Here is a 57,671-nt window from a genome sequence, read left to right on the forward strand (position 1 = left end):
AAAATCATTTTGTGTGCTTTAGGGTCTTCATTTTTACCAAAGTGATTAAAGCCACGACGTTGCAGTTGCAAGTAGCTATATAGAGGTTGCATGTTTTGTAGTACGTCTGGTGCAAATACAAACTTTGCGAGTATATCCATCGCTTGTGTTTGACGTTCAAGAGATACCGGTGTAAATGGCTTATCTGCGTTTGCATCACCCACTACAGCACGCTCAACGTACACACCACCAATTTGGCGAGAAACAACACCTGCTTGAGCTCTGTACTGACCAAATAAGCTATTAGCAGAGGTAACAAGCTGTTGGTAAGACTCACCTTTAACTGTTGCTTTATCTTTTAGCTCAGTAAATAGTTTATTAATTAGTGCCATACGATCTGCGCCATAGGCAGCAGGGTTGGACGACAAATCACCAATCATTACACGTGGATCGATATGGCGACCTGGTGCGCGCATATCGTCTGCATCGTTACCAAAGGCAAGGGCATGTTCACTTGAACGAGCAAGTATTTTTTCAAGTCTAGCTTGCTCAGCAGCTTCATCTGCAAGTGCTTCGCTGTAGCCATAGTTAATAGCCCAATCATCATAAGGGCCTGGTTTTGTTTGAAAAATATCACCTCGCTGCATACCAATTGGGGCAATGTTAGCTGGTGCATAATCCATAACAGAACCGGTTACTATGCCTTGGGTTTTGTTTTTGTCGTGTACTTCTTTTTCATCCCACAAAATAGATGATTTCATATTGTGGTTAAGACCTAAAGTATGGCCAACTTCGTGAAGTACCAATTGCGTTAGACCTTGGCGAAGCATTTCTTTATCTTCAATTTTGTCGCCGCTAGCAAGACCTTTGGCAAGCATTAGATTTTGTTGAATCTCATGCCCTAGTGAGCAATTTAGCTCACCGGGATTTGTTGTTTCACCGTGGCTCATTGTTCCTTGAGTGAAAAGTGTGTCGTAAATCCAGCGGTTTTTCATAAATACAAACTCAAGCATAATGTCTGAACCCAGTATTTCGCCTGTTAATGGGTTAGCAAGTGCTGGTCCGTATCCGCCAAATGGAGGCTTAGGTGACGAAGTCCAACGCAGTACGTTGTAATTAATATCGCCCGCATCCCAGTCTGCATCATCTGGTTGTACTTTTACCTCTAAGGCATTTTTAAAACCGGCTTTTTCAAAAGAGGTATTCCACGTTAAAACAGCGTCACGAATAGTATCGCGCCATTCAATGGGGGTGGTGTTTTCTATCCACCAAGTAATTGGTTTTACTGGCTCTGAAAGTGCTGCACTAGGGTCTTTCTTTTGTAGATCCCAACGTTTTATAACATCTTCATAAGGTGCCCAATCGGCAGATGTCATTTGATCAAATTGATTTGTAAAATAACCAATGCGCGCATCATCCATACGTGGTGCGTAGTTATTGCTAGGTAGAGCGACAAACGAGTGCTGAACTTTTACCGATACACTACGCGGGTCGCTTACTGCATTTGAGCCACGTACCGTTGGGCTTGGGTTAGTAAATACGTAATCAACAACTACGTCTAAGTTATTAGGGTATGGACGCTGTTTAATAATGCGTGATTTTTTATCGTCTAATTTGCCTACTTTAAAGCGCTTTTTGGCGTTTTTATCAGCTGGATTTGGCGTAGGTGATACTTTGTGAAGTGCTTCGCTTAAAAATAACTTATTTACGTTAAATGCTATTTTACCGTCTTCTTCTTTTTCTATTTTAATGCTCGCAAGTACCGCTTCACTAATATTGGCATCACTCGCTTTTGAAATTGCACTGTTTTCGTCAAATTTGTAGCGAGGTGTTTTGCTAATGATATCGATACGATCAAAGTATTTTCTAAATTCAATTAACTTAGTTTCACGATACGAACCACGATAATGGCCTGCATCTGTAACGCCATCGACAGTGTGCGCAAAATATACAAACGGCGTATTAAGTTGGGACTCGTTAATCACCATAAGGTGCTTACCGGTTTTTTCGTCTTGGTAAAGGCTAAATATACCGGCAAATTCGGTTTGTCCTTTGATCATTTCGCTAAGTGTTTTTGGCTCTTTTTCGTCTTTTTTATCGGCTGCAAATGCATGGCTGCCAAACGCTAAGCTAAGCGCAAGGGTGATGGTCGTTAATTTCATTTTGAGACTTTTAATATTTGTTAATTTAATTGGACTGTACGTAAATTAATTTAATTTCGCACATCTTCGCGACGAAATTTAAGTGTACAACGCTAATTAACTGATATTAATAAACAAAAGTTTGTAACAAAATATAACGAATGAGGTGAGCTGCATGCAAAGTTATTTTTATAGCCCTAAATAGCAGTGGTTTATATGTATTTGCAACAGTTGCTTACAAATGTCACCTTAATGTTTCATATGGCTCTGGTATTATGACGTTAATAGAATTTTGGGGATAATAGGATATGCAAACAAATTCACTTAGATGGGTTTTTCCATTTGTAGCGCTAATTGTTGGTGTTGTTGGCTTTATGGGAATAAATGCCATTGCACAAGAGCCAGAAAAAAAAGAAGTAATTGATACTCGTCCAACAGTGCAAGTTGAGCCAGTGGCTGCAAACGATCATCAAGTTATTATTAATAGCTACGGTGAAGTAAAGCCTCTTGAAAGTACACAGCTTTCGGCGCAGGTGTCGGGTGAAGTGTTAAGTTGGCATCCTAATTTTGTAGCCGGTGGCATCGTTGCTCGCGGTGAAACGTTATTCACTATCGAAAAAGACAACTACGAAGCAGCAGTACTTGTTGCAGAGGCAGAAATTGCTCGTGCACAAGCAGGCTTGATTGAAGAGCAGGCCCAAGCTCAAGTGGCCGCAGATGAAGCAAAGCGTTTTCCAAGTAAAGCGCGTACCGACTTATTTTTACGTAAGCCTCAAGTGTTAAGTGCGCAGGCATCTGTAAAGTCGGCGCAAGCTGCATTAAAACGTGCACAACGTGACTTAGATAATTGTGAAGTAACAGCCCCTTACGATGCATTGGTTATTAGCCGAAATGTAGGTGTTGGTCAATTTGTCACTATGGGTTCGCAAGTTGCTGAGCTCAATAATATTGAAACTGCTGAAGTGATTATTCCTATAGCAGGGTTCGATAGCGTTTTTTTGCCAGAACGCATTAAAGGCATTACCGCAACGATTATTCAAAAGGGCCTAAACAGCTTCACCCGTGAAGGTGTAATTGACCGCGACCTAGGGATTGTTGATAACGCTACGCGTATGAGCAGTCTAGTCGTGCGTATAGAAGACCCATACGGTCTTAAAAACATACAACCAGCCATTAAGTTTGGCAGCTACGTACAGGTGAATTTTGCAGGTGCAATGCTTAATAATATTTACCGTTTACCGCAAGCTTTGGTTAACAACCAAACTGTGTGGGTAGTAAACGAAAATCAAGAACTAGAGCCTCGCAAAGTAACGGTTATTCGTGAAGAGGGTGAGTATTTTTATATTAGCAGCGGTTTAAATGCCGATGACAAACTCGTTATTACTTTACCTGAATACCCGCAAAAAGGAATGCAGGTTAAAATTGCAGGTGTAGCTGCAAAACCTGAAAGCTCAGAAACGAGCACTTCAAACACGCAACAGCTGTAGGGTGTAATAGTTATGAGCGAGTCAATACAACAAAAACAAACAGGGCTAATTGCCTACTTTGCTAATAATTCAGTAGCCGCTAATTTAATGATGTTTTTTATCATTATTATGGGGGCTATAAGTTACTTTACGATTCAGCGTCAAATGTTTCCTAATGTAGAGATTAACTACATTAATATTGAGGCTAATTACCCAGGTGCCTCTCCTCAGGAAATAGAAGAAAGTATTCTTATAAAAGTTGAAGAGTCACTTAAAGATATAACCGAAATTAAAAAAGGCGTGTATCGCGCATTTAGAAATGGCGGTACAGCCAGCCTGGAAATAAACACCGATGCAAAACTTACCGATGTGCTTGATAAAGTAAAGTTGCGTGTTGATGGTATTGCGACTTTTCCGGCGGGTATGGAACCGGTCACCATAAGTCAGGTTGAGTTTAGGCAAGACGTAATAGGTATGACGCTCGTTGCTGACTTACCACTTACAGAGCTTAAGCCTATAGCAAACCAAATAGAGGATGAGTTACTACAGTTATCTAACGTGTCGTTAGTGGTAAACGATGTTCCTCTTGATGAAATAGCAATTGAAATAGAGCCCGATACGCTGCGCCAATATAATCTAACCCTTAGTGATGTGATGAATGCGGTACGCCGTTACTCAGCTAACTTTTCGGCGGGGCAGCTAAAAACAGACGCAGGTGTTATTTCTGTTCGCGTCGAGAATCAGTTTTACTCAGGTGAAGAGTTTAGGCAAATTCCGGTAAAAATTGGCGAGTATGGCGCTAAAGTTTTACTGCAAGATATTGCAGTTATTAAGGATCAATTTACCGAAGGTGAGCGCTACTTTAAGTTTAATGGCGAAAACGCGGTGTATTTATCGGTAAAAGCAACGCAAGAGCAAAACATGATTCCCGTTGCGGATTCGGTTAAAGCGTTTATTGATCAAAAAAATAAGCAGCTACCGCCAGGTATTCGATTAGAGCCATTAATGGATATGACCTACTACCTAAATGCTCGCCTTGATATGATGAAAGCTAACCTGTTTCAAGGTGCCATTTTGGTGGCAATTATGTTGTCGTTATTCTTGCGTTTTAAACTAGCGCTTTGGGTAATGATTGGCTTACCTGTTTGTTTTTTAGGGGCCATGATGATGATGCCACTATTTGGCATTAGCATTAACATTATTTCGTTATTCGCTTTTATAATGGTGCTCGGCATAGTGGTGGATGATGCCATAGTGATAGGGGAAGCTGCCTACACCGAAGTTGAAAAAAGCGGCGGTGGTGTAGAAAATGTTGTGCGTGGCGCTAACCGAGTCGCGACCCCTGCAACCTTTGGTGTGTTAACAACAATTGCTGTATTTGCACCATTCACAATGTCGAGCGGGCCAGAAAGTGCCTTCTTTTATGGTATAGCGGTTGTAGTAATGCTGTGTTTAGTATTTAGTTTGATTGAATCAAAGCTGATACTGCCAGCTCACATTGCTCATACGCACTTTTCGCCGATTAAAAAAGGTGGTTGGCGCGATCGCTTCAATACACGCTTTTTTGGTTTCGTAAATGGCCCATATAAACGTTTTATTGCTAAGTGTGTTGATTGGCGCTGGACTGTTTTGTTTGCTTTTATTGCAATGTTTATAATCAGTATTGCACTTATTACGTCTAATAAAGTACGTACAGTTCCAACTCCTAAAGTGCCGCACGACTTTCCACAAATTCAAGTAGAAATGAACGACAACGTTTCTGACTTACAAACCATTGCGGCTATTCGTGAAATAGAAGCTATGGTACTTAGAGTCGATGAAGAAACAGAACGTGAGTTTGGTCAAAAAATTATTCGTGATGTATTGGTATTTAATCAAGGCAGAACCGAGTCGCAGTTACTAGCTCCATTAGTTGACGAAGATTCACGTCCATACAATGCATTTGAGCTTTCTCGACGGTGGCGTGAGGCTATGCCGACTATTGCTGGTATTAAGTCGTTAACTATTCAAGACGATGTTGGTGGCGGCGGTGGTAATGGCGGCGGCGAGTTTGGCTATTTACTGTATGGTTCAGACATAGATACTTTAAATCAAGCGGGTCGTCGTTTTATTCAATTACTTCAACAGCAAAAAGGATTGTTTGATATTAGCTCAACCATAGATCCTGCGAGCAAAGAAGTGCAAATGAGCCTTAAACCTGTTGCTTACGATTTAGGCTTAGATTTAGCCGGTATTGCAAATCAAGTGGGTGCTAGTTTTTATGGTGGCGAAGCACAGCGCGTAATCCGAAACGGCGAAGAAGTACGCGTAATGGTACGTTACCCTAAGCTGACTCGTGAGGCATTTTCATCGCTTAAACACACCGTTGTTACTACCCCACAAGGGCGAGAAGTACTTCTTGGTGATGTAGTAGAGCTAACAGAAACGCCAGGTATTAGCTATATACGCCGCGAAGGTGGTTACCGTACCGTGTATGTTTATGGCAATATTGATGAAGAGCAAATTGAGCCAGGCGAAGTGGTTAAGCAAGTAAAAGAAAATCTACTGCCACAGCTAATAGAAGAATTCCCAAGTGTTAAATCAGAGCTTGGTGGCGCAATAGAAGAGCAGCAAGCTCAAGCTAATGAGCAAATAATGTTTTTTATTGGCGGAATGATTTTAGTATACATACTGCTAGCTGTGCCGCTTAAAAGCTATTCACAACCGCTTATTGTAATGTCGGTTATTCCGTTTAGTTTAACCGGGGCTATTTGGGGTCATTACTGGTTTGATTTAGATATGAGCTTAATGTCGGGATTTGGCTTAATTGCCGCAGCAGGTGTTGTTATAAATGATTCACTTGTAATGACAGATTATGTAAACCAAGTTCGCCGCGAAGGTGTTAGCGTTAAAAATGCAGTAATAGAAGCTGGTTGTGCCCGCTTTAGAGCAATACTATTAACGTCTATAACAACCTTTGCTGGTGTATTACCTATTATGTTTGAAACAAGCCTGCAGGCTAAGTTTGTAATACCTATGGCAGTAGCACTTGGCTTTGCTGTTATGTTTGCAACGTTAATAACGCTTATATTAGTACCGTGTTTATATATTATTCTAGGTGATATTGGAGCGTTATTTAAGCGTCCTTTTAAAAGCCGAGCTGCTAAAGTCTCGTAGAAAAAATATAAAAGCATAAAAAAAGCACTGACCGTTATTAACGCTCAGTGCTTTTTATTATCTATTTATTGTTGTTAAACTGGCTACAACAATAATTAATCTTTAAATTGCTTATGGCAATCTTTACAGCCTTTAGCCCATGCGCCAAAAGCTTTACCAATTACGGCTTTATCGCCCGATTGGGCTGCTAACGCTAGCTTATCTGCATTTGCTGCAAAAGCATTCGCTTTTTCAACAAAGGTTGCATTTTCGGCCCAAACAGCAGCAAGTGCAGCTGTGTCGCCTTTATCTGTTCCTTCGTAAAACGCTTCCCATGGCATTTTTGAAAGTGCAGCAGCGTTGTTAGCACGCATTTTAAATTGCTCTGCGTCAAAAGGTACTTTACCTTTTAGCATTGCGCCCATGTCACCAATTTGCACTGAAATCATTGAAAACGCAGCTTGGCGGTATTCAATCGCGTCACTTGGTTCTTTAAATGCAGAATTTGCCGATACGCTAAATGCACACGTTGCCAGTGCTATTGTTGCTAATACTTTTTTTAATTTCATGTTTGCCCCTTTTAAAGTAATTGTTAATCCTGTTCTATATTAGCTTCTTTGAATGTTCAAGTTAATATATGTGCTTAATAATTGTTTCTTTAACTAAGCATACAATGATTACCCTATCGTTACATCTATTGTCTTTATTGTTAATGACTGTAAACGCCTCGTTGTTATTTTGATTGTTGTTGTGTAACGTCGCACCATCATAAAAATAACTAACAAAGAGAGTTTATGAAAAATAATATATTTAAAATGTCAGCATTGTCTGCTGCGATAGTGGTATCACTTTCTGGTTGTGGAAGTAGTGATGACGATAATAAAAGTAGCGTACCATTAGTTACTGACGTAGCTCCTAAAGCGAGCGATGTAGTTGTTGTAGATTTAAAACAATGGATCCCTGTTACTGCAGAATTTAAAGCCAGCGATAACGATGGCGATGCACTTACATTTAGCTTCACTGAAAATGGTGAAGAAGTGGTTGCAGAAGATGGCGTATTCACATTTAGTCACGGTACTCTAACTGTAGAGGGAACATCATTTACTTATGTTCCAATGACGGATGATGATGCAGTTATTGATTACACTGTAAACGCAAATGGTAAAACGGCTTCTGCGCAAATAAACATTTCAGGAGTTGTTGGTGATCCATTAGCAAATCAACAATGGCATTTAAATAATACAGGCCAAAAAGCATACTCATTAAGCGATGAAATGAAGCAGGGCTTAGTCAATTTATATGTAAATCTATTTGGCGATACCGAAGAAGAAGCGCAAGCAAGTGTTGATGCTAGTTTTGCTAATGCAGAAGCTACAGGTTTGGTTGCTGGTGAAGATATGAATGTAACAGCCGCTTATGCTCAAGGCGTTACAGGAGCTGGTGTAACTGCTGTTGTTGTTGACTCGGGCATGGAAATTCGCCACGAAGATTTAGTAGATAACGTATTACCAAATCGTTCTTTAAACCTTAACGCTGAAGCGCTAGATCGTACAGACCCTACAAGTACATCAAACAGTGGTGACCACGGAACAAGTGTTGCCGGCTTAATTGCAGCAAAAGGTTGGAATGGCAAAGGCGGCCGTGGTGTTGCACCTGATGCAGGCTTAATCGGTATGAACTACCTTGGTGGAGATAAAGTAGCACAAACTGATTTACTTGCTCATGGCTTCCCTGGTAGTGGTATTAGTACGTCTGAAAATATTTCAGCCTTTAACCGTAGTTACGGTATTACGTTCCCTACGTTTATCGGTTATTCAGAGCTAGATGAGGCAATTGAGTCTTACCCTAACCTTAACCTTCGTGACGGTAAAGGTGCGCTAAATATGAAATCTAGCGGTAACTCATTTGAAGACGGTGGCGATGAAGGTTCTTTATGTGCTGACAATGGTGCAAATGACTTAGGTTTAACTTGTTATAATGGCGCTTTTGAGCCAAGCCAAGGCCACCCTTATTATTTAAGTGTTGCTGCAGTAAATGCTAATGGTAAACATACTAGCTATTCTACAGCGGGTGCTAACGTAATGGTGTCGGCTCCAGCGGGTGAGTATGGTCGTTTTGCACCTGCAATGGTAACAACAGATCAAATGACTTGTATTAATGGTTATTCAGGTTTCAATGGTGGTTCTATTGCAGCATGGGCTGCTGCTTATGGTGAAGAGTTTGCTGCAAGTCAATATCCATTTAACTACCCAGGCCATGCAGACAATGCAAGCTGTAACTATACTTCAACGTTTAATGGTACATCATCTGCTGCGCCAAATGCATCGGGTGTGGTATCGTTAATTCTTTCGGCTAATCCAGATTTAACATGGCGTGACGTTCGTCATATCCTTGCATCAACTAGCACTTTAATTGATGCAGATAATGCTGCTGTTAAATTAACAGTTGGTGAAGGCGAATTTGTTGCTCACGACGGTTGGATTGAAAACTCTGCCGGTTATAACTTCAATAACTTATATGGTTTTGGTCGTGCTGATGCTGGAGCTGCGGTTTCTATGGCAAAGGCTTACGATGTTGCTTTAGGTGAACAAGTTATTACTCAGTGGAGCGGTGTTGGTTCAGTAATTGCTGAAGACGCACTTGCACTAGAAATTCCAGATAACAATGCAACGGGTCTTACACAAGAAATTGAAGTTACTGAAGAGCTAAGCATTGAAGCAATGCAGTTTAAGTTTGATGTAAGTAATGCTGAAATGGGCTTTGGCTTAAGCGATGGTACACAAACTTCAGCCGGAACAGATTTAGCTATAGAAGTTACATCGCCAGCGGGTACAAGAAGTGTATTACTGTCATCTAAGCAAGCTTTATTCTACCCAGCATATAGTTTCACTAGCAGTTGGAGTGTTGGCTATATACTAAAAGATGCAGTAATGCTTTCAAATGCGTTTTATGGTGAGTCGACTAAAGGCACTTGGACAGTTCGTTTACTAGATACGAGCGCAGATAGCTATGCACTTAGTAAAGGTGATGACAATGGTTTAGGTGTAGTAGGTATTAGCAATAATAGTTCAGCAAGTGTTTTAGAGGGTGTGTCTTTACGCGCATTCGGTCACGCAGGTCAAGAGTAAGGATTATGAAAATGAAAGTTAATAAATTAATCGTATTAAGTGCTGCTGCGTGTATTTCTTTAAGCGCTACGGCAAACACAAGCTTTGATAAAGAGCTTCAACTACCAAAGAAGCAAGCATCTAGCTTAAAGTATACTAAAGCTGATTTTGGTTCTTATAAAGTAGAGAAAAATTTACGCTTAGTGCCATCAAGTGTTGCTGCCGATGAGCATGTAGTTATGCAAAAAGGCGACATGGCGGTTGTTAATGTTGCAAGTACATCTGATGTAGTAACTAAAGGGTCATTAGTTCGTAATATTCTTACTAATAACTTAAGTTCTTTATCAGGTAATATTACGGTACTTTTAAAAGATGGTATTACTGCTAGCGACATTGCTGCAGCGGCTGGATTAAAAGTGGTGTCTGTATTTCCTGGTACTAAGATTGCTGTTTTAGCAGTGAATGATGGACAAGATATTTTAGTTGCAGCAGAGCAGTTAAATGCTTCAGGTTATGCTAAAGAAGCTAGAATTGAAGTGCTAGAGACGATTTATACTGCACAATAAGTTATTTTATTAAATAAGCTTAGTTAATAAAAACCCCGAGCAACATTAGTTGCTCGGGGTTTTTTTATAAAAAAATTAATCGTTTATATCAATATCTGCAAATATCATCCCGCGACGCATGCTGCGCGTTGCTAAAAATACTTCGCCTAATAACGACATAAATGCACATATAAGTAATGCCATTGCTGCTACAAAACAACAAGCAATGGTCACGCTTAAGTTAATTGATTGAATGTGCGACAAGAATAAAAACATAACCACAGCACATACAAGTAAGGCACTTAATACACTTAAACTAAAAGCAATATGTATACATCGAGATCTTTTTAATAAAGCGCGGAGTTCTGTTGCTAGCGACTTATTAAAATCATCATCTGTATTTACTTTTAATCTTCGCTCCAATAAGCGTGCTCTGTCGGTAATTCGTGCTAAGCGATTAGATAAAACACCTAAAGTTGCTGCTATACCTGTGATTAAAAATACGGGAGCAACGGCCGTTTGAATTACTTTTGCCATAGTTAAAATGTTAATTACTTCGCTATTCATTACTACCCTTAATCAGTTGAGCTTAAAAGTGATTTATATATCTACAGAGTACCTGATGTAGGCTTATTAAGAAAAGAGGAATTACGTTGATTTACTTTACATAGCTTCACAAACTAAATCACAACATAGGTTATTTTTAGGTATATTTAATTACTTAATAAAAAATAAAAATACAACAAGGACTTTGACTGATGAAACGCAACCCATTCGCACTCGCAGCACTATCGCTCGCTATTTTAAGTGGCTGTAATCAAGCCCCTGAAGAAACCAAAAAAAGTAATACACAAGTTAAAACGGTTCAAGTTGCACAAGCTGTTGCGCCGGTTGCTAAAAAAGTGCCACATGAAATGACTATTCATGGTGATACACGCATTGATGATTACTATTGGCTACGTGATGATGAACGTAAAGCACCAGAGGTAATTAACTATTTAGAAGCTGAAAACACATACACTGATGCAATGCTCGCACATACTAAAACGCTGCAAAGTGAGTTGTTTGAAGAGCTAAAAGGGCGTATTCAAAAAGACGATGATTCGGTCCCAGTTAAAAACGGTGATTATTTTTACTCAACACAAACACGTGGCGATAACGAGTACACTACTTACTTACGCAGCAGCGATTTTGCAGGTACCGATCAGCAAGTTATTTTAGATGTAAATGAGCTTGCTAAAGGTCATGATTATTATGCAGTAAGTGGTTTAGATGTAAGCCCTAATGGCAATTTAATGGCTTATGGCGAAGATACTGTTAGTCGTCGTATTTATAGCGTAAAAATAAAAGATTTAACTACCGGTAAATTACTCGAAGACACACTTGAAGGCACCAACGGTGGCATTGTGTGGGCAAACGATAATAAAACGGTTTACTACATTAAAAAAGATTTACAAACTCTACTAGGTTACCAAGTGTATCGTCATACATTAGGTACATCGCAAGCTGATGATGAGCTAATTTACGAAGAAACTGATACCAGTTACTACATGGGTATGAGTAAAAGCAAAGATGAGTCAGAAATCTATATTTGGCACAGCAGCACGGCTGCATCAGGCGTATCTGTATTAAGTGCTGATGATACTAAGGCAATGCCTAAACGCTTAATTGAGCGCGAAGCAGGGCTTGAATATGATATTTCGAAGCTAGGGAATACTTACTACATTGTAACTAACTTAAATGCTGTAAATTTTCAGCTGATGAAAGTTGATATTGATAAAGCAGGCGACAAGGCTAATTGGCAAAGTGTGATCCCAGCGCGCGATGATATTAAACTCGAAGGCATTGATTTATTTAATGACTACTTAGTTTACCAAGAGCGTGAAATGGGCCAATCAAAGTTGATTGCGCGTGATTTAAAAACAGGTAAAGAGTTACCACTGAGCTTTAACGATAGCGCTTATACAATTGGTACTTATGGCAATAACGATATTGATAGCAGCACGTTACGTGTTTACTACACAAGCATGACCACTCCAAGCTCATCGTACGATGTAGATTTAGCGACTGGCGATAAAACGCTTCTTAAGCAACAGGTTGTGTTAGGTGATTTTGATGCTGACAATTACGCCTCAGAGCGTATTTTTGTAACAGCACGTGATGGCATAAAAGTACCGGTAAGCTTAGTTTACCGTAAAGATGCGTTTAAAAAAGATGGCACTAACCCGCTACTGCAATATGGTTACGGTTCTTATGGCGCAACCATGGATCCAACGTTCTCAAGCTCACGTTTGAGCTTGTTAGACCGTGGCTTTGTATTTGCAATTGCCCATGTACGTGGATCGCAAATGCTAGGCCGTCCTTGGTACGAAGACGGCAAGCTACTAACTAAAAAGAATACGTTTAATGACTTTGTTGACGTAACCAAAGCATTGGTTTCTCAAAAGTATGGCGCAAAAGATGAAATATTTGCGTTAGGTGGCAGTGCTGGTGGCTTATTAATGGGCGCAGTAGCAAACCAAGCACCTGAGCTTTATAAAGGCATGGTTGCTGCGGTACCGTTTGTAGATGTAGTAACAACGATGCTTGATGCGAGCATTCCGCTTACAACAAATGAATACGGCGAGTGGGGTAATCCGAACGAAAAAGCGTATTACGATTACATGCTGTCTTACTCGCCATACGACCAAGTATCTAAGCAAGCATATCCTAATATGTTGGTAACGACTGGCTTGCACGATTCACAAGTTCAATACTTTGAACCTGCAAAATGGGTTGCTAAGCTGCGTGACTATAAAACTGATGACAATAAGTTACTGTTTAAAATAGATATGGAAGCAGGGCACGGCGGCGCATCGGGTCGCTTTAAGCGCTTAGAAGATACCGCGCTAAACTATGCATTTATGCTTGATTTAGCGGGTATTAAAAAGTAATTAATTTATATATTTAAAATAAACAAAAATGTAAGGTGCTTTTTAAGAAAGCACCTTTTTTTGTGGCAAGTTAAAGCTAAACATAGTGCCTTTACCAATTTCACTTTGTACGTAAATTTCGCTATCCATCAGTTTTAATAACCCTCTGCAAATAGCCAATCCTAAACCACCTTGCTGGCGCCCTTCTTTATTAGAATTACTTGCTTGGTAGTGCGGATCAAAAATAGCATTCAGCTCATCTTCTTTTATGCCTACGCCCGTGTCTGATACATGCACAAATAGTTGATTATCGTCACTGCGTTTTACATGTACTGCAATGCTGCCGCCGCGAGGGGTGTGCCTAATTGCATTGTCAATCAAGTTACTTAACACGCGCTCTAATTTAGCTATATCGGCAACCACAGGAAAGTCACAAATCGCAGGTTCTACCGACAAACTAATGCCTTTTTTATCAACGGCTAAACTAAATTTTGCCATGCAATCGTAAATGAGTTCACCTAAATTAAAGGTTTCTTTATTTATACTTATTTCGCCATTTTCTAAGTGAGCAAGTTCAAATATTTGCTCTATGAGTAGCTTTAATTGCCCACAATTATTAAGCGATACCTGTAAGTATTCTTGTTGTTCTTTTTGACTTAATTGCTCACCTGACTGATTTAAAACTTCTAAAAACCCCTGCAGTGAAGCAAGTGGGGTACGTAGGTCGTGCGATAAGTGAGTTAGCAACTCTTTGCGTTGTTTATCGCCTTGTTCAAGCGCTTTAAACTGCTCATTAATACGGGTTAACATGGCTTGAATACTTCGCCCTAAACTATGCACTTCGTTACTTTTTTGCGTTGAATAGTTACTTAGCTTGGTGTCGGTAAGGCTGTAGTTAGCGGCTTCAATATTACTAACATCGCGTGCTAAGCGCTGAATTGGGTTGGTAAAAAAACGTAGTAAAATTAGCATCGCAATAAATAAAAATGCGAGTGCAGAGCCAAGCCATAAAGCAGCTAGCCATAACTTATCATTATTTTTTACCGTGCTTAGTGAGGTATCGTAAGCCTCACCACCAATAATTACATATAAATAGCCTTGTAGCTTATCGTGATTAAATACTGGCGCGGCTGAAAATATTTTTTGTTGCTCTTTATTACGAGGATTATCACCATAAATAGGTGCAGCGCTTGGGTCGTTAATCAGCCTTTTTAAAGGCGTTAAACTAATATGCGTGCGTTTAACTTTACCCGGCTTTGCTGAGTAAGTAAGAATTTTTCCGGTTTCGTCTACAAAATAAAATTCAAACGCAGGACCTAATAACATTAAGGTATGAAAGAGGTTTTCAAGCGCTTTATAGTCGTAAACACCTTCTTTTATTAATGGGTTATCTTGTACTAAATGTTCCGCTAACGCTAAGTGCAGATTTTGTTCGGCGTGGTGTTTTGAAGTCAGTTCTAATTGCTTACTCCAGCCGTAAACTAGGGCGCAAATAAAACAAAAAATCACGACTAGCGATATAGCTAATTTTTGATACAAAGATAATTTCATAATAGGTGTCTTAATTGAGTTGGCTAGGGTTTAGTTTGTAACCAACACCCCAAACTGTTTCGATGATAGGCGCTTGTTGGTGTTCTTCTAGCTTGGCACGTAAGCGGTTTATATGTGAATTAACCGTGTGCTCGTAGCCACTGTGTTGGTAACCCCATACTTTATCGAGTAACTGCTGGCGGCTAAAAACATGATTAGGATGGCGTGCAAAGTAAACGAGTAAATCAAATTCGGTGGCGGTAAGGTTGAGGGCTTGCTTGCCTAAATACACTTGGTGCGAACTAAATTCTATATTGAGTGAGCCTACATTTAGTGTTTGTTCGCTATCAACGGGGGAGTTGTCGTTGTTTTGGCTAGCGAGTAGTTGTGCTCTGTGGCGTAATTGGGTTTTTACTCTGGCTTGTAATTCGCGTGCAAAAAAGGGTTTACAAATATAATCGTCGGCGCCCATTTCAAGGCCAATAACTCTGTCCATATCGCTACTAAGCGCGGTGAGTAAAATAACGGAGGTAGTAGGGTAATGCTCTTTTATTTTTCGGCATAAGCTTAAACCATCCATTTGGGGTAAGTTTATATCGAGTAAAATAAGTCCGTAGGGATGCTTAGCTATTTTTTTTAAGGCAAGTTCTGCGCTTACAACATGATCAACATGTAAGTTAAGCGACGTTAGCTGCGTGGTAATTAACTTACCTATTTCTCTGTCATCTTCTACTACTAATATTTTTTCGTGACGCATGTATTACCTCGTAAAAAGGGGGGCATCCGTGCTCCCTTACTTCCCCATTACAAGCTGGAACGTTACTGCGTGCGCGTAATTACTATTTTCGATACTGGGTTATCAAACTTATGTTCAACACCAAGTGCTGATGTAGATAATCCATCTTGATTTGAAACAATGCCTGGATGCATCGTTATTATATCGGCTGTATCGTCACGTATTTCGTTGAACCCTTCACCGCTAGCGGCAGGACCTGGCACAGTTTCAGCTGTTTCTGTATTTGCTTCCGTACCCGCATCATAAGCAGTCGTAGTGCGTGATAACGAACCGCCAACTTCTAATGTTGATACATCTAAAGAACTAAGACCGGTAAAAGCATCATTTGTATTCCCAAGCATGGCAGCAAATGACAAATTAAGCGTTTCTTGCTCTTCAACAGTAATTATTACTGTGGTGGTTTCACCAGGGCCAATAGCGCCTTCAGCTGAAACTGCAGCAAGTGCACTTTCGTAGCTGAGGTATTCTTCATTTGCACCGCTTTCTGCAAGCATTTCTAAACCAACAGAAGCTGTGGTACCGAATGACCAAGGTGCTTCATCTTCAAAAGCAATGACAGAGAGTGGTGACAAAGGCTGTCCTGCAGTTAAGTTACTAAAAGTAATAGTAAACTCACTGATCACAGGTTCTACAACAATTGGCTCAACAACGACCGGCTCTTCAACCACTGGGTCGTTATCATTATCGCTACACGCTGCAAGTGTGGTTGCAAGTGCAAGCACTAGTAGACTTTTTTTAAGGTTGTTAGCAGATGACATAATCATGCTCCTACTTAACTGTAACGGTTAATTGCGCTACTGGGTTTAACCATCTGTGTACTGTATTACTTAAATCGCTATTACCCGCTTCTAAATCGTCATCACCTAAGCTACCTGGGTGAATATGGATGCTTGTATTTGTATCACCACTTAATATACCTGTACCGCCAGTGCCAGCGTCGCCACCTGGAGCCGCAGGAATACCCGGAGTACCTGGAGCGCCAGAGCCTTCAACTACAAGCTCATTGTTCTGTTCTGTGCCTGCATCGTAAGCATTTAAATTAATTGTGTAAGTACCCGCTTCTGTTGGGATTTTCCAGCTGTTTAAGCCTACAAAGCCATCATTAGTTGGTAGCATCATTGCAGTTAATGATAGGTACTCGTTACCGTCGGTAGTGGTAAGTGTTGTCGTTGTAGATGCGGCTGGTGCAAGTAAACCTTCAGCTGGATTTGCAGCCATATCACTGCCCGCTGCAGCTGCTTGTGCAATTAGCTCTGCAATATTGCCGCCTTCAGCCATTGTTTGTAATGCTGTAGATGCTTGCGTTGCTACTTCAAACAGTGTGTCTTCGCTGTTGTGTGCTGTAATTAACAGTGGAGTGAAGTGAATACCCTTGGTTAGGTTAGTAACTTTTAGGTCTAATTCTGCGGCCATAGTCGATTGGCTAGCTGCCGCTAAAAGAATTGCAATTGTTAATGTAGAAGTTTTCATTATTATTCCTGTAAGTGATGATTCGAGTTTAGTATTGAATAATCGTCTCCAGAAACTCTCACAAACTTATCACTTTTTTATCACAAGATTTTACGCTGTGATTTTTAAATACAAATACGTTGGTTGATTTGTAGACATTTGTTTAGTTAAGAGGCAACATACATAAAACAAAAAGGAGAGTGTTATGGAAGAAAATCAACAGGTTGAACCAGTTAATAAAGATGACCGTATGTGGGCTATGTTATGCCATTTGAGTGCGCTTGCCGGGTTTATTGTGCCGTTTGGCTCAATAATTGGGCCATTAATTGTGTGGTTAATTAAAAGAGATGAGATGCCAGTTGTTGACGTGCACGGTAAAAAGGCGCTTAACTTTCAAATAACGATGGCAATTGCATATGTAGTTTGTTTTTTACTGATGTTTGTAGCAGTAGGCTTAATATTACTACCTCTAGTGGCAATTTTTGGGTTTGTAATGGTTGTAATGGCAAGTATTAAAGCTAACGAAGGTAAAGAGTTTAATTACCCGTTTAGTTTAAATTTGATAAAATAAAACCTCAGTTATTTTTATACCAATTGCATTAAATTAGTGATCTATTATAGCGATAAGAAAATAGCTCAATAACAAGGCTAAAATTATGATACATAGTTGTTCTATATAAATAATTTTTAACGTAGTTAGTGAGTTATTTAATACGCTAGAATGATCATGTTTTTAATAAAATTGGTATTATAAACCCAGCTATAGGCTGGGTTTTTACGTTTAGCCATAAGGACATTATGCTTTATCTCACGTTATTTATTAGCGCATTTATATCTGCCACATTACTGCCTAGCTCTTCTGAGGTGATAATGGTGGGGATGATTGCCCAAGGTAAAGTTAATTTATGGCTTATGTGGTACGTAGCAACACTTGGAAATGTATTGGGAAGCTGCGTTAATTACTGGTTAGGCACGCAGGTACTGCGTTTTAAAGATAAAAAATGGTTTCCTGTATCGCAAAAAGGGCTTGATAGCGCACAAAAGCAATTTAATAAATACGGTGTGTATAGTTTGTTGTTTGCTTGGCTGCCAGTCGTAGGCGATCCGCTAACTGTAATTGGGGGGATATTTAAAGTACGCTTTAGTATGTTTTTATTACTAGTAACACTAGGCAAAGGCGCGCGCTATTTAGCGGTTATCGCCCTTGCCGTAGGATTCGAAAAGCTTTTTTAAATAAGTTTTTTAAGGCCTTATTTAGCCCAATCAAGCGTTAACGACACTGAGTCGGCAAAACGCAGTGCATGCGGTTTATCAACACGTGCTTTAGCGTAATGAACACTTGGGTGTGCGTGACAAACCGCAAGAATTTCAGCCACTAATTTTTCGAGCAATAAGAAGTGGCCTTGCTCTACTAAGCTAATTACTTCTTTGGTGATCACTTTATAATTAAGTGCTTGGTCAACTTCATCCGTTTTACACGCGTCATCAGCAGGGTAGTGAATCTCTAGATTGATCACTACATCTTGCTTTTTTTCACGCTCATCGGGGTTAAAGCCAATAAACGTACGCAGGCGCAAATTAGTAACGTTAATAATTGCATTAGCCATAGGGTTAACCTTTTATAAGCTGCAAAAATTCGTTACGTGTTTTAGGATCGCTTCTAAAGTTACCTAACATTACTGATGTACGCATGCTTGAATTTTGCTTTTCTACACCACGCATCATCATACACATGTGTTTTGCTTCAACAATAACGCCCACACCTTTAGCGCCAGTAACTTCTTCAACTGCTTTAGCTATTTGATGCGTTAGCTGTTCTTGAATTTGAAAACGGCGTGAAAACATATCAACAATACGTGCAAATTTAGACAAGCCTAATACTTTACCGTTTGGAATATAAGCAATATGGCAACGGCCAATAAAAGGTAGTAAATGATGCTCACACATAGAGTAAAGCTCTATGTCTTGCACTAACACCATGTCGTCAGCGTCAGATGTAAATACCGCTTTATTAGTTATTTCATCAAGCGTTTGACGATACCCTTGCGTTAAATATTCCATTGCTTTTGCAGCACGTTTTGGCGTATCAAGTAAGCCTTCGCGGTTAGCATCTTCGCCTACTGCGGTGATGATTTTTTCGTAACTTTCTTTTAATTCATTGTGCATAAATATCTCAGTTTATTTATATTTACTTTAAATGACGGCCGCCATCAACAGGCAAAGAGCGCCCTGTGATGTAGTGGCTTTGTAATAGTAAATCAATGCTATTGATAATTTCTTGGCATCCGGGTTCAATGCCCATTAATGATTTTTTAAGGGTCTTAGCTCGATATTGCTCATCGTCATGTTCATTAAAAATAATGAGTGATGGAGCAACCGAGTTCACTTTTATGTTTGGCGCATATTTAGCGCTAAACGATTTAGTTAAGTTATCGAGAGCTGCTTTACTTGCTGCATAAGCTAAGTGTTTAGGGCTGCCTGTTTCAACTACATAATCAGTAAGGTGAATTATATCAGCAGGTACTTTTTCACTTTGCTGATAGTTTATAAGCAGCTCAGCGCACATTAAATTAATTAAATACGGTGTTTTGGCGTGTATACGCATCATATTATCGAACAGTACTGCAAAGTCAGGATTGTTAGCTTCGCAGTCCCAGCTTGATGCATTGTGAACAATAGCGCGCAGCGATGTTGTATGCTCTTTAAGCGTATTTATAAATGCACTTATACCGTCATCGGTACTAAAATCGGCATAAATACATACAGCGCCTAGTTGCTCTAATTTATCAACAGCGTTGTGGCGAGTACGATACGTAATAATAACAGCCTGCCCTTGGGCTATATAATGCTGAGCGAGCGCTAAACCAATACGTTGGCCTGCGCCGGTAATTAAGATGGGCGATGTCATATAAGGCAGTGTTCTCTTTGGCGGGTAACTTATACCAATATTGTTAAAACATGATCGATCTATCGCTATTTTCTTAGGGCTATAATAGATCACTAATTTAACGCAATTGGTATTATAAAATTTAAAGCGTTAATTTATTAAAATATACGCAGTTTCTTAATCTGTCGATCAAAAAAGCAATTAATCCTCAAAGGCGTTAATTGCTTTATTTTATTTACTAAAACATTAATCGTAAATTGTCGGAATTGGTTGGCGCTTATGTTGTGTACGCATGTAAATACTTACAAGCTTTTGTTCAACGTCTTTAGAAACAGATTTACCTTCTAAAAAGTCATCAATTTGCTCATAGCTCAAACCAAGTGCTTCTTCATCGGTAAGCCCCGGGCGATCGCTTTCTAAATCAGCTGTAGGTGCTTTATCTACTAATAAAGCTGGGGCACCGAGTGCAGTAGCAAGTGCACGCACTTGGCGTTTTGATAAACCAAATAGCGGAGCTAAATCGCACGCGCCGTCACCAAATTTAGTATAAAAACCAGTAATGTTTTCAGCACTATGATCGGTACCCACTACTAAGCCTTGGCAAAAGCCTGCAATTTCGTACTGAGCAACCATACGTTGGCGTGCTTTAACATTACCTTTAATAAAATCTATCTGAGCTTGCTCAGGCAGTGCTTCACCACAGCCAACTACAGCAGCTATAGCTTGCTCATGCAATGCATCAGCCGCAGGTTGTACGTTTACGGTCATACGTTTACTTGGCTGGATAAAATCAACCGCCATTTGCGCTTCGTCTTCATCGGCTTGTACGCCATAAGGTAAGCGCACAGCAATAAATTGGTATTTGTTAGTATCGTGTTCTTTATTTAGCTCGTTTATGGCAAGTTGACATAAGCGGCCGCAAGTTGATGAGTCAACACCACCACTAATACCCAATATTAGTGATCGTGAGTGAGCTGCTACTAAACGTGCTTTAATAAAAGCAACCCGGCGAGTTATCTCAGCATTTACATCAATAGTTGGCTGAACCTTCATTTCAGCCATAATTTCGGCGCGCATTGCCAGCTCCTTATAAAATTTAATATGTGATACGCAATAAACTTATTATGTGATTTAGTCTTAATTAATTAAAGTTTTAAATGAGCTTTTATTTTGCGAAGCTCTACTTTTAATTCTTCCACTTCTGCCAGTAAATCACTTAATTCTTTATCTTTAATTACTTCGCTTGGTAGAGCAACAAAGGCATCGGCGGGATTATTTTGTTGTTCGCCAAATAAATGAATGTATCGGCTGTCGCGTTTACCTGCTTCTCGTTCTAATTTACGGGCGTAATCGCTTTCAATCAGTTTATTGAGCGCTGTTTCTACTTCATTTACGTTATTAAAATCAGCAAGCCTAGCACTGCGAGTTCTTAATTCACCTGGGGTTTGGGCACCACGTAAAAGTAATAAACAAACAATGGCACGTTGCTGAGCAGAAAATTGCAGATTACTAAACTCAGTGTTGCAAAAGCGGTGGTCGTATTTATTTACGCGACCAGAAAGCCCTTCATCTATAGTTACCAAACGCATGTCTATTAGTTCATCAAGTGCGTTTTGCACGTCACTATCTGTAAGATTTAACACAGGATCGCGATTAGACTTTTGATTACATGCGTTCACTAGAGCGTTTAACGATAGCGGATAATGTTCTGGCGTTGTGCTTTGTTTTTCTAGTAAGCAACCAAGAATACGTTGTTGATTTGCTGATAACTGCATAAATAATCTCAAATTAGTAAGCGTATTTTATTAGCTTACACCTTTATTGGATACCAAGCCATTGCTGGAGTTTAGGTTTTAGGGCGGCTAAATCGAGCGGCTTACTTAAATAGTCGTTCATGCCTGCTGCTAGGCATTTTTCTTTATCGCCCTGCATGGCATTGGCTGTAAGTGCAATAATAGTAATATTTTCATTACCCTTACCTGCATCGCCTTCTCTAATGGCTTTAGTGGCTTGGTAGCCATCCATTTCAGGCATTTGGCAATCCATTAAAACTAGCTTATATGGCTTACCTTGTTTTGCATTGAGTTTTACAATTGCCTCAAGCCCATTTTCAGCAATATCAAAAGTCACACCTGCTTGCTTTAATAGCGCCGAGGCAACTACTTGGTTTATTTTATTGTCTTCAACGAGCAGTAGTTGTGGCTCTGATGAATCGAGTACTGGTGCTTTAGTTAGTTTATTTTGTAGTTGTGCTTGTTGCTGCTGTTGTTCAATGTATTTATCGTTAGTGAGTGAGTCAAACAAATCAGAAGGTGTGAGTGGTTTGAAAATCATACAGTCGACTTCCATACCTACTTTAGACTCCTCAGGTGAATAACTCATTGGCGCCATAAGAACTAACTTGCAACTATGCATATTTATAAAGTTTTTAAGCGCAGTTATATGCGTTTGCGGCGCTTTTTCAAAAAAGTAGTAATCAACTAAAATAGCTTCAGGGTGGGTGGTTACATTATTTAAATAATCATCAACCTCAAGATAGTCATGTACGCAATTAACTTTTGCGCCCCATACTGTGAGTTGTTTACTGGCTGTATTTGCATTTAACGAACACTCATCAATAATTAAAATATGTTTGTTTTTAATTAAATGACTCGGTAAATCTTGTTCTTTACTTAAGCGAGGCTGTATTTGTATTGTGAAAGAAAATGTACTTCCCTCACCTTGCATACTGTTTACGCTTACTTCACCGTGCATTAATTCACACAATTGTTTTACTATCGCAAGGCCAAGTCCTGTGCCCCCAAACTGGCGTGTAGTTGAGGTATCTGCTTGTGTAAATGAATCAAATAACGACGCTTGTTTTTTAGGGTCAATACCAATGCCAGTATCAATAATCGAACATTGTAGGAACGAGCCATCCGTTGTTTCATCCACTTTGGCGGTAATAACTACTTCGCCATCAATAGTAAATTTAACGGCGTTGCCAATTAAGTTATTCAGAATTTGGCGTAAGCGGTTCGGATCACTAATTATTTCGCTAACTGTAATTTGAGTGGCATCTAAAATAAGTTTTGTATTGTTTTGCTCTACTTTTAAAGCAAACGACTCAACCACTTCTCCTAATAACCGAGGTAGGTTAAATTGCACGTTTTCAATATCGAGCTTACCGGCTTCAATTTTAGAAAAGTCTAATATGTCGTTAATTATATTAAGTAAAGATTGAGCTGATGACTGAGCAAGTTCGATATGATGCTTTTGCTGTAGGTCTAGTTGCGTTTGCTTAATTATATTAAGCATGCCTAAAACACCATTCATTGGTGTGCGAATTTCGTGGCTCATACTCGCTAAAAATTCACTTTTAGCTTCAACAGCTTGTTCTGCAGTTTCTTTGGCGGCAACCAGCTTTTGTTCAGTTTCAATTCGTTGCTGGCTCGAGTGCAAGCTGCCTATTAACGCTGCAACGGCAATTAAAAAGCTTTCTTCGTTTTTAGACCAGTGGCGCTTGGATTGACATTGCTCGGCGCAAACAACGCCTATAGCACCACTTCCCGCAGGAATAATTACGCACAGCATTGATTTAATATCGAGTGGCATTAAATACTGCTCTTTAATTGGTGCGAGTATTGGGTGTTCTAGTGCATCGGGTGCATTAAATACTGCTTGATGATCTATTGCATTAAAAAAGCTGGGGTTGTTTTTTCTTAGCCAAATAGAGTCAATTTTGTCACTAGACGAATGTTTGCTATGTATGGCAAAGGGGCTTAGTTGAGACTTGTCTTCATTAAAAAACCAAATACTGGCACGTTTAATATCGAATGCTTGGCAGATTGCTTCAGTGATAATATCTTTCGATTGGCTAAGTTGCCCATTTAATATTAATTTATTAACGGTAAGAGAAGCTAAAATTTCGTTATGTAATGCGGTTTTATTATTTTCTAATTCAATCTTTTTACGGGTATCAATATTCTGTAATGAGCCAAAAATACGTGTGCATCGTCCATTCTTTTGTTCTGCTTCACCATGTACGAGTACCCAAACAGATCCACCTTCTGCATCCATTACTTCTAATTCAACTTCGTAGCTTTCACCATATTTTATGGCTCGTTCAATTAAAGGTCTAATTGTTTCTCTGCTAGTGCCTTTTTTAAAATAATTTAAATCTTTAGGCCATTCTGGTTGGTTATTTAATGGGTATTTAAATAGTTTTTTGGTCATATCAGACCAATACACTTGTTTAGTTTCTAAGTTAAATGACCATGCGCCTATTTGAGCTAGATCACTCATTGCTTCAAGCATTTTTTCATTTTGTTGCTGACGATTAAGCATTTTCAAAAAGAATAAAAAGGCCCAAATTAATAATCCGCAAATAATTATAATTGATAACCGAAGTGGCCACACAGCTGAATTTGGTGGGCTCCAACCTATTTTAGGTGCTACGTAAAGTTGCCAATTGCCACCTTGAAAGCTTAACGTAAACTCAAGGGGATCTTGCTCTATTATGTTTTGATCACCGTAAAAAAATTCCCCTTTGCTGCCAAGTCCATGCCTGCCTTGTAAAGCGACGTTGTACTCTTTTCCTAGCTCATAAATACCTGAATTTTCATAGACTTTGTCAATATTGAGAACAACTGAGAGTAATCCCCAAAAGCGATTCTCTGGCGGTATGTAAACAGGAACTCGGGCTATAAGTGCGATGTCACCTTGGATTAATTTTAATGGGCCAGCCATTACAATGGTATTTGTATCGCGAGCTCTAATCGCATCAGCGCGTTGGCTTTTTTCTTCTAAAAAGTTTAAACCGAGTGCTTTTTCATTACCTTTTAAGGGGTAAGTCATGCGTATTACCATATCGGGAGCGCCACCAATATTGCGAAGCTCATTTGAGGTTTCAAATAGCGGTTGAGCAATTTGTTCAAATTGTGTTTGCTGTAAATTAGGCTGCGCCGCTACGGCAACACCTAAACCTCGAACCAGTTGGATATTAGAAACTAAAATAGATTCTAATTGAGCACGATATGTACTTACTTCAGAAAGAATTTGTAGGCGGTGAGCATCTTTTACACGATTATAGTTAATACGATCAAGAACAACACCAACTAGTACAGTTAGCGTAAGCGATAACCAAAAGGTCAGCTTAAAGTTATGAACATTCGTTTTTTTGTTATTACTAGACGGTGGCATTAGCTACATCGTGGCGTTAATTTAGGCAATTTAACTATAGCTAATTTATGACATAAATGAAAACGGCGCATTAACAAATGCGCCGTTTATTTTTTATAATTAGTAGTTTAGCGAGTTACGAATCGCTAACTTCACGTGCCCAATGATTTTGCTTTGCTACGTGTAGCTTGCGGTAACCATCAAGTAGTGCCGCATGCTTTTTAAAGCCTTCAAGCGATAAACCTGGAAAAGTTAAACCGTTAAACTGCTTTTTACCTTCGGCAATTTCTATAGCCAGCGCTACATTATTAGCACCAAACATTAAGCCTAATGCATCTTGGTAATCAGCGTATTCGCGCTCGTCATCGTATTTAATTTCAAGAATCGCTTTTAAACAGCGGAAGTGGCGCATTGCATCTTCGTTTACTTGGCCCGTATGAAGTATCCAATCAACCCAATCAATGGCTTCTTCGCTGCCTGCGGCTAAGCATAGGTGCGCTTTAAGCTCACCTATACGCAGTGTGTGCCATGGTGTGTCGGCATCAGTTGCTAAGCCAATAAATTCTGCGGCGCGGATAATATCGCTATGACCGGCTTCTTCTAGGCTGTCGTAAATTTCCATCCATTGCTCTGCATCGTACTGATCAAGCGATAGGAATGCTTCGCGAAATTTTGCGCCTTCGTTGTTGTTGCGCCAAATAAGCTCATCAACAGGGTAAATGTCTGACATGCCCGGTACTAAAATACGACATGCGTATACGTTTAGGTGCGTGTAATCCATGATGTAGATATCGTGATCCATGCTGTGAATTAGGTCAGTACAGAAGTTATATTCTTGCTCTGTTGTGCCGCTAAAGTCCCAGTGTACAAATTCAAAGTCAGGTTTTGCACGGAAGAAATCATGCGAAATCAAACCGCTTGAATCAATAAAGTGCAGTTCAATGTTTTCTGGTGTTGCTACTTCATCGTTATCAAATGTTGCAGGTTGGAATACATCTAGTTGATCTAAACGACGACCTTGTAGTAACTCAGTAACTGTACGCTCAAGCGCAACTTCAAATGATGGGTGAGCACCAAAAGAAGCAAATACAGAACCATCAGTTGGGTTAATAAGCGTTACGCTCATTACTGGGTAAATCCCCCCAAGCGATGCATCGGCAATACGTAAATGAAAGCCATGGCTGCGAAGTTCTTCACACGCTTCGTGAATTAGAGGATATTGCTTAACAACGTCTTCAGGCACGATTGGTAAACAAATACCTTCGGCGATGATGCGGTTTTTAATGGCGCGTTCAAATACTTCTGATAAACCTTGTACGCGAGCTTCAAACTTCGTGTTACCTGCGCTCATACCGTTAGATACAAAAATATTACCAATAACGTTTACCGGAATGTATACGTCTTGGTTATCGCGTTGGCGAGTGTAGGGCAGGGTACAAATGCCACGATCAATATTGCCAGAGTTAAAATCAAAAAGGTGCGATGCGTTAAGTTCGCGCTCTGGGTCAAAGTAATCCCATAAGCTTTCATCCATAATACCTTGTGGTACTTCATCGCCTTCAACTTTAAACCATTTTTCGGTTGGGTAATGAGTAAACTCGCCATTGGCAAATTCTTCACCTAGATAAAAGTCTGCAAAAAAGTAGTTACAGCTTAAACGCTCAAAGTATTCACCGAGTGCTGAGGCAATAGATGCTTTGTCGGTTGCGCCTTTACCATTGGTAAACATAACACCGCAGTCACTGTCTTTTATATGAACCGAATAACAGTTAGCTACAGGGTTAAGCCAAAGCGCTTCTTCAACATTAATGTGTAGGGCTTCAAGCTTGTTTTGCATGGTAGAGATTGACGATTCTAGGTCGCGGTCTTTACCTTTGATAAATGTTTTTTCAGTCATATTGATCTCAACTAGTTCTGCACGATGTGTGGAGCTGACATTATCGTGGATTTTGATGTTTATTTCACCCTTTGCGAGCAAGAACATTATTATTTAATAAAACTGTGGTTATTATATGTCCTTAACGCTTGGTCAAAACGTGCAAAGGAAAGGTTGATGTTTAAAGTAATCAAACGCTTGTTATTATTAATTGTGATTTTAGGGCTGGCAAGTACCGCCGTTGTTTATGGTGTGCTTAGTTTAAGTTTACCTGCCCTTGATGGAAACGGACGTAGTAACGCGGTAGTAGAGCCCGTAAAAATTTCGCGCGATGCACTAGGGCAAGCAGTGATAAATGCAAATAGCCGAAACGACGTTGCCTATGGTTTAGGTTATGCGCATGGGCAAGACCGATTTTTTCAAATGGATTTACTAAGACGTAATGCCGCAGGCGAGCTAAGTGAATTATTTGGCGAAGCCGCGTTGGGGCTCGATAAAAAGATGCGTTTTCATCAATTGCGTAAACGCAGCCAAATTATTTTACAAACGCTGCCTGATGCAGATAAGCAATTACTTAAAAGTTACGCTCAAGGTGTAAACGAAGGTTTAGCGCAAGTAGGGTATTCAAGCTTTGAATATTTACTAACCGGTGCAACACAAAAGCCATGGCAAAGCGAAGACAGCCTACTTGTGATATTTAGCATGTACCTTGATTTACAAAGCGCGACATTTGAACGTGACCAAGCACTCATTCAAATTGAGCAAGCGTATGGTAAGCAAATGGTTGATTTTTTAACGCAACCAAGTAAGTACCAAGCCGCACTTGATGGCAGTAAATTAACGCCTTATAACGCCGGTATACCTACTTTGCCCACTCAAACAGAGCATACAGTTAAAAGTATTGAAGCCAACCAAGAGCGCGGCAGTAATAACTGGGCAGTTACAGGAACGTTGACTAAAACAGGCGCTGGAATGGTGTCTGATGATATGCATTTATCGATGGCAGTGCCTGTAATTTGGTACAGGGCTCAGCTAAATTATATACAAAATGGAAAACCCGCTCAGGTAACCGGTGTATCGCTGCCCGGAGCGCCGGCAATTGTTGTTGGCACTAACAACAATGTTGCATGGGGATTTACTAATGGTTATTTAGATACAGCCGATTGGATTGCATTAAACGATGATAGTAAAACATGGCAAGTAGATGAACCTATTGCATTACCCGATGGGGAGATCGAAAACTATTCATTAATACTCAGCGAATATGGCCCTGTAAAATATATTAACGAAAAACCTTATGCATTGAGCTGGGCTGCACATCAGCCTTACGCCGTTAATATGCAACTATTAAAGTTAGAACAAGCCAAAACAGTAGATGATGCACTTGCTGTAGCAAGCGATGTAGGAATACCTGTGCAAAACCTAATGGTGGTAGATAGCCAAGGTAGTGCAGCGTGGAAAAATATGGGCGGTATACCGGCTCGTAAAACGCCAAGTGAGCTCGGTGTAAATGCCGGTGACTACTCAGCGCTTTGGCAGCAAACCGAATTAGAACGCCCCTTTATTAAAAACCCACAAAACGGTCGATTATGGACTGGTAATTCTCGCGTGGTATCGGCTGAAGATAACGCCCGCTTTGGCAATGGTGGCTATGCACTCGGTGCACGTTCGAGCCAAATCCGCGATAGATTATTTGAAAAACAAACATTTGCAGAGAGCGACTTTTACGCACTACAGCTCGATAACCAAGCTCGCTTTTTAATGCCTTGGCATGCTTTGCTATTAAAGCAATTAAAAACAGATCAAACCAAAAATCAGCAGTATATAACAGCGCTCGAAAATTGGCAGCAATGTGCGTGTTCAACCTCCATAGGGTATACCTTAGTTAAGCGCTACCGCGATGAAGTGATTAATATTTTATTTAGTAATATTGAAAGCCAATTAAATAAACAGCAAGGCACACTTAAATACGTAAAACGAGATTTAGAGCCTGCAGTTTGGCAGCTTATTAATAACAAACCCGATACGTGGATAAACCCGCAATTTAAAAGCTGGGATGCACAATTACACGGTGCATTTAACCAAACTATCACTAAGCTTACTGAGCAATTTGGTAATAATGTACAAAGCTGGCAGTGGGGCAAGGTCAATGAGTTAGTGATAGAGCATCCGTTTGCAAAGCAAATGCCGTTACTTGCTAAGTTATTAAATATGCCCACAGCAGCGGGTTTTGGTGATAGCTACATGCCCGCCGTACAAGGGCGTAGTTTTGGCGCATCGCAGCGCTTTATTGCTCAACCAGGTCATTTAGAACGTGCAATTATGGCTATTCCGGGTGGGCAATCGGGGCATCCGTTATCTGAATTTTATAGAGCGGGTTTTAGTGACTATGTAGAGGGCAAACATACGCCTTTATTACCTCAAGAATTAATACATCAAATAGTAATAGAGCCTACGCGATGAACTAAAGTATAGCTAAACACGTTCTATATAATCACTAATAAAACAACAGAGAACAAAAATGAAAAAAATACTACCCGCATTAATAACAGGTTTATTACTAAGCACTACAGCGCAAGCCGATGATGGCCCCGTCACAGCACAAAAACTAAGTGAGCATGTATACGTACTATTTGGGCAAGGCGGTAATATTGCAGCAAGTGTAGGCGATGATGGCATTTATATTATTGATGATCAGTTTGCCAAGTTATCAGATGATATAAAAAAAACGATTAGCGATTTAAAACCAGGCAGCGCAGAGTTTGTTATTAATACGCATCATCATGGCGATCACACCGGTGGCAACGAAAACTTTGCTAAAGCGGGTGCGCACGTTATAGCACACGACAATGTACACAAACGTTTAGAAGAGCAGCATGGAGAAGGGTCAGACTTTTTACCGCGTATTAGTTTTGGTCACGATTTAAAACTGCATTTTAATAACGAACACGCCCATGTGGTGCATTATGAACATGCACATACCGATGGCGATTCAGTTATCTTTTTCAGTAACGACAACATAGTGCACATGGGCGACATTTATTTTAATTTTGGCAGCTTACCGTTTGTTGATGTAGATAGCGGCGGCAGTGTTGATGGTATTTTAGCGGCAGTAGATGATGTAGTTAAACAAATTGACGACAACACTAAAGTAATACCAGGGCACGGTAAGGTAAGTGACCGTTCAGGACTAATAGCGTATGGTAAGTTAGTTCAAAGCGCGAAAGATGTGATGCTAAAAGCAATGCAAAATAATGCAAGCTTAGAGCAAGTACTTAAAGCCGATCCATTGGCAGAACTTGGTCTTGAATACGCAGGCTGGTTACCAAAAGAGAAAGTAACCACACTCTTTTACCGCAGCTTAAAGTAGTACATCTAAAGTAAAAAACATGATACAAAGCTGAGTGTATTCTTGATTTAATCGAGCGTATATTCGGCTTTTATTTTCTTATGCCTAAAGGAGTTGTGTATGTCGGCAGAAAAAACCCATCTTGAAATTTGTAACTTAACCAGAGAGCAATATCCGCAAATTAAAACCTTGATGGATCAAGCGTATCCCGACTTAGGTGGTGCGTGGCCAAGTCATACCATTTTTAGATTAATAGACCAATTTCCTGAAGGGCAAATAGGGATTGTAGATGACGGCGTGCTGGTGGGCTTAGCGCTGAGCGTACAAGTTGATTACACACGTTTTTCAAACCCGCATACATACGAAGATATTGCAGATGGTCACGACCGTGTATTTAGCGATACCGATGGCGATGCGCTATACGGCTTAGATGTTGCCATTAGCGAAACTCACAGAGGCATGCGCTTAGGTCGTCGCCTTTATGATGCCCGTAAAGAACTGTGCCGCCAATATAACCTACGCGCTATTTTAGCGGGTGGTCGTATTCCACGTTATTACAATCACAGTAGTGAAATGACGCCAATGGAATACATTGCAAAAGTAGATCAGAGAGAGCTGTACGATCCTATTTTAAGCTTTCAGCTATCTAACGATTTCCAGGTAAAGCGTTTACTTAAAAAGTACCTACCAGAGGATCAAGAGTCAGTTGGTTACGCCACTTTACTTGAGTGGAATAACATTATGTATGAACCAACCGACACGGTACTCGAGTCAACTAAATCAATTGTGCGCGTAGGTGCTGTGCAATGGCAAATGCGTTGTGTTGAATCGGTTGAAGAAATGCTAAAACAGGTTGAATACTTTGTAGATACCGTATCTGACTACAAAAGCGACTTTATACTATTCCCTGAATTTTTTAACGCGCCATTAATGGGCTTAGGAAATCAAAGCAATCAAACTGAAGCGATTCGTTATTTAGCGGAATATACCGAAACGTTTAAAAACGCGATGTCGCGTATGGCAATAGAATACAACGCCAATATTATTACCGGCTCTATGCCGCTTGCCGAAGACGATAAAATTTATAACGTAAGTTATTTATGCCACCGCAGCGGTAAAATAGACGAGCAACGTAAAATACATATTACCCCGCATGAGCAAAACGATTGGGTTATTCAAGGCGGCGACAAAATTGCTGTATTTGAAACCGATGCTGGGCGTGTAGGTATTCAAATTTGTTATGACGTAGAGTTTCCTGAGCTTTCACGCATATTAGCAAAACAAGGGTTAGATATTTTGTTCGTCCCATTTTGGACCGACACTAAAAATAGCTACTTACGTGTGCGCCATTGTGCACAAGCGCGTGCAATAGAAAACGAATGTTATGTGGTTATTGCAGGCTCGGTAGGTAACTTACCACAAGTAGAAAGCCTTGATGTGCAGTACTCACAATCGGCTGTATTAACGCCATCGGACTTTTCGTTCCCGCACGATGCAACACTTAACGAAGCCACACCTAATACAGAAATGCTGTTATTTAGTGACCTTGATATGGATAAGTTAAAAATTCTTCACAGCGAAGGCACAGTGCGTAACTTAAAAGATCGCCGCGAAGATTTATATGAAGTTATATTGAAAAAGAGAGATGTTTAATGGCGTGGATTTATTTGGTTATTGCCGGTTTACTTGAAATTGGCTGGCCGATAGGTTTAAAAATTTCGCAAAATTCAGATACTCGCTGGCAAGGCATAGCAATAGCGGTGGCATTTTTAGTCGCTAGTGGTTTTATGTTGTGGCTTGCTCAAAGGCAAATATCAATGGGCACCTCATACGCCGTGTGGACAGGTATTGGCGCTGCGGGTACGTTTTTAGTAGGTATATTGTTTTATAACGATGCAGCTACATTTGGTCGTATTGCGGGAGTACTGATGATTATTAGCGGTGTGATAACACTTAAAATAAGCTCTTAATTGGTAATTCGAATAAACGCTTAATTATGAATAGCGCAGGTATAAAAGCCTGCGCTTTTTTATGCTCTTAACTTGGCAACATGACCAAAAAAGCGGCAATGGCTATGAGTATTAAGCCTGCAGTATCTTGTTTTTTAAGTGGCTGTTTTAACCAAAGTACAGCAATTAGCATGGTAAAAAATACTTCAACCTGTCCAAGTGTTTTAACGTAAGCAACATGTTGTAAGCTCATGGCACTAAACCAGCCAATAGAGCCGATACAACTAAAAACACTAATTGCGGCTGTAGTGCCTTTGTATTGCCACAGTTTACTGAGTGTTTGCGGCTCTTTTAATAATAAATAGCTCAGTAGTATTAGTGTTTGTAAGCTAATTACAAACAGCAAAACCCAAGCGGCTGAGTGTGGAAATAATAATCCTGAGTTTAAGCTCGCTTCACGTACCCACAGTGATGTAAGTGCAAAGCAAGTACCACAAGAAAGTCCTAGTAATGCAGTTTTAGCATTAAAGTGTTTAACGCTTGTTATGCCGCTGAGTAGCAATACGGCAATAGCGCCAAAAAACACACCAAGCCAACCGAGTAAAGAAAGTGCCGAGCCAAAAAATAATACACCTAAAATAGCAGCCACTAACGCTTCGCTTTTGGCAAGACCAGCACCTACAGCGTAATTATTCATTTTAAATAACTTAACCATTAAACCAGTGGCAAGTATTTGTATAACACTTGCGCCTACAATAAATCCCCAAAAGGCATTATTAAACGTAGGCATGGCGGTATCTTGGTATTGATACAAACCATATAAATACACGGCAGCAATAGGACCTGCAATAATAAAGCGGGAGAGGGTTACGCCAGCAACACTCACATCGTTACTTAATTTACTTTGCAGGGCATTACGCCATGCTTGCATGAAGGCGGCTAAAAAAGTGAAAAATATCCAGGTCATGGTCGTCATCGTTAAAATGTAAGGCAGTAAAGTTAACAAGCTTTATGAAGTAAAGCGATTCATTAACCGTGATATTGAATATTCATCATCTGCGACATTATGTCGCACGGGTTTGGGGATAAATTTAGCTATAGTAAGCCTGATGTTATTGTTAGCCGCCAGCGTTTGTCATAAAACGTATCTGGCGGCTTTTTTATTGCGCTTATGCTAAATTATCCGAAACATCAAAAGGATAAATTATGACAACATTAGTTGTATGTGCATTACTTGCGGTATTAATGCCTTACTTTGCAAAAGTGCCGGTTGCTATAGCAATGGCAAAATTAGGTCGATACGACAATAAACACCCAAGGGCTCAACAAATAAAATTAACCGGCTTTGGTGCACGTGCGCTCGCTGCTCATCAAAACTGTTTTGAATCGCTTGCTGTTTTTGCTGTCGCTATTGCAGTTGTACTGGGCACTAACTCTGTAGGTGCAGTGACCGAAACGCTAGCGGTTACGCATATTGTGTCGCGTATTTTGTATTGCGTATTTTACTATATGAACCTAGATATAATTCGCTCATTAGTGTGGTTTATTGGTTTGGGTACAGCCATTGCCATGATTGTGGTGAGTTTGTAGGTTTATACTTTAAAACCACAAAGCAAGCAGCCTAAAAGGGCGCTTGCTTTGTAGTCTTGAACAACTCGTGGCGTTAATGCGATACTTTAATTCGCTCAATTAAATCGGTAGGTGCCACTTCACTATTAATCGCAAAATCTAGTTGTACAAGTACATCTTCAAAACCTGAATCTGATGCTTTATATTTCCATTTTGCTAGCGCCTCTTTCGCTGATTTATCAAAAACATCTTTAGGTTTAGATTGAATAACACTAATGTTTTTTGTTTTACCGTTTGCTGCAATATCGTATTTTAATACAACAGAGCCGCTGATCCCTTGTTGAGCTGCTTGTATTGGATAAGCAGGTTCAATGCGTATTGTTGGTGAAATATGTTCCTCTTGCGTTTTATTTACTTCTGGTTGCTTTGCAATTGCTAAGCCGCTTAGCATGCTTGCGGCTACAAGTAATAAGCCACCTTTAGCAAGCTTTGAACGCTCCCCGCTGTGTTTTATATTAATTAGTCGTTGTAACATGGTTTTTTTATCTCCGTAGTGTGAATAAGCCATAAGTCCTGTGGGCACATTTGCCGCGCAGTTTATTAAGGCTTTGCTATATAAAATATGTTGTTGAGTGGTTTTATCGGCTAATACCCGTTCATCACAAGTCAACTCTTGTAGTCGGCGCATGCTTGCGTAACAAAACCAAGCTAGTGGGTTAAACCACAGTAAAATAGTAGGCAGTAATATAAGTGCGTTTGTTAAGTTGTCTTTGCGTTTAATGTGTACGTTTTCGTGCTCTAAAATAAGCGCTAATGTGGCTTTATCAAACTGGGTATTATAGTTACTCGGTAACACCAGCTTGCTGTTTAAAATACCGACCACCATTGGCGTGGCTACATGTTGGCTGGTATAAGTTTTAACATCAGCGGTAAGAGTGCCTTCAAATTGTGTTAACTCAGTTAACTGCAGGCTTTTAACAAAGCGGGTATGCGTAATAAAGCTAGCTATTAATAACCCTGCGGTAATAAGTACATACATGAGCGCCCAGCTAATACCCATTTCATGTGTAAAAGGCTGGTTAGGGGTGATTAAGTAATGGCTAATATTACTATTTTGCAGTGGTTTAACCGCATTTGGTAAATTAGCAATCACCAATGCCGCAGGTAATAGCCATGCTAATTTATATACAAACCGCGAGCCAAGGGCTTTTAAACCAAATCGCTCGAGTAAAATAAATCCACAAAACAAAATGCTTAATAGTAATTGCTGCTCAATCAACCAATTAAAACCAGTTTGAATAACCATGTTAATCCCTTACTTTTGGTTTTTTTCCCAGTCATCTATAACTTTTTTAAGCTCGTTTATATCTTGCTGAGAAAGCTGCTCCGATTTAGCAAAACCACTTACAAGTGGCGCAATACGCCCACTAAAAAAGCGCTCAATAAAGTTTTGGCTTTCTTTTAAGGTGTAGTCGGCGCGCTCCATACACGGCATATAAATATACTGGCGACCGTCTTTTTCAAATGTTAGTGCGCCTTTTTTTACTAAACGACCAAGTAAGGTTTTAATGGTTTTTTCGTGCCATTGTTTATCGTCGCTTAAGCGCTCAATTATTTGGCTCGCGGTGGCGGGGTAGTTAATCCAAAGTGCGTCGAGCACGTCAAACTCTGCTTTTGATAACTCAATCATGCTATTGCCTACAACTGTAATCTTTAATTAAAGACTACATCTGTAATCTGTAATTGCAAGTTTATTTTTTAACTTTTTGAGATGTAGTTAAGTGACTTGGTATTAGATTTTTGAAATATCGTTTTTATTAATTTGTATATATTGGTTTTCAGGTAGGTTTAGTTTTGAAAGGGTGAGGTCACTAAATTGCACTCTAAATAAATCAATTACTTTGTAGCCGCAGTAATGCGCCATTTTACGTATTTGCCTGTTTAACCCTTGCTTTAAAACAATACTAAATTGATTGCTAGCTATTTTATTAACTTCGCAAGGCAGGGTTACGTGTTTATCAACCGGTACGCCTGCTGCCATTTTTTTACAAAAAGCATCGTCTAAAGGCTTATTTACGGTGACTAAATAATGTTTAGGCTGGTGGAAGTCAGGATGTATTAGTTGATTACAAAAATCCCCATCGTTGGTCAAAATAAGCAAACCGCGAGAGTCTTTATCTAATCGACCAATAGGGTAAACACGGGTGAGTGTGGGCAAATGGTGAATAAGGCTGGCTGGGTCATCAATATTTAATTTACAGTCAATACCTACTGGTTTGTGGTACGCAAAATAAACTAAATCGGCAGCACCTTTAATTTCTTTTTCGTTCACTATTACAGTGTCTTGCTCATCAACGTGATCAATGTGATTAGCTGGGCGATTATTTACAGTCACAACGCCTTCGTCAATTAAACGCGAGGCTTGTTTGCGAGAACAAATACCTGAATGGGCAATATATTTAGCTAGTCGGATTTTTGTACTCATAACGTATGATGTCAGCGGCCAATAAAAATTTGATCGCGATTATAGCAAAGCTGCGTATCTATGAGGTTACTTTTAAAAAAGGTGGTTGTTATGGGTATGAAATTCTCAGAATTAAAAAAACATGAGCCATTACAAAAGGTGGTTGCGCATTCTCTTGAAATGGCATTATACCAAGTCTCTGTAATTATAAATAATGTTGAATATTACGTGACAGAGGAAAATGGTGAGTTTATAAAAGCACTAAGCCCACTGCATATTCAAAAGCGTTTTGAAAAAATAGCCTATGCACAAATGATGCTACGCCATACAAGTGCTTACGATGAAATGTGCGGTCAACCCGAAAAAACAGCCAGTAATATGCTTGAAGTCCCATTTGGTAAAAATAACCTGTATTGATTGAGCTAGTTTGCTAGTATCAGCTCTTTAAGGGCGGCACATGTATCAATTAACAGCAGATAATACCGATGCGTTAAACGTAGCGCTTCGCGCGCAAATGGTTGAATTTAACGCCCAGCATTTTGATGCGCAAAGAGTGCCATTAGGCTATAAATTTACTGATGAGCAAGGCGAGCTTGTTGCCGGTATTAGTGGGTGTGTGTTTGGAAATTGGCTGATGATTAGTTGGCTTTGGTGTAGCGATAGTGCGCGAGGCCAAGGGCTTGCCGATAAACTGCTAACAGCACTTGAACAAGCCGCTATTGAACTAGGTGCAACAACTGCTCAACTTGATACGCTCGATTTTCAGGCAAAACCTTTTTATGAAAAGCGCGGTTATAGTGTTAAGTATCAGCTTAATAATTATCCGCGCTCTGGAACTCGTTACTTTATGGAAAAGCCACTTTAATATTTTTGCTGGCTATTTTACTTTTAGTGGCTCGCCTTCAAAGGTAATACCTAAAAAAGGTATTGCCTCTGGCGCTAACATAAAGGTGCGAATGTTCATGTGATCATCGCCTTTTGGGTTTTGCAGCACGTCTTGTCGGTAAAACTTACCAAAGCAATCTAAGGTATTTTGTTTACTTAAATCGTTTAGTTTAGCAAATGCAAAAATTTTACACGAGCCATTGTTCTCACTTGCAGAGCTTAGTAATCCATGATTATTAAAGCCGCACGCGGTAAACGTGTAATTTGCCTCTATAACAGCAATAGTATCTGTAAATTGAATGCTTTTTGGATTTTCTGCAAGGATTGCTAAGTAGTCATTTAATGTCATGTTTTATTCTTATGTTTTATAATTATTTAGCGCTTAACTCTAGCTCATCTGTCTGCTGATTTATATTAAATTTAAATCGCGATAAAAAGTTCATTCCTAGTAAACCTTGTCCGCGTGTGTTTTCAATGCTCAACACTTCAAAACCATAAATAATTTGCGAACCTACTTTAAACGACTCAATTTGATAACGTTTTACAACAATTTGACCGTTAGCCGTATTTACCGTTACATCACCTAAATATAAAGGTTGTGGCGAAATTTGCTCAATAACATTTGTCGGTAGCGAGGTCACGCTTGCGCCTGTATCAATCATTAATTCGGTGGATAGATTATTATTTATTTCGGTGTTTATTAAGTAATGCACGCCGTAAGGCGTTAAGGCAACGAAGTCGTCTTGCGATTGCGCTTTATTGATCATAGCTTGCAGTGTTTGCACTTGGCTTTTTAGATTGTGCTGGCTTGGCATTCGATCAAGGGTTGCTTGTGCGCTAATTAAATCGCCTTGCTGATAGTAGGCGTTCGCAAGCGGATATAAAAACGGTGCGTTATCGCTTTTATAATCAAGCCAAATTTGCGTTTGCTCAATAATAGCTTGCCAATTTTGTTGATCTGTTAATGTGCGTAGCTTGTTTTGAATGAGCGTATTTAAACGTGTATTTACGTTACTTTGCTGATCAGCAGGCAGTAATGAATTCAGCTCAAATAAAGCAATAATGGCATTTTGTGTTTGCTCGCTATTTATTAAATACTCAATCTGTAAGTTAAGTAATTCTACGTTATAAGGGCTGTTATTTAATAGCGCATTGAGAGATGATTCGCTAAGTAATAAATTGCTATTTAGCCATATTTTAAGCTGCACTAGCCACGATGAATAAAGTTTTTTTGCACTTTCTGGGTTGCTGTTTTTGAGTTGTTGATAGCTACTAAGTGCGGCTTCAAATTGGTGTTGTTTAAATTGCTGCTTTGCCGTATTTAGTAACGTATCTTGCTGTTTAGGCGATATGCTTTGCTGGGCACTTTGCGTTTTTTGTGGTGTAGTTAACGCAGGCTGCGGCCATAATAAATAAGCGTTAAGGCTAAGCGAGCCAATTAATAGCAAGGTGATTAGCTTGGTATAGTGGCTCATTGTGACCTCTTATTTTTAAACGAGTAGGTTATTTAATAAAGTGCGTTAAAGCATGGATGTTGACTATTTCAATATCAGCCAGCCCTTTATAAGCATAATTGGCGCCTTGATCGTTTAACCATACCGATTGGCAACCGGCATTATTTGCGCCTTGTACATCGGTATCTAGGCTATCGCCAATGTGTAAAATATCGCTTTTAGCAACGTTTAAATGTGTGGCTGCTTTATCAAACAAGGTACTGTGAGGTTTTGCTTTACCGTGCATACCCGCTTGCAGGACGAGTTCAAATTTATCGTGTAAGTTAAAGCGTTCAATTTCAACGTTACCGTTAGTAATTGCAACAAGCGTAAAGTGTTTGGCTAGGTTATCTAGTAAGTTAAGTACGTCATCGCTTACCACTATGTTGCTGCGCGCATCGGCAAAGGCGTTATAGGCGGCATTTGCATGGCGCTCTACTTCATCTGCGGTAAACCCAAGTTTAGAAAGCGCTAAACGTAGGGTGTGTTTGCGCCATTTAGTTACATCATCCGCGAGATCTGGGTTTTGTATTACGGCAAGTTCGCGACATAGTTGCCAGTACTTTTGCCCTTGCTCTTGATAGCCAGGTAGTGCGTTTAAATAATTTTGTTGGGCTTTAACGGCTGCTTTTATAATAGGGTGATTGCTGTATAGCGTGTCGTCTAAATCAAAGCTCATGACAGAAAATGGCTTAATAGCACGATTAAATCGAATCATATTTATTTTCCTAATCAGTTCGTTTTTTTGCGCGAGGGTGAGTGTTGTCGTACACCTTGGCTAAATGTTGAAAATCTAAATGCGTATACACTTGTGTAGCCGACAAACTGCTGTGCCCTAGTAATTCTTGCACGGCGCGTAAATCACCAGACGATTCTAAAATATGTGACGCAAACGAGTGGCGCAGCTTATGCGGGTGAACCTGCGAGCTAATACCTTGTTTTATTCCCCACTCTTGCATGCGTAGGCGCACTTGGCGAATCGAAATACGGTTTTTTTGGCTACTTAAAAATACTGCTATTTCATCGGGCTTTGCAAACTGAGGGCGTATTGTGAGCCATTTTTTTAATGCGTCTAACGCTTTTTTGCCCACCGGAATTAATCGCTCTTTATTACCTTTACCACGCACTAAAATTTCACCATTGGCAGCGCTAATATCTTGCATGTTAGCGCCAACTAACTCGCTTATACGCAGCCCTGATGAATACATTAACTCCATCATTGCTTTATCTCTAATTGCGAGAGGTTCGTCGTCAGGTATTTCGAGCAAGCGTGCCATTTGATCCACATCGAGATTTTTAGGTAGGGGCTTTGCAAACTTAGGGCCTTTTATACCTATAGCCGGATTATGGTAATGCGATTGCTCGGCAATGTTTTTTGCTTTTAAAAACTTATACAAACTACGAATGCAGCTGAGCTTTAAACTAATAGTACGGCCACTTAATTGTTTTGATCGCAGTGCCATGCTGTAGCGGCGAATATGCTCGCCTTGTACGCCAAACCAGTCGTCACATAATTTGCTAAAATAAAGGGCTGCAAAGCCAAGTTGGCTTACGTATTGATTAACTGTGTGCGCTGAATATTGTTTTTCAAACTTTAAATAATCGCTAAATAGCGTTATGGGTGTACGCCAATTATCGCTTAACTGGGTAATATTAGGCGCATCGTCACTCATGCTAGTTTTTGTAACCGCAGGTGTAATGCGTTTATAAAGTCGAGTACAAACAGATTATCTTGAGCGGGCTCAAAATGGTTTACGTTATTGCTACCAAACGCCAAAATAGCGATAGGGTGCTTGGTGTCGCCAATTAAATAAATAGCGACGGATTGTGTATCTTCACTAAATAATAATTCGCGCTCTTGCTGATTAATACGCCCTAAATAATGCCCAGAATGGGTAAGGCGATGTGAAATAAGTTCGTCGTATTTGGGATTATATTTTACTAATTTGCAGTCGTTAACATCTTCACTTGAGCAAATTATATTGCGTAGATTATTTGCAAGAGTATCAAAATCGTCATGATTCCAAAGTTGGCGATGGCACTGGCTAAACAAACGATATACAAGCTCGTTTTGCGTTGCATGCTTGCTCATAGCGTCTATTTGGCTTTTTAAAAGCGTGTTGTGCTCGCGTAATTGGCGTTGCTGAATATGTACCAGCGACGTTGCACCTTGAGCTTGCTGTTGCAGCTCAAGTTGTGCGAGTAGCTCCGGGTGTTGAACCAAAAAATCAGGATGTTGATGTAAGTAATCAATAACCTGTTCTTTACTTAGCTCGCTCATAGCGCTACTTGCCCGTCGAACACATGCTCTGCGGGGCCAGTCATGCGTACTGGGTGACCTTCGCCACTCCAACGTACTTGTAAGCTACCGCCTGGTAAATCTACTTGAACGGTTGTTGATAACTTATTTTGCATATGACCAATCACCATTGCTGCACACGCACCTGTGCCACAGGCTAGGGTTTCGTTAACGCCGCGCTCCCACACTCTTAATTTAATGTGTTCATGCGATACAACTTGCATAAAGCCAATGTTCGCTTTTTGCGGAAAACGTTCGTGGTTTTCAAGTAATGGACCCAATATATCAACTTGCGCGGTGGTTACGTCGTCAACTTCTAGCACGCAATGCGGGTTACCCATAGATACCGCGCCACTAAATACAGTGTGTTCTTCGGTTCTAATAATATAAGTAAGCTCACGCTTGCTCGCTTTTAAAGGGATTTTACTTGGCTCAAAATTTGGATGACCCATGTTAACCGTTACTTGACCGTCTTTTTCTATGTAGAGCGTTAAGTTGCCCGACTTGGTCGACACAGTAATTTTATGCTTGTTAGTAAGGCCCTTCATACGTACAAAGCGGGCAAAACAGCGTGCGCCGTTACCGCATTGTTCTACTTCGGTACCATCGGCATTAAATATTCGATAATGAAAGTCGAGATCAGGAGAGTATGGCGCTTCAACCATTAGCAATTGGTCAAAGCCAATGCCAAAATGGCGATCTGCCAGTTTTTTGATTTGATCTCGCGACAAAAAAACATTTTGTGTAATGTTATCAATCACAACAAAGTCGTTGCCTAAGCCGTGCATTTTGGAAAAATTAACTAACATAGCGCTCTAATTCGGTTTTGCTCTGTGCTAATCATGCCACAGAGCAGCTAGTAGACAAAAACGTTTATGGTAAAACTTTCTCACCTTGATAAAGGCTTTCAATAGTTTCGCGTTCACGAATAAGATGGTGCTGCTGACCATCTACCATTATTTCTGCAACACGCGGGCGCGAGTTGTAGTTTGAACTCATGGTAAAGCCATATGCACCAGCACTTCGTTGTGCGAGTAAGTCGCCTTGTTTAAGCGCTAGTTCACGATCTTTTCCTAAAAAGTCGCCGGTTTCGCACACCGGGCCCACAATATCAAAGTTGTGAGTCGGTGTTTCGTCGTCGCGAACTGATACCGGAATGATTTTTTGCCACGCTTGATAAAGCGCAGGGCGAAGCATGTCGTTCATACCTGCATCTACAATGGCAAAAAATTTGTCTTGGTTTTGTTTAATAAATTCAACTTGAGTAACTAAAACACCTGCGTTAGCTGCAATAGCGCGCCCTGGTTCAAAAATTAGTTCAAGGTGTTTATAGTTAGCTAAGCGCTCGGTAACTTGCGCTGCATATTCACTTGGGTGCGGTGGTTGCTCGTTGTTATATGGTACGCCTAAACCACCACCAATATCTAAGTGAGTTAGCTCAATACCATTAGTTTTTAGCTCATCAATAAGCGCCATTAATTTATCAAGGGCTTCTAAAAATGGTCTTACTTCAGTTAATTGAGAGCCAATATGGCAATCAACACCAATAATTTTTAAGCCCGGTAAAGCAGCGGCTTGTTGATAAACGCTTACAGCCGTTTGAATATCAATACCAAATTTATTTTCTTTTAAACCAGTAGAAATATACGGATGTGTTTTTGCATCTATGTCTGGGTTTACGCGAATAGAGATAGGTGCTTCTAGGTTAAGCTCGCAAGCCACTTCAGAAATACGCTCAAGCTCAGAGGCCGACTCTACATTAAAACATTTAATCCCCAATTTTAATGCGTAAGCTATTTCGTCGGCTGTTTTAGCCACGCCCGAAAAAACCACTTTAGAAGCATCGCCTCCCGCTTTAATTACACGTGCAAGTTCGCCTTTGGATACAATATCGAAACCAGATCCTAGGCGCGCTAATATATTAAGCACGGCAATATTTGAGTTTGCTTTTACTGCGTAGCATACCAAGCTTTTATGATTTTTAGTGGCGTTAGCAAACGCTAAGTAATGGCGCTCAAATGTAGCACGCGAGTACACATAACACGGCGTACCGTATTGCTGCGCTATGCTTGCCACACTGACGTCTTCGGCAAATAATTGGTTGTTTTTGTAGTTAAAATAATCCATTTATTGCTCCTGACTTTGCAATGTTTTGGCTTGTTCAGCAGTAGTGACTGGCTGAGCTGTATTTTGAGGTTGGTTTTGCTCTGTTTGTTGCTCTGGTAAATATAACGGACCGCTTTGTCCGCAGCCAGCTAAGGCGCTTAACAGTACAGTGCTTATTAATAGTTTTTTTAATTGTAAGGTATGTGTCGCTTTCATTAGATTAATACGGTTGCTGGCTTTATAATCGCAGAGTAACAGAATATCTAAAAAATGCAGCTATTCGCGGATGATTTTATTCCTGTTACACTAGCTGCACATTTTTAAAGCTAATTCAAAGCTAAAACGTACCCAATATTAGGCGGCTCGCCTGCAAAGGAAATAACAATGACTGAACACGAATATCACCAATTAGCCGAAGCTCTTATGTTCACTATTGAAGAGCAAGTTGATGATTGCGAAGCTGATTTAGATTACGAATCGGCACAAGGTATTTTAGAAATTATTTTTCCTGATAAAAGTAAAATAGTGATTAACAAGCAAGCACCTCTTCATCAAGTATGGGTTGCGACTAAGTTTAACGGACATCATTTTGAAATGCGTGATGGGTTATGGATTGATAACCGCTCTGGCGCTGAATTTTGGGCATTTATAAATGAAGCCTCAACTCGCCAAGCAGGCCAAGAAGTTAAGTGGCAATCATCACTATGAGTTTAGAATTTGTAGAATATGCAGCCCAAAGTGAGCACAAAGCAACGGTTATTTGGTTACATGGTTTAGGTGACTCTGGGGATGGTTTTGCACCAGTAGCTCCGCAGCTTAATTTACCAAGTGAACTTGGTATTCGGTTTGTTTTTCCGCATGCGCCAGTACAACCGGTCACCATAAATGGTGGCATGGAAATGCGCTCTTGGTACGATATTAAATCTATAGAATTAGATAAGCGTGCCGATGAACAAGGCGTAAGGGATTCGGCTGCAAAGGTAGAAGAGTTAATTAATAAAGAAATTGCTAATGGCATACCTGCTAATAAAATTATTTTAGCTGGTTTTTCTCAAGGTGGTGTTGTGTCGCTGCATTTAGCGCCGCGCTTTGAGCAAAAGCTTGGGGGTGTTATGGCGCTTTCTACTTATATGTGTGTGCCGCAAAAATTTGCTGATGAAGCAAAGCATACTGATTTAAACGTATTTATGGCTCATGGTAGCCAAGATAACGTTGTACCGCATAGTGCGGGTAAAAGTGCGTTTGAAGTATTAACAGCACATAACATGGATGTAAGCTGGCAAGAATATCCAATGGCTCACCAAGTTTGCGCAGAAGAATTGCAAGCTATTCGCCAATGGTTAATTGCTCGTTTAAGCTAATTTTGGAACCGCTGAGGTCAATATGAGTCAAAAAATAGTTATTAAAGCAAATGTTAAACGCGAACTACAAGAGAGTGTACCAACGGTAAGCTACGAGTGGAATTGGCGTCGTATTGTGAGTATTGCTATGTTGGTATTAATGACCTCTGCAGCAGTTGTGTATGGCTTAACAACGTCAGCCAGTGCAGAGCAAGGTGAGCATCCAAATGAGCAGGAACAATTTTTAAGCTTTAGTAGTAACGCTCAAAACCAGACAAGCGTTGAAGTTACGGATGTTGAGCCTCAATCATCAGTAAGCAATAGCCCTAATGATCCTGCAGAGGCAATGCAAGCTCGGATTGAACCGTTGTCAGCTGAGCAAAATGAGGTTGAGCAAAACATATCAATTAATGCACCGGCTAAAGCGGATCCTGTAAATACTGATGCAGTTTTACTAGCTAACAACGATATTGTGATTGATCAAAGTGAGAGTATTAATACTGAGTTAAACTCAGGCCTTGATAATGATCTACAAGAAGAAACCGAAGAAGCTCAAAACGTAGCTGAACCTGCTAATCAAACAGAGTTACTTTTAGATTTAGAAAGTGATGATGGTGCATTGAGTGGCACTGAAGGTTTTTCACCGACAGCACAAGTGGCAAGTGTGGCTTTGGGCGCGCAAATAGACACGGGTAAAATTAGCCGTGCGGTACTTACTCGTAAAGTAAGTAAGCGTGAGCCCACTAATGTGTTTGCTGCTGATATTAGATTAAGTCAGTTTGATGAAGGCGTATCGTTTTTTAGTGAGATTAAAAATCTTCAAGGCCAGCAAGTTAAGCATGTTTGGTCGTTTGAAGGTGAAACTATGGCTGAAATTACACTTAATGTTACTTCGCCTCGCTACAGAACGTACTCAACAAAAAATATCATGGACACACAAACAGGCCATTGGCGTGTTGATGTAGTTGATGAGCAAGGCAATTTAATTGCCCAAAAAGAGTTTAGAATTTTAGCTGACTAAAACTAGCTAAACGCAGTAATTAATTGGATACCCCTATGACAGAAAAAACAAAATTAGTACGCATCGCAACGCGCAAAAGCGCCTTAGCACTTTGGCAGGCCGAATTTGTAAAAGCAGAGCTTGAGCGTTTTCATGCAGATGTGCGCGTAGAATTAGTCCCAATGTCGACGCAAGGGGATATAATTTTAGATACGCCATTGGCTAAAATTGGCGGTAAAGGCTTATTTGTTAAAGAGCTAGAGCAAGCCATGTTAGATGGCCGAGCTGATATTGCCGTGCATTCTATGAAGGACGTGCCAGTAGAGTTCCCAGAAGGATTAGAGCTGTATACTATTTGTGAGCGTGAAGATCCGCGTGATGCGTTTGTATCAAACAATTTTGCAAATTTAAACGAGCTACCACAGGGCGCCATTGTGGGTACTTCTAGCTTACGCCGCCAGTGCCAAATTAAAGCACTTCGCCCTGATTTAGATATTCGTGATTTGCGCGGTAATGTAAATACGCGTTTAGGTAAATTAGATGACGGCCAATATGATGCTATTATTTTAGCGGCTGCAGGGCTTATTCGTTTAGAAATGGAGTCGCGTATTGCTGACTACATTGAGCCAGAAGTGTCATTACCGGCAAATGGTCAAGGCGCTGTAGGTATCGAATGTCGTATTGATGATGAAGTAACAAAGGCATTACTTGCACCACTTGAGCATATACAAACACGTATTCGCGTAAACGCAGAGCGTTCGATGAACCGCTATTTAGAAGGTGGTTGCCAAGTTCCTATTGGTGCTTATGCATTAGTTGATGGCGAGCAGGTACATTTGCGTGGTTTAGTTGGTGCTGTTGATGGCAGCGAAATTTTACGTGACGAAGTAACAGGTCATGTAAATGACGCAGAAGAACTAGGTATTGAGCTTGCTAAAAAATTACTAGCTCAAGGCGCAGACAAAATATTAGCTGAAGTTTATAGAGACGCATAAATGACACATATTCTGATAACTCGGCCCGAAGGAAAAGGCGCAGCCCTTGCACAGCAACTTGAGCAAGCGGGTTATCAGGCGTCTTTATTTCCGGTATTAAAAATAACGCATTTAACACCCTCCAGCACTGAACTTAGTCCGCTGTTAAATGCAGATAAAATAATATTTATATCGCAAGATGCAGTCAGTGCACTTTCGCAATTAAAACCCGATATAAATACCAAAGCGCAGTTTTATGCGGTTGGACAACAAACAGCCAACATTATATATGAGCAATTTGGTGTGCGCGCAGCAGTACCAAAGCAGTATGATTCAGAAGGGTTACTTGCGCTCAAATCACTCGCCGAGGTTGATGGCAGTAATATAGTGTTAGTTAAGGGGCAAGGTGGCCGCCCTGAGTTAGCTAAAACGCTAAAAGAGCGCGGTGCTTTTTTAAATAATTGTGTTGTGTACAAACGTGAACCCACAGAGAGTATCACCCCCAACTGGACAGACCACTGGAAAAGCCAGAATGTACACGGTATAGTCATAACAAGTAATGCAGCAGTTGATGCTATATTTAAAAGCCTTACTGCACACCAACTACAATGGTTACAACAGTGCCGATTTTATGTTGCAAGCGAGCGGATAGCCGCTTATTTAAAGTTGCAACAGGTAAGTTCGGCTAATATACACATTGCAGCAGGGGCTAGCGATAATGCTATGTTTACCTGCATAAATCAGCAAGGTAGCAACATGAGCGAACAGTCAAAGCCAGTTACGGCAGAAAAAGCCACATCAACAATAGCTAACCCGGCCTCAGCTAAATCAGCTAAGCAAGAGCCAGCAGCTACAAAAAATACGACAGAAAAAAACAAACAAAAGGTAAGTAAGGTTGCAGCACTTGCGCTTCTTATTTCGTTAATTGTGGCCTCTGGTGTTGGATACGAGTTTTATCAAAAATTAAATGCTGGTAAGGCGCAAAACCTAGCCGTTAATGAGTTAAGCGAGCAAAATAAGTTACTCGTTCAAGAGCTGCAAGCACTTAAATCGGCGCAATCTAATTTGCAGCAAGCGCTGTTTAATAGTGAGAAAAAAGTAGCCGCAACCCTAAGTGAAAGTGCAGCTCAAAATCAGCAAGAGCTAAAAGCAGCCCTGCAAAAAGCGCAGCAACAAGGCTCGTCTTTAAACCCACAAGAAGTAACCAGCTTACAGCGTATGGCTGAATTTAAACTATGGGCTGAAAAAGATTACCAAGGCACTAGTGCTGTTTTAAAGCGCTTAGATGCATTACTTAGCGAACACCCAGGAACAGTTGAAGTTCGCCAAGCTATTATGCAAGACATACAAACACTTGATAGCCTTAAACCTATAGCAACAGAGGCTATTTATTTACAGCTAAACAGTGCACTTAATAGCGTTGATAATTTAGTTTTTAATGCGGTTAACTTGCCAGAAGAAGCGGCTGCAATAGATGAAAATGCTTTAAGTGATGACGTGAGTGATTGGCAGCAAAACCTGAGTAATAGCTGGAATAAAATTGTGGATAGCTTTATTACTATTCGCCAGCACGAAGGTGTTTCCATTGAGCCATTACTTACAGATCAAGAGCGCCATTTAATTAATCAACGAATCAAGCTTAATATAACTCAGGCACAAGATGCACTTATGAGTAAGCAGGCGAGTATTTTCTTTAGCGCCTTAAGTGAAGCAAAACGTTTAGTTGGTGAGTACTTTAAGCAAGACGATGATGCAACCAAAACGGTACTTAAAGCGTTGTCTAAACTCGAAAAAGAGCAGCTTAATTTTAATCCAAAAATAACCTTAAATAGTACACAAAAGGTTAAGGAGTGGGCGCAATGATAGGGCTAATTATTTTAATTGTAGCTATTGTTGTTGTACTAGCGGTTACTCCATTTGTGCTAGATGAAAAAGGTTATGTACTTATTTCATTTAACAATACGACGATAGAAGGCACGATAGTATCGTTTTGTATAATGGCAGTCATTACCGCTGTTGTTTTATATTTAACATATAAGCTAATCCGCTACTTATTATCGATTTATCATAATACTAAACATGGCTTTTTTGCACGTAGCCAAGAGCGCAAACAAGTAGCTATTGAGCAGGCTCTGTGGAGTGCTATTAATGATGATTATGAGCATGTAGAGCAGGCTCTATCGGGTAATAGCGTACCAGATAAGTTTGAAGATATTCGCTTAGCATTACTTGCAAAAGCAGCGCTTGCTAATAATCAAACAGATAAAGCACTTGAGCGTTTATTTGAAATAAGCCCAGAGCATCAATTAAAAGTAGCAAAGCTATGGTTGGCAAGTGGCGACAGTAGCGCGATTGAATCACAAATGCGTATTAGCGCAGAAGCTAAAAAAGCCACCGCACTTGAGTTAAAACTTTATGCAGAAGTATTAGTACAGCAACAACACTTTAGTGCGCTGGAAGATTTTTTGCCGCGTTTATTACGCAAAAAAGCACTTACTGATGCACAGTGGACGCAGTTATTTAGTGCCTACTTTAATGCGTTAGATGCAGACAAACTGAGTGAAAAATATAAACAGCTACCGAAAAAGCTGCAAGCTCATGCCCACACCGCATATTTAATGCAAATGGCGCAAGCAGGTCAATTGGCTGCTATTGAAAGTGACTTAATTAAAATGGTTAAGCACAATGAGCAACACTTAGAGCTTGCCAATATATTAAGTAAAGCAACAGCAGCCGATGCGCCTAAGTTGCAAATAAACATACAAGAACGCCTTAAAAAGGATGATTCAAATAATTCACTATTACTTGCGCTGGCTTGCCTTGCTAATGCTAAAGGTGATTATGACTTAGCAGCTAGAATTTTTGATAAAGCACTGAATAGTGACAATAAAAAACAGTTCTCTGAACAAGCTGTTTTAAGTTATAAAAATAGTGCACAAGCAGAAAAGGCGCTCGTTTTATATCAATAAATGACTACACTATAACTACTTAGCATTTTTTGTAGTTCAGGAGCACAAGCATTGAGAAAGTTTTTAATATTAACCCTTAGCTTGGCTTGTGCTTACTTTTTTACTGGGTATTTTAGCAACTCACTTCTTTCTGTAGATGGCTATGCGGTTGCCTCTTGGCCGCCCTCAGGAATTGCTTTAGCGAGCTTTTTAATTTGGGGACGTAAGTCATTTATTGGCCTTATTCTTGGTGCTTTCTGTACTAACTTAATTCATCTTGATAACACCGTAGATATTCTTCATTTTAATGTGCTTTTACAAGCTATTTGCGTCACTTTAGCCTCTGTTTTACAGGCTTGGATTGGTCGTCAAATTATAGTAAATGTTATAAAGGCTCCACTAGATTTATCTTCTTTAAAACACAGTGTGCAGAGCTTAATAGTAGCAGGACCAATATGCTGTGTTATTGCTGCAGGTGTGGGAACTAGTTTATTAGCATTGAATAATGTGATCCCTACGCATGCTATTTTTGATAGCTTTATAGCATGGTGGATTGGCGACAGTATCGGTGTACTTATATTTACTCCACTCATGCTCGCAGCCTTTAATTACACGCAAGTACGCCACCGTATGTTGGTAATTTTACCTTCACTATTAATTTATATACTAATCAGCGTTAGTTTTTATGGCGCTGCCAGTGTTAAAAAAGAAAAAGACATTCAAAAGCAAGAAGCCAAAATACTTACTGTGCAAAATGCTATAAGCCAGAAGCTCGATGGTATTACTGCTCACTTAGGATTGTTAGCTACATTTTTTGCTAGTAGTAATGACGTGAACTTTAAAGAGTTTAAACAATTTACTTCAAAGCAGTTGGACTATAGCCAAGAAATTTCAGCATTTGAATGGATACCTTATGTACCAGCAAATAAACTCGCAGATTTTGAAACACATGAAAATACAGCCACAGGCAAACCTTTATATATAAAAGAAAAGTCACTTGATGGAGGTTGGCAACCTGCAGGTACTCGTAGTAATTACTTTCCTGTAAAATATGTATATCCCTTAAAAGATAATGAAGGTGTTTTAGGGTTTGATTTAGCTTCTAGTAAAGTAAGAGGTGCAGCGCTTAGCAAAGCGAAAGAGCTTAATGAACTTGCACTAAGTGAGCCAATTAACTTGGTCCAAAATACAGCCGAACACGGTGTACTTTTTTTATATCCTGTTTTTGGAGAGTCGTCTACCGAAGATGATTTTCAAGGTTTTGTGGCAGCGATTGTCAGTCTGAAACGCTTATCGCAAACACTATTATTTGATCACAACAACTCAATTTCAGTCAGTTTTTTTGATACAACGATACCAGGGAAAAAGCAGGCAATTTATATTGCCGATACCGATAACTCGCAAACGCTGTTTAAAGAATATCAATTGTTGATTGGCAAACGCATGTGGCAGGTCGAGTTATATGAACCAATAGTTAGAACGTCTTGGTTAATGTATTGGCTTGCACAAATAGTAGGTATGTTGTTTGTGTGGTTACTGATTACATTTTTGATTTCAGTTACAGGTACAAATATACAAATTCGCGAACAAGTGGCTAAGCAAACGCATACATTACGCAAAGAAAAACAAAAAGCAGATGAAGCGAGTCATATTAAAGGACAGTTTTTAGCAAACATGAGTCACGAAGTCCGCACCCCTATTAACGGTATAAAAGGGCTGCATTATTTAGCGCTGCAACAGAATGATTGGCAACAAGCAAGGAGTTACATTGAACAAGCAGATGGAGCACTGGGTGTTTTACTGCGGGTATTAAACGATGTGCTCGACTTTTCAAAAATGGAAGCAGGCAAGCTAGACTTAATGCAAGAGCCTATTAACGTAGCGAGTTTAGCGGATGAAATGCTTAATTTACTTCAGTTTGAAGCTGACATTAAATCAATAAAGTTAAGTCTCGATTTTGATAAAACATCAAATTTGGTCATTAATACCGATCCAATCCGCTTAAAACAAGTGCTGCTGAATCTGCTCAATAATGCGGTTAAATTTACAGGGCAAGGTGAGATCACTCTGAAAATTTGGCAGTCGAAAAAAATGACTTACTTTAGTATTAACGATACGGGTATTGGTATTAGTAGCGAAGCACAAAAACAATTGTTTAAACCGTTTGCGCAAGCCGATAGCTCAACCTCACGTCAATATGGTGGTACAGGCTTAGGGTTAAGTATTTGCAGAAAGTTGGTTGAGTTAATGGGTGGTGCAATTGATTTAGTCAGTTATGAAGGTAAAGGTTCTACATTTACATTTAGTTTGCCGCTTATATCGCCTTTACCAAAGGCAGAGCAAATTCAACAGCAATACGACGAAATAGATGTAAGTACCTTATCATTCGCAAACTATAAGTTACTTTTAGTCGAAGATAACCCACTTAACCAGCATGTTGCCAGTGCCATTTTAAAAACAAAAGGGTGTATTGCCGACATTGCTAATGATGGTTTTGAAGCCATAGAAAAGCTAACCGAAAATAGCTACGACATTGTTCTTATGGATATTCAGATGCCAAAAATGGATGGACTCCAAGCAACAAAAGTAATTCGTTGTGATTTAGGGTTAATTGATTTACCCATAATAGGGCTATCGGCGAACGCCCATGATGATGACGTTAAAAAGGCATTAGCCTCTGGAATGAATAGTTATATTACCAAACCTATTGATGCAAATACGCTTTTTAAAACTCTTTGGCATTATTTATCAAATAAATAAGTAACGTTATTTTTTGCACAAAAAGCAGACATATGACCGCTTAAACTTAACGCAAACCATATAGACTTGAAAAATAACTATATCTGCGTATCATGCGCGCAAATTTAACTAAACTGGGTTGCTATTATGATCAATAGAAAATTACCTTTGCTAGATATTCACCGTCATTTAGATGGTAATGTACGTGCGCAAACCATATTAGAACTTGGTCGTCAGTTTAATATAGAGTTACCTGCAGATAACGTTGAGGCATTAATTCCTCATGTTCAAGTTATTGACCCTGAGCCAAACCTTATGGCTTTTTTACAAAAGTTAGATTGGGGTGTCACTGTACTTGGCGACTACGATGCGTGTAGACGCATAGCGATTGAAAACATTGAAGATGCACAAGCACAAGGCCTTGATTATGTAGAGCTTCGATTTAGCCCTTACTACATGGCACAAAGCCAAGGTTTACACCCAGAAGGGGTTGTAGAGGCGGTTGTTGATGGTATTAAATCAGCAACAAAGGATGCAAATATAAAAGCTAACTTGATTGGTATTTTATCGCGTACTTATGGCGTAAAAACATGTCAAAAAGAGCTTGATGCTTTACTCGCATTTAAAAATGATTTAGTTGCTGTTGATTTAGCCGGTGACGAAATTGGCTTTCCTGGTGAGTTGTTTGTAGAGCACTTTAAACAAGTACGAAATGCTTATTTAGCTTCGACTATTCATGCTGGAGAGGCACTCGGTGCTCCAAGTATTTGGCAAGCAATTAATGAGCTAGGTGCAAGCCGAATAGGGCATGGCGTTAAAGCTATTGAAGATCCAAAACTAATGGATTACTTACGCGATAACCGTATTGGCATTGAGTCGTGCTTAACAAGTAATATTCAAACCAGTACAGTAAACGATTTAGCTAAGCACCCACTTAAACAGTTTTTAGATCACGGTATTTTAGCGTGTATTAATACTGATGACCCTGCGGTTGAAGGCATTGAAATTGAGTACGAATATACCGTTGCAGCACCTAAAGCTGGCTTATCTCAAGCTGATATGGAAAAAGCCCAAAAAAATGCATTAGAAATAGCATTTTTAAGCGATGGCGATAAAAAAGAACTTTCAGCAATCGTTAGCGCACGTTAATTTAAGAATATTAAAAATGCCGCTTTATATAAGCGGCATTTTTGTATTTGTAATGTCAGTTTAATTAACGCGTTTGGCAACTTATATAATTATCGTAAAGTGCTTTAAGTACGTCAGCTCGGCTGATCATGCCGATTACTTTAACACCCTCTACAACAGGGTAGTTTTTTGGTTTACCGGGCTGCATTTGCTCTGCAAGCTCAATAATATTGGTATCGCCGCTAACGGTCACTACCTTTGTTTGCATAAGTTGCGATACTTTAACCATCCCATCACAAAAATAACTGCTTTGCGTAAGTGGTTTTAATAGTTCTTGCTCAGATATAAATCCGACTAGGCATTTATCTTTATCAAATACTGGTGCGCCAAGTAGTTTAAATTTTTGTAGTTCTGCTATGGCTGTCGTCATTTCTGTATCTGGTGTGATATTTGGCAACTTGCGTTGCATAAAATCTTTTACTTTTGTATTTAGCATTTGGGTCTCTCCCGCTGATGTTCTATACAAAGTATGGTTTATAGATAGGGATTTAGGAAATTGTTTATGTTGATGAGATTGATAGGTTTTAACTATTAAGTATTTGTTGTTATATAAAATAAAAGCACCGATTAGGTGCCTTTATTCATAACTGAAAGTTAATTTCAATTATTTGATAAATGCGAATGCATCTGCGTACATGTTTTCACGAATTGCACCATGAGTAATAAAGTCATCACGGACAATACCTATCATGTCAAAACGACCGGCCATATAAATATCGTATGGTTCAAGTGATACAATATCTTGCATTACCGCTTTATGTACATAGCCAGTGTGACCTTGCCAATTAGCAGATGGATTTTCTACCACAGGGATAAACTCAAAGTTTTTGTGGCTATCGGCCCATGTTTGCATTTCTGTATGTGCGTATAAAGCTGACTCTTCTTTTACACCCCAGTAAAATAATACAGGACGGTCGCACTTAATTTCAGCTAAGTGATCAGCCATTGATTTTGCGTATGAAAAACCAGTGCCACCGGCAAGTAAAATAATAGGGCGCTCACATTGCAGGCGCAACTGTGAAATACCCAAGCCAGCTTCAATGTCTACTAACTGCCCAGTGGTATGGGCGTTTCGTAAATGTTCCAGCGATTGCATTGCATACGAATCGGCACCTGACGCGCCAATATGCAGTTCTATTGCATCGCACTGTGAAGGGCGACTAGCTATAGAAAAAGCACGTTTGTCTTTTTCGCCCAATACGAGTTGCATGTATTGGCCAGCTTCAAAGGTCACAGGTTGTTGTGGCTTTAAAATTACTTTGTGAACAAATTCTGTAAGTGGGCTGATAGCTACAACTTCAGCTTTTAATGTTTGCATTTTTTACCTTTTAGCAGCGCTTTAAACAGCAGATACGCAATCGAATGACTCGATTCTAGCATATCTGCAGGGTTATTTTATAGCCTGTTATGTACTTACATATAAACGCTTAAAGAATATTAAGGCTTTCCCAAATATCATCTACGCGGTCTTTGGTGTCTTTATCCATAACAATAGGCTCGCCCCATTCGCGGGTGGTTTCGCCAGGCCATTTATTGGTGGCATCCATTCCCATTTTTGAACCAAGGCCAGAGACTGGCGATGCAAAATCGAGATAATCAATAGGTGTGTTTTCTATTAATGTTGTATCGCGAGCAGGATCCATTCGGGTTGTTATAGCCCAAATAACATCTTCCCAATCACGGGCATTAATATCGTCATCGCACACAATTACAAACTTGGTATACATAAACTGACGTAAGAACGACCAAACTCCCATCATCACGCGCTTAGCATGGCCAGGATATTGTTTTTTCATTGTTACAATCGCCATACGGTACGAGCACCCTTCAGGCGGCAGATAAAAGTCGACGATTTCAGGAAATTGCTTTTGTAATATCGGCACAAACACTTCATTAAGTGCTACACCTAAAATTGCAGGCTCATCAGGCGGTCGGCCAGTAAATGTGCTGTGATAAATAGGATCTTTACGATGCGTTAAGTGAGTTACCGTCATTACTGGAAAGTCATCTACTTCATTATAGTAACCGGTATGGTCACCATAAGGGCCTTCTGGCGCCATTTCACCTGGCATAATGTAACCTTCAAGTACTATTTCTGCACTGGCAGGGACTTGCAAGTCATTGGAAATAGATTTTACAACTTCGGTTCTGCTACCACGTAATAAACCAGCAAATGCATATTCGCTTAATGTGTCGGGTACAGGCGTTACTGCACCCAATATAGTAGCTGGATCGGCACCTAGTGCTACCGAGACAGGGTAAGGCTGCCCAGGGTTTTCTTTACACCATTCTTGAAAATCAAGCGCGCCACCACGATGCGACAACCAACGCATAATTATTTTATTTTTGCCTAATAATTGCTGGCGATAAATACCTAAATTTTGGCGCTTTTTATAAGGCCCTTTAGTAACTGTAAGGCCCCAAGTAATTAATGGCGCTGCATCACCTGGCCAACAATGTTGAATAGGTAATTTAGTTAAGTCTACATCATCACCTTCTAAAACTACTTGTTGGCAAGGCGCTTTTTTAACTTCTTTTGCTGGCATATTAAGCACTTGCTTAAAAATAGGTATAGCGCCTAGTGCTTCTTTAATACCCTTTGGTGGATCAGGCTCTTTTAAAAAAGCGAGTAGTTTACCTACTTCGCGCAGCTCGCTAACGTCTGTTTGGCCCATGCCCATTGCTACGCGTTTTGGTGTACCAAATAAGTTGGTAAGCACCGGCATATCGTAGCCTTTTGGATTTTCGAATAATAACGCAGGACCTTTAGCACGCAATGTGCGATCAGATATTTCGGTCATTTCAAGATACGGGTCGATTTCTTGGGTGATACGTTTAAGTTCGCCTTTTTTTTCAAGCAAATCGATAAAATCACGTAGATCTTTATATTTCATTGTGGGCCGCTATTAAGCAAAAGAGTTGAAGTATTATACCCATTTCATGCAAGCCAAGTCATTACTTGCACTTAAAACTTAAAGCGCTCTACGGCACTTGTTAAGGAGTGTGCAAGTTGATTTACGTCTTCACTTTCGCTTGCTAGGGTTGTCGCGTTTTTGGCATTCAAGGTTGCTTGCTCTGTCACCTTGGCCATTATTTGTTGAATGTCGTTACTGTTAGTCAATTGCTCATGTGATGCATGAGCAATCTGCTCACTCATCTGATTAACAGACGACAATGTGCTTTTAATACGCTCTACGGCTTTATTTAGTTCAGTGCTGTTTTTAACACATTGCTTGGCTTGGTGTTGGCCATCGGTAATGTGTTCTTGAGTTGTTTTAGTGTGTTGTTGCAATGTTTGGATCATGGTGTTTATTTCGCTAGTCGAGGTCTGTGTACGTGCAGCTAATGATCGAACCTCATCAGCAACTACAGCAAACCCGCGTCCGTTTTCACCCGCTCGCGCTGCTTCAATTGCAGCATTGAGTGCCAATAAGTTGGTCTGCTCGGCAATGCTGCTAATTGTTTCAACAATGGCTTCAATAAGCTGAGTGTGTTGGGCTAGTTCCTCAGTGCTGCCTACTGCTTTATCAAGGCGCTGTAATAAAGTTTCTATACTTAGACTATTTTGATTAGCAATCTTGTTTACGTCATTGGCAAATTGCGATGCATTGGTTATTTCACTTGATGTTTTATCTGCTTGTTCATAAACCGCTTGTGAGTTGGTTAGCATATTTTGTGCAAGCGATGTTGCCTGCGCGCTTCGCTCCAACTGCTGTTGTGCAACAACCGTCATTTGCTGACCTTTTTCACTGGTTTTAATAGCGCTGCGGTCTAGTTCATGGGCGTCACTACTAATTGCGCCAATTAACTGGGTAAGGTCTTCACTGAGTTTATTTATGTTATTTAGCAAAGTACCAAATTCATCTTTACTGCGCGGATGGCTTCGCTTTGATAAATCACCTGAGGCGATTCGGGCTAAATCGCGGTTTACTTTTTTAAGCGGTTTTAGCATTGCGCGAGTTGTAAAAATAGAGATAGCGATAATCAATATAATTAAAACAAGCGTAATAATTACTACAGAACTAATCCCAGTATTTATGGCGGCCTTTGCATTAGTTTGTAATGCATTAAAGCGCTTATCAGCCAATTTATTAAGTTCAATAAGCTGACTTTCTGTTGTTATAAATTGCTGTTGAAAGTGTTCAAAATTTTGAGCCGCAGCAATAGTACTTTTGAGTACTTTATTTTGTTGGGCATAAATTCCTGTATTGTTGTTAAGTAACTCTCTTAATTGATTAAATTTAGCCGTTAAATTTTTAGCGTTAAACGCATTATTAAAAGGTAGCGCTTGTTGCTCTAAATAGGTGAAATTAGGTTGGATGTTATCTAGTAGAAATAGAGTATCTTGCTGATGACTATTTAAATCATTGATACTTGTAGTTTGA

General features: G+C 39.9%; 52 protein-coding genes (2 of these 52 cut by a window edge). 22 read left to right on the plus strand and 30 right to left on the minus strand.

Annotated elements, in window-relative coordinates:
• Window positions 1-2,141, minus strand: partial view of a zinc-dependent metalloprotease gene (locus CXF64_RS17680; RefSeq protein ID WP_101217658.1) — the 5' portion only. The gene continues 367 nt to the left of window position 1, outside the view; only the first 2,141 of its 2,508 coding nucleotides appear in the window; it begins with the start codon at window positions 2,139-2,141; its stop codon lies off the left edge, out of view.
• 287 nt (window positions 2,142-2,428) lie between these two features.
• On the opposite strand from CXF64_RS17680, the gene CXF64_RS17685 reads away from it, so the two are divergent.
• Both CXF64_RS17685 and CXF64_RS17690 read left to right on the plus strand, forming a co-directional pair.
• Window positions 2,429-3,607, plus strand: coding sequence for an efflux RND transporter periplasmic adaptor subunit (locus CXF64_RS17685; RefSeq protein WP_007580481.1), 1,179 nt, complete (start codon window positions 2,429-2,431; stop codon window positions 3,605-3,607).
• A 12-nt stretch (window positions 3,608-3,619) separates the two neighbouring features.
• Complete coding sequence (locus CXF64_RS17690) at window positions 3,620-6,742, plus strand: efflux RND transporter permease subunit (RefSeq protein ID WP_024592632.1); 3,123 nt, start codon at window positions 3,620-3,622, stop codon at window positions 6,740-6,742.
• 95 nt (window positions 6,743-6,837) lie between these two features.
• Here CXF64_RS17690 and CXF64_RS17695 read toward each other — a convergent pair whose 3' ends face one another.
• The gene (locus tag CXF64_RS17695) at window positions 6,838-7,290 is read right to left on the minus strand and encodes a c-type cytochrome (protein WP_007580483.1); all 453 of its coding nucleotides are present in this window, start codon (window positions 7,288-7,290) and stop codon (window positions 6,838-6,840) included.
• 225 nt (window positions 7,291-7,515) lie between these two features.
• On the opposite strand from CXF64_RS17695, the gene CXF64_RS17700 reads away from it, so the two are divergent.
• On the plus strand, window positions 7,516-9,849 hold the full coding sequence (locus CXF64_RS17700; RefSeq protein WP_101217659.1) for a S8 family serine peptidase: 2,334 nt from the start codon (window positions 7,516-7,518) through the stop codon (window positions 9,847-9,849).
• 11 nt (window positions 9,850-9,860) lie between these two features.
• Window positions 9,861-10,394 carry a S8 family serine peptidase gene (locus CXF64_RS17705; protein ID WP_101163830.1) on the plus strand — a complete coding sequence of 178 codons (534 nt, stop codon included), beginning with the start codon at window positions 9,861-9,863 and terminating at the stop codon, window positions 10,392-10,394.
• Window positions 10,395-10,469: 75 nt separating this feature from the next.
• On the opposite strand, the gene CXF64_RS17710 is transcribed toward CXF64_RS17705, so the two are convergent.
• The gene (locus tag CXF64_RS17710) at window positions 10,470-10,940 is read right to left on the minus strand and encodes a DUF2721 domain-containing protein (protein WP_024589627.1); all 471 of its coding nucleotides are present in this window, start codon (window positions 10,938-10,940) and stop codon (window positions 10,470-10,472) included.
• 191 nt (window positions 10,941-11,131) lie between these two features.
• Between CXF64_RS17710 and CXF64_RS17715 the strand changes: the two genes are divergently transcribed.
• Window positions 11,132-13,306 (plus strand): S9 family peptidase, encoded by a 2,175-nt coding sequence (locus CXF64_RS17715; protein WP_101217660.1) that lies wholly within the window; start codon window positions 11,132-11,134, stop codon window positions 13,304-13,306.
• A gap of 42 nt (window positions 13,307-13,348) precedes the next feature.
• Here CXF64_RS17715 and CXF64_RS17720 read toward each other — a convergent pair whose 3' ends face one another.
• The 4 genes from CXF64_RS17720 to CXF64_RS17735 all read right to left on the minus strand — a co-directional run bounded on the left by CXF64_RS17720 (window position 13,349) and on the right by CXF64_RS17735 (window position 17,081).
• Entirely contained in the window at window positions 13,349-14,836 is a 1,488-nt protein-coding gene (locus CXF64_RS17720) for a sensor histidine kinase (protein WP_101217661.1), read from the minus strand.
• A gap of 10 nt (window positions 14,837-14,846) precedes the next feature.
• Window positions 14,847-15,572, minus strand: a complete 726-nt coding sequence (locus CXF64_RS17725; RefSeq protein ID WP_007580488.1) for a response regulator transcription factor — start codon at window positions 15,570-15,572, stop codon at window positions 14,847-14,849.
• 62 nt (window positions 15,573-15,634) lie between these two features.
• Window positions 15,635-16,369 carry a spondin domain-containing protein gene (locus CXF64_RS17730; RefSeq protein WP_002962335.1) on the minus strand — a complete coding sequence of 245 codons (735 nt, stop codon included), beginning with the start codon at window positions 16,367-16,369 and terminating at the stop codon, window positions 15,635-15,637.
• A 10-nt stretch (window positions 16,370-16,379) separates the two neighbouring features.
• Complete coding sequence (locus CXF64_RS17735; protein WP_101217662.1) at window positions 16,380-17,081, minus strand: spondin domain-containing protein; 702 nt, start codon at window positions 17,079-17,081, stop codon at window positions 16,380-16,382.
• 184 nt (window positions 17,082-17,265) lie between these two features.
• Between CXF64_RS17735 and CXF64_RS17740 the strand changes: the two genes are divergently transcribed.
• The gene (locus CXF64_RS17740) at window positions 17,266-17,631 is read left to right on the plus strand and encodes a DUF4870 domain-containing protein (protein ID WP_101217663.1); all 366 of its coding nucleotides are present in this window, start codon (window positions 17,266-17,268) and stop codon (window positions 17,629-17,631) included.
• A gap of 227 nt (window positions 17,632-17,858) precedes the next feature.
• Window positions 17,859-18,293: a YqaA family protein gene (locus CXF64_RS17745; protein ID WP_101217664.1), complete on the plus strand. Its 435-nt coding sequence runs from the start codon at window positions 17,859-17,861 to the stop codon at window positions 18,291-18,293.
• Window positions 18,294-18,310: 17 nt separating this feature from the next.
• Here CXF64_RS17745 and folX read toward each other — a convergent pair whose 3' ends face one another.
• The 7 genes from folX to ycaO all read right to left on the minus strand — a co-directional run bounded on the left by folX (window position 18,311) and on the right by ycaO (window position 27,004).
• The gene (folX, locus tag CXF64_RS17750; protein ID WP_002962340.1) at window positions 18,311-18,667 is read right to left on the minus strand and encodes a dihydroneopterin triphosphate 2'-epimerase; all 357 of its coding nucleotides are present in this window, start codon (window positions 18,665-18,667) and stop codon (window positions 18,311-18,313) included.
• A gap of 4 nt (window positions 18,668-18,671) precedes the next feature.
• The gene (folE, locus tag CXF64_RS17755) at window positions 18,672-19,226 is read right to left on the minus strand and encodes a GTP cyclohydrolase I FolE (protein WP_002962341.1); all 555 of its coding nucleotides are present in this window, start codon (window positions 19,224-19,226) and stop codon (window positions 18,672-18,674) included.
• Window positions 19,227-19,248: 22 nt separating this feature from the next.
• Window positions 19,249-19,968, minus strand: coding sequence for a dihydromonapterin reductase (gene folM / locus CXF64_RS17760; RefSeq protein ID WP_007580509.1), 720 nt, complete (start codon window positions 19,966-19,968; stop codon window positions 19,249-19,251).
• Window positions 19,969-20,193: 225 nt separating this feature from the next.
• A complete protein-coding gene (nadE, locus tag CXF64_RS17765) occupies window positions 20,194-21,024 on the minus strand; it encodes an ammonia-dependent NAD(+) synthetase (RefSeq protein ID WP_101217665.1) in 831 nt (276 codons plus the stop codon).
• A 68-nt stretch (window positions 21,025-21,092) separates the two neighbouring features.
• Window positions 21,093-21,722, minus strand: a complete 630-nt coding sequence (locus CXF64_RS17770) for a YceH family protein (RefSeq protein ID WP_007580511.1) — start codon at window positions 21,720-21,722, stop codon at window positions 21,093-21,095.
• Window positions 21,723-21,765: 43 nt separating this feature from the next.
• Window positions 21,766-25,128 carry an ATP-binding protein gene (locus CXF64_RS17775; RefSeq protein ID WP_101217666.1) on the minus strand — a complete coding sequence of 1,121 codons (3,363 nt, stop codon included), beginning with the start codon at window positions 25,126-25,128 and terminating at the stop codon, window positions 21,766-21,768.
• 115 nt (window positions 25,129-25,243) lie between these two features.
• A complete protein-coding gene (ycaO, locus tag CXF64_RS17780) occupies window positions 25,244-27,004 on the minus strand; it encodes a 30S ribosomal protein S12 methylthiotransferase accessory factor YcaO (RefSeq protein WP_101217689.1) in 1,761 nt (586 codons plus the stop codon).
• 156 nt (window positions 27,005-27,160) lie between these two features.
• Here ycaO and CXF64_RS17785 point away from each other — a divergent pair, with 156 nt between their 5' ends.
• From CXF64_RS17785 to CXF64_RS17800, 4 genes are all read left to right on the plus strand, one after another.
• Window positions 27,161-29,446: a penicillin acylase family protein gene (locus CXF64_RS17785; RefSeq protein ID WP_101217667.1), complete on the plus strand. Its 2,286-nt coding sequence runs from the start codon at window positions 27,161-27,163 to the stop codon at window positions 29,444-29,446.
• Window positions 29,447-29,504: 58 nt separating this feature from the next.
• Window positions 29,505-30,353, plus strand: coding sequence for an MBL fold metallo-hydrolase (locus tag CXF64_RS17790; protein ID WP_101217668.1), 849 nt, complete (start codon window positions 29,505-29,507; stop codon window positions 30,351-30,353).
• Window positions 30,354-30,452: 99 nt separating this feature from the next.
• Window positions 30,453-31,985, plus strand: a complete 1,533-nt coding sequence (locus CXF64_RS17795; protein ID WP_010554553.1) for a bifunctional GNAT family N-acetyltransferase/carbon-nitrogen hydrolase family protein — start codon at window positions 30,453-30,455, stop codon at window positions 31,983-31,985.
• A complete protein-coding gene (locus tag CXF64_RS17800) occupies window positions 31,985-32,302 on the plus strand; it encodes a DMT family transporter (RefSeq protein ID WP_007580521.1) in 318 nt (105 codons plus the stop codon). Before CXF64_RS17795 ends, CXF64_RS17800 begins: the two co-directional genes overlap by 1 nt.
• A gap of 67 nt (window positions 32,303-32,369) precedes the next feature.
• Here CXF64_RS17800 and CXF64_RS17805 read toward each other — a convergent pair whose 3' ends face one another.
• Window positions 32,370-33,248 carry a DMT family transporter gene (locus tag CXF64_RS17805; protein ID WP_198551150.1) on the minus strand — a complete coding sequence of 293 codons (879 nt, stop codon included), beginning with the start codon at window positions 33,246-33,248 and terminating at the stop codon, window positions 32,370-32,372.
• A gap of 239 nt (window positions 33,249-33,487) precedes the next feature.
• On the opposite strand from CXF64_RS17805, the gene CXF64_RS17810 reads away from it, so the two are divergent.
• Window positions 33,488-33,871, plus strand: a complete 384-nt coding sequence (locus CXF64_RS17810) for an MAPEG family protein (protein ID WP_101163821.1) — start codon at window positions 33,488-33,490, stop codon at window positions 33,869-33,871.
• 73 nt (window positions 33,872-33,944) lie between these two features.
• Here the strand turns inward: CXF64_RS17810 and CXF64_RS17815 are convergent, their stop codons facing one another.
• The 3 genes from CXF64_RS17815 to CXF64_RS17825 form a co-directional block, all read right to left on the minus strand.
• On the minus strand, window positions 33,945-35,156 hold the full coding sequence (locus CXF64_RS17815; RefSeq protein ID WP_101217670.1) for a M56 family metallopeptidase: 1,212 nt from the start codon (window positions 35,154-35,156) through the stop codon (window positions 33,945-33,947).
• 9 nt (window positions 35,157-35,165) lie between these two features.
• Window positions 35,166-35,540 (minus strand): BlaI/MecI/CopY family transcriptional regulator, encoded by a 375-nt coding sequence (locus tag CXF64_RS17820; RefSeq protein ID WP_101217671.1) that lies wholly within the window; start codon window positions 35,538-35,540, stop codon window positions 35,166-35,168.
• A 102-nt stretch (window positions 35,541-35,642) separates the two neighbouring features.
• On the minus strand, window positions 35,643-36,335 hold the full coding sequence (locus CXF64_RS17825) for a pseudouridine synthase (protein ID WP_101217672.1): 693 nt from the start codon (window positions 36,333-36,335) through the stop codon (window positions 35,643-35,645).
• A 90-nt stretch (window positions 36,336-36,425) separates the two neighbouring features.
• On the opposite strand from CXF64_RS17825, the gene CXF64_RS17830 reads away from it, so the two are divergent.
• Window positions 36,426-36,731, plus strand: coding sequence for a DUF6482 family protein (locus tag CXF64_RS17830; RefSeq protein ID WP_024607733.1), 306 nt, complete (start codon window positions 36,426-36,428; stop codon window positions 36,729-36,731).
• A gap of 40 nt (window positions 36,732-36,771) precedes the next feature.
• Window positions 36,772-37,179, plus strand: a complete 408-nt coding sequence (locus tag CXF64_RS17835; protein ID WP_024607734.1) for a GNAT family N-acetyltransferase — start codon at window positions 36,772-36,774, stop codon at window positions 37,177-37,179.
• Between the two features lie 12 nt (window positions 37,180-37,191).
• On the opposite strand, the gene CXF64_RS17840 is transcribed toward CXF64_RS17835, so the two are convergent.
• The 8 genes from CXF64_RS17840 to lptM all read right to left on the minus strand — a co-directional run bounded on the left by CXF64_RS17840 (window position 37,192) and on the right by lptM (window position 43,313).
• Window positions 37,192-37,548, minus strand: coding sequence for a HopJ type III effector protein (locus tag CXF64_RS17840; protein ID WP_024607735.1), 357 nt, complete (start codon window positions 37,546-37,548; stop codon window positions 37,192-37,194).
• Window positions 37,549-37,570: 22 nt separating this feature from the next.
• The gene (locus tag CXF64_RS17845) at window positions 37,571-38,674 is read right to left on the minus strand and encodes a retroviral-like aspartic protease family protein (RefSeq protein WP_024607736.1); all 1,104 of its coding nucleotides are present in this window, start codon (window positions 38,672-38,674) and stop codon (window positions 37,571-37,573) included.
• 28 nt (window positions 38,675-38,702) lie between these two features.
• Complete coding sequence (locus CXF64_RS17850) at window positions 38,703-39,410, minus strand: HAD-IA family hydrolase (protein WP_024607737.1); 708 nt, start codon at window positions 39,408-39,410, stop codon at window positions 38,703-38,705.
• Window positions 39,411-39,420: 10 nt separating this feature from the next.
• A complete protein-coding gene (locus CXF64_RS17855; protein ID WP_024607738.1) occupies window positions 39,421-40,365 on the minus strand; it encodes a tyrosine recombinase XerC in 945 nt (314 codons plus the stop codon).
• Entirely contained in the window at window positions 40,362-40,973 is a 612-nt protein-coding gene (locus CXF64_RS17860) for a DUF484 family protein (RefSeq protein ID WP_101217673.1), read from the minus strand. The genes CXF64_RS17855 and CXF64_RS17860 overlap by 4 nt, the downstream gene beginning before the upstream one ends.
• Window positions 40,970-41,800 (minus strand): diaminopimelate epimerase, encoded by an 831-nt coding sequence (gene dapF / locus CXF64_RS17865; RefSeq protein ID WP_007580548.1) that lies wholly within the window; start codon window positions 41,798-41,800, stop codon window positions 40,970-40,972. The genes CXF64_RS17860 and dapF overlap by 4 nt, the downstream gene beginning before the upstream one ends.
• 64 nt (window positions 41,801-41,864) lie before the next feature.
• Window positions 41,865-43,118: a diaminopimelate decarboxylase gene (lysA, locus tag CXF64_RS17870; protein ID WP_101217674.1), complete on the minus strand. Its 1,254-nt coding sequence runs from the start codon at window positions 43,116-43,118 to the stop codon at window positions 41,865-41,867.
• Window positions 43,119-43,313: an LPS translocon maturation chaperone LptM gene (gene lptM, locus CXF64_RS17875; protein WP_076925567.1), complete on the minus strand. Its 195-nt coding sequence runs from the start codon at window positions 43,311-43,313 to the stop codon at window positions 43,119-43,121.
• A 168-nt stretch (window positions 43,314-43,481) separates the two neighbouring features.
• On the opposite strand from lptM, the gene cyaY reads away from it, so the two are divergent.
• The 8 genes from cyaY (at window position 43,482) to add (ending at window position 53,247) form a co-directional block, all read left to right on the plus strand.
• Complete coding sequence (gene cyaY / locus CXF64_RS17880) at window positions 43,482-43,805, plus strand: iron donor protein CyaY (protein ID WP_002960979.1); 324 nt, start codon at window positions 43,482-43,484, stop codon at window positions 43,803-43,805.
• Window positions 43,802-44,458 (plus strand): alpha/beta hydrolase, encoded by a 657-nt coding sequence (locus CXF64_RS17885; protein WP_101217675.1) that lies wholly within the window; start codon window positions 43,802-43,804, stop codon window positions 44,456-44,458. The genes cyaY and CXF64_RS17885 overlap by 4 nt, the downstream gene beginning before the upstream one ends.
• Window positions 44,459-44,480: 22 nt before the next feature.
• Window positions 44,481-45,458, plus strand: coding sequence for a DUF2914 domain-containing protein (locus CXF64_RS17890; protein ID WP_101217676.1), 978 nt, complete (start codon window positions 44,481-44,483; stop codon window positions 45,456-45,458).
• Between the two features lie 35 nt (window positions 45,459-45,493).
• Window positions 45,494-46,432 (plus strand): hydroxymethylbilane synthase, encoded by a 939-nt coding sequence (gene hemC, locus CXF64_RS17895; RefSeq protein ID WP_101217677.1) that lies wholly within the window; start codon window positions 45,494-45,496, stop codon window positions 46,430-46,432.
• A complete protein-coding gene (locus tag CXF64_RS17900; protein WP_101217678.1) occupies window positions 46,433-48,274 on the plus strand; it encodes a uroporphyrinogen-III C-methyltransferase in 1,842 nt (613 codons plus the stop codon).
• Window positions 48,271-49,380, plus strand: a complete 1,110-nt coding sequence (locus CXF64_RS17905; RefSeq protein WP_010554570.1) for a heme biosynthesis HemY N-terminal domain-containing protein — start codon at window positions 48,271-48,273, stop codon at window positions 49,378-49,380. Before CXF64_RS17900 ends, CXF64_RS17905 begins: the two co-directional genes overlap by 4 nt.
• Window positions 49,381-49,431: 51 nt before the next feature.
• Window positions 49,432-52,119, plus strand: a complete 2,688-nt coding sequence (locus CXF64_RS17910; RefSeq protein ID WP_101217679.1) for a CHASE domain-containing protein — start codon at window positions 49,432-49,434, stop codon at window positions 52,117-52,119.
• Window positions 52,120-52,245: 126 nt separating this feature from the next.
• Window positions 52,246-53,247: an adenosine deaminase gene (gene add, locus CXF64_RS17915; protein WP_024592609.1), complete on the plus strand. Its 1,002-nt coding sequence runs from the start codon at window positions 52,246-52,248 to the stop codon at window positions 53,245-53,247.
• Window positions 53,248-53,311: 64 nt separating this feature from the next.
• Here add and CXF64_RS17920 read toward each other — a convergent pair whose 3' ends face one another.
• From CXF64_RS17920 to CXF64_RS17935, 4 genes are all read right to left on the minus strand, one after another.
• Window positions 53,312-53,722 (minus strand): CBS domain-containing protein, encoded by a 411-nt coding sequence (locus CXF64_RS17920; RefSeq protein WP_024592608.1) that lies wholly within the window; start codon window positions 53,720-53,722, stop codon window positions 53,312-53,314.
• Between the two features lie 168 nt (window positions 53,723-53,890).
• Window positions 53,891-54,604, minus strand: coding sequence for an NAD(P)H-flavin reductase (gene fre / locus CXF64_RS17925; RefSeq protein WP_024589658.1), 714 nt, complete (start codon window positions 54,602-54,604; stop codon window positions 53,891-53,893).
• A 109-nt stretch (window positions 54,605-54,713) separates the two neighbouring features.
• On the minus strand, window positions 54,714-56,180 hold the full coding sequence (gene ubiD, locus CXF64_RS17930) for a 4-hydroxy-3-polyprenylbenzoate decarboxylase (RefSeq protein ID WP_007580574.1): 1,467 nt from the start codon (window positions 56,178-56,180) through the stop codon (window positions 54,714-54,716).
• A 71-nt stretch (window positions 56,181-56,251) separates the two neighbouring features.
• Window positions 56,252-57,671, minus strand: the 3' portion of a protein-coding gene (locus tag CXF64_RS17935; protein ID WP_101217680.1) for a methyl-accepting chemotaxis protein. Its footprint extends 611 nt past the window's final position; 1,420 of the gene's 2,031 nt are visible here — the last part of the coding sequence; its start codon lies off the right edge, out of view; the stop codon is at window positions 56,252-56,254.

Source organism: Pseudoalteromonas sp. GutCa3 (assembly GCF_002836155.1).
Lineage (GTDB): Bacteria > Pseudomonadota > Gammaproteobacteria > Enterobacterales > Alteromonadaceae > Pseudoalteromonas > Pseudoalteromonas arctica.

Coding starts and splice junctions, on each gene's coding strand:
- CXF64_RS17685 (WP_007580481.1), top strand. CDS start 2,429: ATGCAAACAAATTCACTTAGATGGGTTTTTCCATTTGTAGCGCTAATT.
- CXF64_RS17690 (WP_024592632.1), top strand. CDS start 3,620: ATGAGCGAGTCAATACAACAAAAACAAACAGGGCTAATTGCCTACTTT.
- CXF64_RS17695 (WP_007580483.1), bottom strand. CDS start 7,290: ATGAAATTAAAAAAAGTATTAGCAACAATAGCACTGGCAACGTGTGCA.
- CXF64_RS17700 (WP_101217659.1), top strand. CDS start 7,516: ATGAAAAATAATATATTTAAAATGTCAGCATTGTCTGCTGCGATAGTG.
- CXF64_RS17705 (WP_101163830.1), top strand. CDS start 9,861: ATGAAAGTTAATAAATTAATCGTATTAAGTGCTGCTGCGTGTATTTCT.
- CXF64_RS17710 (WP_024589627.1), bottom strand. CDS start 10,940: ATGAATAGCGAAGTAATTAACATTTTAACTATGGCAAAAGTAATTCAA.
- CXF64_RS17715 (WP_101217660.1), top strand. CDS start 11,132: ATGAAACGCAACCCATTCGCACTCGCAGCACTATCGCTCGCTATTTTA.
- CXF64_RS17720 (WP_101217661.1), bottom strand. CDS start 14,836: ATGAAATTATCTTTGTATCAAAAATTAGCTATATCGCTAGTCGTGATT.
- CXF64_RS17725 (WP_007580488.1), bottom strand. CDS start 15,572: ATGCGTCACGAAAAAATATTAGTAGTAGAAGATGACAGAGAAATAGGT.
- CXF64_RS17730 (WP_002962335.1), bottom strand. CDS start 16,369: ATGTCATCTGCTAACAACCTTAAAAAAAGTCTACTAGTGCTTGCACTT.
- CXF64_RS17735 (WP_101217662.1), bottom strand. CDS start 17,081: ATGAAAACTTCTACATTAACAATTGCAATTCTTTTAGCGGCAGCTAGC.
- CXF64_RS17740 (WP_101217663.1), top strand. CDS start 17,266: ATGGAAGAAAATCAACAGGTTGAACCAGTTAATAAAGATGACCGTATG.
- CXF64_RS17745 (WP_101217664.1), top strand. CDS start 17,859: ATGCTTTATCTCACGTTATTTATTAGCGCATTTATATCTGCCACATTA.
- folX (WP_002962340.1), bottom strand. CDS start 18,667: ATGGCTAATGCAATTATTAACGTTACTAATTTGCGCCTGCGTACGTTT.
- folE (WP_002962341.1), bottom strand. CDS start 19,226: ATGCACAATGAATTAAAAGAAAGTTACGAAAAAATCATCACCGCAGTA.
- folM (WP_007580509.1), bottom strand. CDS start 19,968: ATGACATCGCCCATCTTAATTACCGGCGCAGGCCAACGTATTGGTTTA.
- nadE (WP_101217665.1), bottom strand. CDS start 21,024: ATGCGCGCCGAAATTATGGCTGAAATGAAGGTTCAGCCAACTATTGAT.
- CXF64_RS17770 (WP_007580511.1), bottom strand. CDS start 21,722: ATGCAGTTATCAGCAAATCAACAACGTATTCTTGGTTGCTTACTAGAA.
- CXF64_RS17775 (WP_101217666.1), bottom strand. CDS start 25,128: ATGCCACCGTCTAGTAATAACAAAAAAACGAATGTTCATAACTTTAAG.
- ycaO (WP_101217689.1), bottom strand. CDS start 27,004: ATGACTGAAAAAACATTTATCAAAGGTAAAGACCGCGACCTAGAATCG.
- CXF64_RS17785 (WP_101217667.1), top strand. CDS start 27,161: ATGTTTAAAGTAATCAAACGCTTGTTATTATTAATTGTGATTTTAGGG.
- CXF64_RS17790 (WP_101217668.1), top strand. CDS start 29,505: ATGAAAAAAATACTACCCGCATTAATAACAGGTTTATTACTAAGCACT.
- CXF64_RS17795 (WP_010554553.1), top strand. CDS start 30,453: ATGTCGGCAGAAAAAACCCATCTTGAAATTTGTAACTTAACCAGAGAG.
- CXF64_RS17800 (WP_007580521.1), top strand. CDS start 31,985: ATGGCGTGGATTTATTTGGTTATTGCCGGTTTACTTGAAATTGGCTGG.
- CXF64_RS17805 (WP_198551150.1), bottom strand. CDS start 33,248: ATGACCTGGATATTTTTCACTTTTTTAGCCGCCTTCATGCAAGCATGG.
- CXF64_RS17810 (WP_101163821.1), top strand. CDS start 33,488: ATGACAACATTAGTTGTATGTGCATTACTTGCGGTATTAATGCCTTAC.
- CXF64_RS17815 (WP_101217670.1), bottom strand. CDS start 35,156: ATGGTTATTCAAACTGGTTTTAATTGGTTGATTGAGCAGCAATTACTA.
- CXF64_RS17820 (WP_101217671.1), bottom strand. CDS start 35,540: ATGATTGAGTTATCAAAAGCAGAGTTTGACGTGCTCGACGCACTTTGG.
- CXF64_RS17825 (WP_101217672.1), bottom strand. CDS start 36,335: ATGAGTACAAAAATCCGACTAGCTAAATATATTGCCCATTCAGGTATT.
- CXF64_RS17830 (WP_024607733.1), top strand. CDS start 36,426: ATGGGTATGAAATTCTCAGAATTAAAAAAACATGAGCCATTACAAAAG.
- CXF64_RS17835 (WP_024607734.1), top strand. CDS start 36,772: ATGTATCAATTAACAGCAGATAATACCGATGCGTTAAACGTAGCGCTT.
- CXF64_RS17840 (WP_024607735.1), bottom strand. CDS start 37,548: ATGACATTAAATGACTACTTAGCAATCCTTGCAGAAAATCCAAAAAGC.
- CXF64_RS17845 (WP_024607736.1), bottom strand. CDS start 38,674: ATGAGCCACTATACCAAGCTAATCACCTTGCTATTAATTGGCTCGCTT.
- CXF64_RS17850 (WP_024607737.1), bottom strand. CDS start 39,410: ATGATTCGATTTAATCGTGCTATTAAGCCATTTTCTGTCATGAGCTTT.
- CXF64_RS17855 (WP_024607738.1), bottom strand. CDS start 40,365: ATGAGTGACGATGCGCCTAATATTACCCAGTTAAGCGATAATTGGCGT.
- CXF64_RS17860 (WP_101217673.1), bottom strand. CDS start 40,973: ATGAGCGAGCTAAGTAAAGAACAGGTTATTGATTACTTACATCAACAT.
- dapF (WP_007580548.1), bottom strand. CDS start 41,800: ATGTTAGTTAATTTTTCCAAAATGCACGGCTTAGGCAACGACTTTGTT.
- lysA (WP_101217674.1), bottom strand. CDS start 43,118: ATGGATTATTTTAACTACAAAAACAACCAATTATTTGCCGAAGACGTC.
- lptM (WP_076925567.1), bottom strand. CDS start 43,313: ATGAAAGCGACACATACCTTACAATTAAAAAAACTATTAATAAGCACT.
- cyaY (WP_002960979.1), top strand. CDS start 43,482: ATGACTGAACACGAATATCACCAATTAGCCGAAGCTCTTATGTTCACT.
- CXF64_RS17885 (WP_101217675.1), top strand. CDS start 43,802: ATGAGTTTAGAATTTGTAGAATATGCAGCCCAAAGTGAGCACAAAGCA.
- CXF64_RS17890 (WP_101217676.1), top strand. CDS start 44,481: ATGAGTCAAAAAATAGTTATTAAAGCAAATGTTAAACGCGAACTACAA.
- hemC (WP_101217677.1), top strand. CDS start 45,494: ATGACAGAAAAAACAAAATTAGTACGCATCGCAACGCGCAAAAGCGCC.
- CXF64_RS17900 (WP_101217678.1), top strand. CDS start 46,433: ATGACACATATTCTGATAACTCGGCCCGAAGGAAAAGGCGCAGCCCTT.
- CXF64_RS17905 (WP_010554570.1), top strand. CDS start 48,271: ATGATAGGGCTAATTATTTTAATTGTAGCTATTGTTGTTGTACTAGCG.
- add (WP_024592609.1), top strand. CDS start 52,246: ATGATCAATAGAAAATTACCTTTGCTAGATATTCACCGTCATTTAGAT.
- CXF64_RS17920 (WP_024592608.1), bottom strand. CDS start 53,722: ATGCTAAATACAAAAGTAAAAGATTTTATGCAACGCAAGTTGCCAAAT.
- fre (WP_024589658.1), bottom strand. CDS start 54,604: ATGCAAACATTAAAAGCTGAAGTTGTAGCTATCAGCCCACTTACAGAA.
- ubiD (WP_007580574.1), bottom strand. CDS start 56,180: ATGAAATATAAAGATCTACGTGATTTTATCGATTTGCTTGAAAAAAAA.